The organism is Candidatus Methanoperedens sp., assembly GCA_027460535.1.
GTDB lineage: Archaea > Halobacteriota > Methanosarcinia > Methanosarcinales > Methanoperedenaceae > Methanoperedens.
Map to the genome: position 1 here is coordinate 1 of JAPZAR010000020.1, position 57,671 is coordinate 57,671.

Below are 57,671 nucleotides of genomic sequence, written 5' to 3' on the forward strand. Positions count from 1 at the left end.
AACCAACCTGTTTACGCCAGCATAAATACTTCAAACCTCAATGGTACATATACGGTTAATGTCAAAGGCATGGCTTCAGCACCGAGGACTGATCCATCCAAACCATACTATCCGCTGAACGGCCGGTGGAGCAGTGTTGCAAGCAGGCAGCTTACTATAGTTCAACCAGCGGGGTTTGATAACGGGACTGTTTATGGAACCCTGGGTAACATTGCAGGTGCAACAATAACTACCAACACGGGTGTTTCCACGACAACGAACGAGACCGGTTTTTATTCCTTGAATTTAGTAGCTGGTACCTATCAGTTAACGGCTAGCAAAGAACCTCAGAATTATCCCAATAGTAGCGTGAGCGTGACTGTCGTGGCACGTACTACTGTAGTTCAAAATATTATCCTGACCCTCAGGCCCACGGGAACGATAAGCGGCACGGTCACGAATGCATAAGACAGCGGTTCAGTTGCGGAGCGTTCGTGAGATTGAATTATTTGCACTACTATGAAACAATGCTGGTTGATGGTTCTTATGCGAACAAAATAATGATGTCAAGATTGAGCAATTCCCTACCGTTCAGGCTGGGTGGTACACGAACCCTCGGAATGGTTATTAAGGATTAAAAATAGCCTTCAGCTTCAAAATACACAATAGCAGCGTCATATTTTACGCAGTGAAAGGAAGACCTGGCGGTTTTAAAGTCCGCCTGGAAACTTGATGAAATGAAGGAATTAACCACTTAGTCATAGCCATGGGCGATTGATATTATCGGACAACCTGTTTAGCCCTGAATAGTTTACTTTGAGGTACTGAGAAAGTTTTCCCAGGGTTCCAACTGAACTGTCCAATAATAATATTAGAAATAATATTTTAAAAAATTCAATACCCGGTGCCATTAATCCTGTTCATAACATTTTCTTTAGTTTATCTATTCTTATCGATTTGTAAATATTAATAAAGTTCGATTTCATCTTTACATCTATAAAAACATTTCTAATGTTCCCTCCTATGAACTGGCCTGAAGCAAAAGATAGCATAAGAAGTGGTATGATCGTCCAACTGAAACCAGATATTATCCTCAACAGAAATACTAGAGGAACTGGTAGATGTATAGCCATCATCCACTGCCTGGAAAACCTATCGGCCTTGGATCTCCAGTAACCGAAGGGTATATTGATTAATAATACTACCAATATTAATTCAATTAGCGAAAGCATATTATTGATTTCTCCTGTGGTTGTGTATTCTTATTCATCTTCGTGGCGCTAAGGGGGTAGAGGAGACTCTAACCGAAAGGTTGGGCAGGCCCCTGGAAGGATTTGCCAGTTTTGACGATAACTGGCTATCGTTTTCAACTCTGCTAAGAATGTGTTAGCATTTTCTAACAGATTCAGTTCTTTAACCTTTTGCCGTAAGCTCCTCTATTTTCTATTGTGCACCAGCATGACAGCTTAAGCAATTGTCACCTCCAAGACCTCCTGCTGATGTTACCGTTGTCAGAACCTGTGTAAAATTAGTATATGAAGAATTCTGGACAGAAACGGCTATTACCGTAGGTGTGTTATATGCTCCTCCTGCTGCCGTACTATTTGCTGTAACCTTAAGAGTAGTTTTGTTGCTACCTCTGGCAGGTACGTAAATCGATGTCCTGCCGAGCACTGATGGTGTTATAAAGTTCGTTGAATCCGAATCAGATACTGCGAGAGTATAATCTCCATTTGCATTACCGGTATTATTTACAGTAATATTATATGTATAATTACCTCCCTGAGTTATAACAGCAGATATCGGTGATGCCATTATTGTAACATTGTACGTGGGAGTAGATGGTGCCGTAACAGTCTCAGTAACATTGAAACGACCGCTATTCGCGTTAGTTCCCAGATATATTCTTCCTCCACTTGAGGTTGTTACCGAGACTTTTAGTGCAAGATATGATCCCGCTGGGGCAGTGAAATTAATGCTGCTCAGATCTATGATATAGCTTTGACCGTATCGAGAAGATACTGCCTGCGTCTTGTATCCTAAAGATTTGAAAGTGCCCTTCTGAGCATAACCCAGATCAAAGCGGTATGTTGCAGTATAGCCACTTTTTTGACTCGACAAATTAAAAGTAGCATCTGTTTTGCCTGCTATCGTTGTATTCGAACTATAATTTGTCGGTGAAATTGCTAAAAATTGATCACCGCTTTTAGTGGTGGTCAAATAATCGATATTACATCCGAATCCTGAACTACTGAGTGAAGTAATCTTATAAGATGTTGGATGAACACCGCAACTTCCCCAGTTGGCTTTATAGCCTGAAGAACCTATGGCAACTGAAGAAGGAGTCCAATAATACGTCTTATCTGAGGCACTTGCAGCATTAATAAAAGGTATACCGTTATCTGTATACATTCCGGTGTTTCCGTGACATATATTACAGGCTACTCGAGCAATCTTTACTTTATCAATATGCCCAGTTGCCAATGGAGCACCATATCCTCCTGCACCTGTATGACAATTCTCGCAAGGAGCTGGTGTCTTAAAGTTTGCTGGATGGCCACTAACAGGTTGCGTACCATCTCCATGACATGCCCAGCATTTCTTGTCCTCTGCATTTACAGTCGAAGATGCTTCTTTGTTCAAACTCTTATGTCCTGAATTATTTGCAACACTGAAGTTGACATGTTCAGGTGCATAACCTCCATCATCCATACACTTCTTACAGTCAGGACCTCCTCCTGCACTTGCCGCATTAATGGAAAATACTATTGAGAAAAATATAATCGAGAATATTACACTTCGTCCCAATATTTTATATTTTTTATTATTTTTATATTTCATGATGACCTCCCAATTCTTATAATTCCTGTCGAACCTCTACCTCTATCTTGATATGGTATAAATTCAATATCGAGCTCAGGTGATTCAATATTCATATTGAAATTTACGACCTGTGATTTTTTGAGTTTATATTTGGAGGATAGATCCTTTCTAAGGACACCATTTTCATAGACATTCACATCAATTTTTGATAGTTTGCTATTTGTTATGGTTATTGAATAGTCTCCATTTAAAAGAGAAACTTGCTTCGCATTTTTACTTGACGAATCTGACTTAACGACGAGATTTAATATGACTTCAACCATATTTTTATCTTCAGCTATATTGTTGCTCGCATCATTGTCAGCACTGGTCGATTTTACTTCAACTCTATTTGTGTAGTTTCCTATGGTTGTATTTGGTACTGTATAACTGACATTGATATTTGCCGTGCCATCTCTTGGCATAGTTCCCAGATCGCAGGTAAAGTTAATCGCTGTATCACAAGTTCCCTGAGATGGTGCAACAGTACCCCGGATAAATCCGTCGGGCCATGTATCATATACCTGTACACCTGAGGCGTCCGAAGGACCATTGTTATTTACAGTAATAGTATAAGTATAGGTCTTCCCGTCTCCTGCAATGATATTGGATACGGCTTCGTTTTCAGTTATCGATAGGTCAGCATTAGCAGATGCCGATGTTCCAAGAAGAGCTTTAGATGCATCTACTATGCCATATCCATAGGTATCATCCTTACCCGGAATTCCTGCATCAAACGCTGTACTATCAATTATCTGCCTGACATCTTTATTGTCTCTTTTTCCATCTCCATTGACATCAGCAAAATTTGTTGAAAATATCAGAGCCGCCACACCTGTCACATGTGGAGCCGCCATAGACGTTCCGCTCAAAAGGCCATATCCTTCTTGTAGACAATGAGTTGTGTCAGCAATAATACATACCGTAGAATTTATTTTTACCCCGGGCGCCGCAACTTCGATCTTCTGATCTATTGGAGAGAAACTTGCTCTTTGACCATTCTGATCTATAGCCGTCACAGCAATAACAGAATCATATGCCGCAGGGTATAAAACAGGGCCTCCTCCAGTATTTCCTGCCGCTGCCACTAATAATATGCCAGAATCATATGCGGAATTAATCGCATCGAGTAGAGCAGTATTATTTTCAGGACTTCCAAGGCTCATGGAAATGATATTCATTCCATTGTCTTTCGCCCATTCTATGCCAGAAATGATTGAACTGGCAGTACCAAAACCGCCTCCGTCCAGTACTTTGACTGCATATATGCTTGCCTCCGGTGCTGCTCCTACAACTCCAATACCATTATGTTCTGCAGCAATAGTACCAGAAACATGCGTTCCGTGACAAGTCCTATAGAATGATAGACAATTGTCATCCCATGGATCAGGATCGTTGTTTACAAAATCGTATCCACCTTTATAATTTCCTGCCAGGTCTGGATGGTTATAATCAATTCCTGTATCGAACACAGCTATTTTTACTCCAGTTCCATTGACATTTTGGCTATGTACGGGCTCACTACCGATATACTGGACCCCCCATGAACTGGAATATTCATCTGTTGTCCTGAAGATAGTGTCGTTCACTATATATTTGATTCTGGAATCTTTTTTCATCTCTTCGATTTTGTCTTCAGGTATTCTTGCCGAAACTGCATTTACCAGATGAAAATCTTTTTTCACCTTACCGCCATGACTTTGGACCTGTTCCTCTTCTGAAACTCCAACAGGCTTTTGATAACCAATTATAACGTCACGATCTGCGGCAAGTGCTATTCCACTCAAAATAATGATAATAGCACAGGAATGTAGAGTAACCTTCAGAATCGCTCTACCTTTTTGTGGCAGTTTATTTTTATTTGAAAGAAAGGATAAAGACATATATCTATCCTCCTGTGACCTGTGTAGAATTGGCGCCATATATGCTGTTGACTGTTGCTGTATCTCCAATCCTTGCATCCGGACTCGTGACATTAATAGACGTTTCTGACCAATTTGTAACTTGGACAGATCGGAACGTAGTTACGTTATTGATCGTAACATATGTCCAATTATTGTATGCAGGATCGTATGTCCCAAATCCTGAACCGTTGATCGTAACTGTCTTAGATATAAGTGTAGATTTAAGTATTGCAGAGTTGACGATGACTTCCGGCCCAACTACAAATGGTCTTTTATTACTTTCTTCATTTCCATCTTTTATAAGATATATTGCGTACAAACCTTTATTCAGTGGTGGTATCGTTACAAAAATCTCATGATCGTTTATTCTAGTCGGATTTATTGTAATATTACTTATGGTTGTTCCGTTTTTAATAACTCCTTTAGTAAGGGCTACAATTGATGACCGAGTGATACCATTAACTGTTGTCACAAAGTTTTCTCCATGGATTGTCAGGTTCGTTGTCTCTCCTAAAAGTGCCTGATTTGTACTAAGGTGGTCAATAGTTGGTACGATAAGGTCAGATCCTGGCGCTAAACTGCCTGCTACATACCATGCATGACAACCTTGGCAATCATTTGGTCCAAGATGACCAAAGCCTGACTGCGAAGATGTATTGGCAATGTCCCACTGAATATTATGTATGGCATTTATACTATGACATCTCTCGCAAATTCGTATAGAGGAAGGCCCATTCGCCCCATCATGGTTATCATGGCACAATTCACATTTTGAGTTGTTCTGATTAATGAATCCACTCAAATTTCCTAAGCTGTGATGTGTCTTATTATTACTGGCTATGAAAGGAGTGGCTGTTAAATCCTGTCCATGACATGATTCACAACCCCCCCATTTCTTGCCACTTGTTAGATTGATTACTTTAAAAGTTGCATTGGGTGTCAAATTGGATAGTGGGGAAGTAGCTATATAGTGTCCATCGTTAATATTATCTACCAGACTTCCATGACAGGCTTGACAATTTCCAATCGTTGCAGCTTGTGTTTCGTGATGCTGTCTTCGAATATTCATCCCGTTAAAGGTATTATTATGGCATTGTATACAATTCCTAACCATTGTAATACCAGTCCCATCTGGAAGAACAGGGTGACAATCTGTACATTGAAATGGCTGACTTGTGTACCGATTTATAGCATGGTTCGCTACAAGGTTATGATGCGTGTCTGGTACACCTGAGGCATGACAAACTCTGCACATTGTCTCATTATAATTAATCAACAATGTATCATAAATACCCATATTTTGATTAACTGGTGGCGCCGGAATAGCAGCAAATGCCAGACCTACCAGTATCAGGCCTACTGTCATGGGCAATAAATAGTTTAATATAAAATGTTTTTTATTCATTATTTCACTCCTATCCTATCCATACAAAATTGAAATAATCGATATTTCCATAATTTCAAATATCTAAGGGAATATTTTTCTTGAACTCCTTGTTTTAATTCACTTTACCTTATTTTGTTTCTCATTCTATCCTATTTTTATTGATTATAACATCTTTTTAAATCATCTTATACAAATTAAGAATCAAAAAAATATAAAGGAATTAATTTTAAATAATCAATTCCTTCTAAATTCATATTTTGCCAGTTTTTTATTCTTATTTTATTTTCCTCATTTTGTTTTGTCTTTCAATTCATATTTCCATTTACCTCGATATCTGGAAGTTGTTGTCGCTCATATCTGTATACAACGAGTTGCTTGTGCTTGTTATTCTTATCTTGTAGTTAGTTCCGGTTGACTGGACGCGAGGAATATTCCAATTATAGGGACCAGTATTCGAAGCACTCTTTGCAATTGTGCTCACTACTGATGTGCCTTTAAGAAGTTCTATCTTTACACTTCCACCAGGATTACCTACAGATGTCCAAGTTATTGCGTGAGTCGTACCGCGCTTCCAATTTTCTCCTCCATTTGGAGAAGTAACTGTTATAGACGGTGTAGGTGTCGGAGTACCACCCACTATTGTAGCCGTTGCTTGTCCACTATCTGCAGTTATCACTGTTACCGTATCTCCTGCTGCTACCGAACCGGATAATGTTGCTACTATCTGTGTATCGCTCCAGCTGGTGATGCTGTCAGAATAATACACATTTCCTGCATGATTGAAAGTGACATATTGCTGAGCATTTGTTGCCGGTTGGCTTCCTAATCCAGTTCCTGAGATAGTTAGAGTTCCGCCATTCAATGTCGCTGAATTTATTGTCACTTTGCTTACCACTGTCAACGGTTTAATGTCGCTTGGTTTGGGCACATTCTCTACAGCATCGGTTTTTACAACCTTGATATAATGTGCACCTGCTGCCAGATTTACTGTAACAGTTATCTGCCCATTTGATATGACATCTGGAGTGAGATTTGTCTTATCATCTATATTCACAACGGTTGTAGCGCCAGTCTGCACGAAGTTGGTACCTGTGAGCGTCACAACTGTCGGAGTATTGGCGTTGAATACAGTCGGATTTGCCAACTGAACATCTGGAACAATAGCTCCTGCGAATGGATTCACATCACCGGCATCATACCATGCATGACAACCCTTGCAGTCCCATGAATGGTTTGCCGGATCTGAAGGATTATTTGAACCTATGTGACCATATCCACGTAATGTACTGGTATTGGCAAAGTCATACTGAACATTATGAATAGATCTCACGCTATGGCACGTTTCACATCCTCTGACATTAAGAACATCTGATATATCGACATGGCACCATGTGCATTTATCGAATATTTGTGTCGGTCCACCAGTTATTCCAAGTATCTCATTGTGGTGGGCATTATTATTACCAGTTGCATTTGGCGGGGCACTATATACTCCACCGATGGGACACGGCTGTCCACCAATCCCACAAACTACTTGAGTAAAGTAAATCGGCGGATTTGCTAATGCATTCTCCGAATGGCAAGCTAAACAACCTCCCCATACTCTCCCAGAAGTACTGTTGAAGGCTTTGTATAATGCACTGGGTGTCACCTCGCTTGGAGGATAAGGAGGAATGTAATGTCCGTCATTATAATCATCCACTGATGCGCCATGACAGAATTTGCAATTTCTTGCCTGTGCATGCGTAGTGTTGTGATGGGGCCTGGTGAAGTTACTTACATGTGCGCCAAGGGAATCGCCCCAGAAAGGAGTACTATTATGACAATCCATGCAATTTCTATCTATTAATATTCCAAATCCTGAACCTGGTGTTGACGGATGACAGTCTTGACATCCAAATGGTTGGCTTGTGCTTGGATTTATAGCACTCGTTGCAACAAGATTGTGGTGCCTAGTTGGCACTCCGCCAGTCACCAAGGGACTGGATGTAGAATTATGACAACCTCTGCACAGAGGCTCAGTATAGTTAATCATCATCGTATCGTAAATACCGAAATTCTGATTAACTGGTGGCGGCGGAATAGCAGCAATTGCTAATATTGCCAAAAATGCCAGAGCAAAAATCGGTATCAAAATTTTTCCTTTAATTTTCATTTTTGCCTATCCTCTTTTTTCTTTTTCTATTTTCTGTTTTTTTTCTTTTCTTTTTATATATCCTGCATGAATGTAAAATTAAAAAAATTGAAAGAAGAGATCATTCATCCCTTCTTTCTAACTTACAATTTTTTTTACGGTTTCACGATGCTGAATACGCTGTCGCTAGTATCCTTGTATATCGTGTATGTCTGACCTTTGGCGTTTACGCTTGTTATTCTTACCTTATAGGTTGTTCCTAGTGCCTGGGTACCAATCGCCCAACTATAGGTACCAGAGTTCGCAGTGCTAATTGTTTTCTTAACACTCGTTCCTAGAAGGATTTCTATCTTTACATTTGCTCCCATCTGACCAACTTTTGCCCATGTTATCGTCTGAGTGGTTTTTTGTTTCCAGGTCTCTCCTCCATTTGGAGAAGTAACTGTTATTCCTGGTGTTGGTGTTGATACTACAATAGCTGCCGCTGCATCTCCAGCGTCCGCAGTTATCACTTCTGCCGTATCTCCTGCTGCTACTGTACCAGATACTGTTGCCACTATCTGTGTATCGCTCCAGCTATTGATACTCGCAGAATAACCTGCATGGCCGACAATGACATATTGCTGAGCATTTGTTGCCGGTTGACTTCCGAATCCAGATCCGGAAAGAGTTAAGGTTGCGCCGTTCAATGTCGCTGAAGACAAAGTGACCACTGGCACAACAGTCAATACTGACAGTTTGCTTAGCGTGTCTGGGCCTTTCACAAGTTGCAGTTGATGGATTCCTGCGCTCAGTGCCGGAATGCTGACTACTATCTGCGTATCTGTCTCAGATGTTGGTGTATATGTCACTCCATCTACAGTTACTACAGATGTATAGGCATCATTCACGAAGTTCGAACCTGTGATGGTAAGAGTCGTTGCAGTGTTTACAGCTATTACTGACGGGCTTATACTATCCACTGTTGGAATAATAGGTCCTGAGAACGGATTTGTATCTGCTGGCAGCCATGAATTGTGGCATCCATAACAATCTGTATTATTTCCTACGTGCCCAAGTCCTTGGGTTGTACCTGCACCAGCAAGTTCGATATTATGGATACTTTGCACACTATGGCATTTCTGACAACCTGTACCATTAATGGTAATATTAACGGTACCTGGTTCAAATGATCCGTTAGCTGCGTCCTTCGCCTCGATAGTTGAGTTTCTAAGTTCCAGTGAACTAGGTAAGATTTCACCAGTAAATGGATTGATTGCGGTGAATGTCTCGCCTGGATATATTACATGGCACCAGCTGCAAACTGCACCCGGGGTCCTGCCTCCAAGAGTTCCATATCTACCACTTACATTCACAAAACCGTCCAGAATTGTCTGGTGATGGCTGTCGTGGTTGTCCAGAATTGGTGTCCCAGTATACAAGCCTTTTGCAGCTAAACTGTTATTGTTTGATGCATTTACCGTACCCAAATGGCATGATTCGCAACCTCCCCATGTCTTATTTTCCAAAGTGGTGCCATCCGAATGGTAGAGTGTAGTGGGTAATGGTTGTAAGCTGGTGATCTTAAATGTGGCGAACGGGGTTATCATGAAGTCCGTAGCATACGATGGTACATAATGACTGTCGTTGTAGTTGGCTACGAAACTGCCGTGACAGATCTTACACTGCCTGGCCGCTACAGGATTTCCAATATTCGCATCATCATATGTTGTATTGAAGTGATGCGGTCTGCTTAAATTGCCCACATGGCCGCCAATGGAATTTCCCGTGAAATTGTTTGCTGGATTATGGCAATCTGTACAGCTACGGTCCAACAATATTCCATTTCCTACTCCTGGGGTCGGTGGATGGCAATCTCCACATCCGAATGGAGCATTGGTAAGCGGATTTATCGCATTTCCTGACAACAGTCTGTGATGTCTTGTTGGTACGCCACCAAGGACATTACCGTATCCACCAGGGGTGTTTGTTCCTGTCGTTTGATGGCAGGCTCTGCACGCATTCTGGTCTGTTGCATTGGTTTGGAAAAATGCTATCGAAGTATCGAATATACCAAGGTTCTGCGGCACCGGCGGTGGTGGTGGCGGTGGCGGTGTTAACGCCCAAGCTAAGCCGACAAACGCCAGAAAGACGACAGCGGCCGCTAAATACAATTTTTTATTTTTCATTTTTTTTCTCCTATCTATATTACTACTATATCACACATTCAGACCTCGATTCGGACAGTGATATCCGAATTTTGAGGTCTTAATTCAGATCGATATCAATCCTTGATAATGATCCTCCTCTGTATATGATCTAGTAGTAGTATGCACGAATCTCAATTTGATTGCATTATGATCTATTATGGTTGTACTGAATTCATCATTCATGTTTTCGCCCTATCCCGCGTTTTTCTCAGGACACTTGAGTTTTCCTATCCATTCAACTCTCAATCCTTTCAAAGGTCAGTGTCATGATTGCTCATTAGGATATAATGCAACTTTTAATCTCAAAACCATATTTATGGATAAGATAGTAATTGATAATTATTAAGTTGCATCCTATCCTAACTATTATTCCCACTCTATATTAGTTTAAATAATTGTATGGATAAAACATATATGGGAATTAATATCCTATTCTAATAATAATTCATATATAGGAAAGATGTATTTTTTTTCTAGTAATAATCAAAATATGAAAAAGATGTATATCTTAACTATCCAGTAAATATCATTGCGCAGTTTTCAGCAAAAGAAATATCAGAATTACTTCGTCATAACCGTATTAATGTCATCCAATTTTTTCAACAATTCTTTCCCCTCGCTTGTCAGAATATATTTATCCTCATCAGTACGGTCAATAAAATTTTCATTCATTAAAAATTCTAAATGTTTATTGAAGTTTTTCCAATCAATATAAGCCTTATGCATAATTCGCGTCTTCTTAGCATCTTTCTCCACTTGTATTATCTTGAGAATTTCTCTGATAATTTCCCATCGACTTCTATAATTGCTCATGCCACAGTCCTATCCGGTTGATAATATGCCTCATTATGTATATGAGGGTTTCGATTGCCATTGGTATGCAATGTTAATTAAAGAAAATGTATATGAGGTTTTCGATTTGCATTGGCATACTATATTGATTAAACAAGATGTATATTCGTTACGTAACGGATAGTATTTATTATGATCTAAAGCTTATGGTGCTCCAAACCATTAACAAGAGACGATATATACAAATAGATGGTTTCAAAGAAAGCACAAAAGAAGACAAAAACAAAACAGAAGAGGGGGATAAAAAATACGAAGATGAACGGAATTGGAAAGAATATAACGTAAAACCGGTCAAGCTGGGGAACTCTCGCTGGAATTTCTTGAGAACCGGGATGCCGAATTACCAAAAAGAATTCAGTGCAAAACGATGCCTAAATCAGCAATATCTCAATCCAATGGCAAACTTCATAGCGTGGTAAGACCCTCTGGAGGACTGAAGAAGGACGAGGGACTGAAATGGAAAAAACAGTTGAAGTTTCACATGTATCAAAATCTTTCAACGGGCAGCCGGTTGTTAAAGATATTTCCTTTGAGATAGCACCCGGTGAGGTATTCGGCCTGATAGGACCGAACGGGGCCGGGAAAACCACGATCATCCGGATGCTTCTTGATATAATGAAACCGGATTCCGGCGAAATAAATATCCTCGGAGGACGAGCTGGTACCAAGGACATGATCGGCTACCTTCCAGAAGAGCGGGGGATGTATCGGCGACTTTCGGTAATGGATACCCTGATGTATCTTGGCGCCTTGAAAAACAGGCAGAGTAGAGAGAGAACATTGTCCCTCCTTGAAAAGATGGGCATGCTCACAAATAAGGATATGAAGATCCAGGAACTCAGTAAGGGCATGCAGCAAAAGATCCAGTTCATTGCGGCGATAAACCACGACCCGCAGCTCATAATCCTCGACGAGCCCTTCTCAGGTCTTGACCCTGTGAACATGAAGCTTGTTAAAGACCTGATACTTGAACTCAGCAGGGAAGGAAAAACTGTGCTGATCAGCACTCACATGATGGACCAGGTGGAGCGCATGTGCGAGCGGATATTCATGATACACCGTGGAAAAGGGGTATTATACGGCAGCGTATCTGAAATAAAATCCAGGTATGGCAAGAATACTATTTTCCTTGAGTTCGAAGGCGAGCTGAAAAATATAACCGGTGTAAAGAAGATCAGTCATTCGGGCAATTACGCTGAACTTGTTCTCGAACCCGGGGTGGATACCCGGGATATACTAAAGAGTATTGCAGCCGACGTCAGGGTGAACAAATTCGAGGTTTCAGCCCCGTCATTGAACGAGATATTCATAAAGGTGGTTGAGGGAACATGACCAAGTGGATCACGATAGCTAAGCATGAATACACATATAATATCCGCAGGAAGGAATTCCTTTTCGTGACATTTGGGCTTCCTTTATTTATTTTTGCGATAGTAGGTCTTCCGGTTCTTTTGATCGGCAATTCGATTATCCAGGAAGAATACAGGATCGGATACGTCGATAACACAGGTTCATTTGGCGGTTCGAATTTTACCCTGTATTCAAACGAAGACCTCGCAAAAAAAGATCTTTTAGAAGGAAATATAACCCAATTCTTTGTTGTCCCTTCCAACTATTTCAATACAGGTGAGATCTATATATACTCAGCAAAAAGCTTGCCTTCCGGGTCGAAAATTATCGAGGACAAGATAAGAGGCTTCCTTCTCGACAACCTGCTGGCGGGCGAGAAAAAAGAGACTCTGGATAGAGTAAAAAACCCGATGAACAGCCAATATTTCACGCTGAGCGACAAAGGAGAAACCAGAAAGGAAGATTTATCTGCAATTCTGGTTCCAATTGCATTTGCACTTTTCTTCATAATGTCCATCTTCACCTCATCAAATTTTCTTCTGCAGGGCGTGGTGGAGGAAAAAGAGAACAGGATTATGGAAATACTCCTGTCCTCGGTCTCATACCGGGACATGCTTGTGGGCAAGATTTTTGGGCTCGGGGCTGTCGGGCTGACCCAGATGTTCATCTGGCAAATCGCAGGGGCAGCACTTCTTTCCATGAATCCTGCCGCATCCTCCCTCATTGACAAGATACACATTTCTGCACCGCTTTTGATGTTCGGGGCCAGCTATTTCATACTGGGTTACATTCTTTTTGCCTGCATTATGGCCGGCGTGGGAGCTATAGCCACGACTTCCCGGGAAGGGCAGCAGATGGCAGGGATATTTTCATTAACGGCGGCGTTGCCTTTGATACTTTTCCAATTCATAGCGATGAACCCGGACGCGACAATCACCAGGGCGCTGAGCTATTTCCCCCTGACTTCCCCTGTCACAATGATAATGCGTCTTTCGCTGACAGATGTGCCGTTCTACGATGTCATGATCAGTACAATGATATTGGCGCTTACGGTTCTCATTGTGATAGAATCATCTGTTAAAATATTCAGGGCAAGCCTTTTGATGTACGGTAAGAAACCGACGATTAGCGAACTTATAAAATATCTTCGGACTGGATAGTTCGCCGCGCTATCTTTTCCTGGAATACCGCCATCCATCTTTATTTTTTCTCTCGAATGCAAAAGCAAAAATAGGACTAAATGTATATCAAAGCGGAGAAAGCCAATGGACAAGATGACACCTGCCATGCGCCAGTATTACGAGGCAAAAGAAAAACACAAGGACGCATTGATATTCTTCAGGATGGGCGACTTCTATGAGTCCTTCGGGGATGATGCGAAGATAATCGCAAAAGAGCTTGAGATAACACTTACCTCAAGGGGCAGGGACAAAGAGGGAGAGGATATGCCTCTTGCCGGTATCCCATACCACGCTGTCGATTCATACCTTCCCCGCCTTATAAAGAAAGGCTACAAGGTTGCGATATGCGAGCAGCTTGAAGACCCAAAGATGGCTAAAGGCGTAGTTAAAAGAGGGGTTGTCAGGGTCATCACCCCGGGTACCGTGATTGATTCTTCTCTGGTCCTGGACCAATCGAACAATTACCTCATGTCGGTTTCAGGTGAAGGACAGGAATTCGGGGTATCGTTCCTTGACATGAGCACAGGCGAGTTCTTAACCACACAGTTCAAAGATAACGATAACTGCGACAAAGTGATTAGTGAAGCCTCACGGATGCATCCTGCTGAATGCATTCTTCCGCCAATCCTCTACGATGATCAAAAGCTTGTGGAGCGCCTGAAAAAGATCGATATTACAGTTAACAAATTTGATGCCGAGTATTTCGAAACAAAAACTGCACGCGTCCGTCTCCTCAAACATTTTGGCACCATGACGCTTGAAGGCATGGGATGTGAGAACCTGCAGCTTGCAGTTTCTTCAGCAGGTGCTGCGCTGGAATATGCACAGAAGACCCAGATGAGAGATTTGCAGCATATCCAGACAATAAGGACGTATTCCGAGAATGAATTCATGGGACTTGACTCCATCACTTTGCGGAACCTTGAGATTGTGCAGGGTGTACGCGGTGGGTCAGACAACACTCTTCTGTCGGTTCTTGACAGAACAAAAACTCCAATGGGAGGACGTTTGCTTCATAAAATGCTCCTGAAACCGCTGATATCATCTCCGAAAATAAAGGAAAGACTCGATGCCGTTGAGGAGATCATTAAAAAAACATTGCTAAGATATGACCTGAGGTCACAGCTTTCGCGCATCCGCGACATAGAACGCTTGATCGGGCGCATCGTCTATGGCAACTCCAATGCCCGCGACCTTATTGCGTTGAAGACATCCCTTGCTACCATTCCGGAGATAAAAAGATCCCTTAAGGAAAACGATATCAACTCAATTTTTCTGGCAGGCATGACCCAGAAGCTTGGTGATTTTTCAGATATTGTCGACCTGCTGCAAAAAGCGATCGTGGATGAACCGCCTCCTGGGGTTCGAGAGGGGGGGATGATAAAGGATGGGTATAACGAAAAGCTGGATGAGCTCAAAAAGCTGTCTCTGCACGGCAAGGATTGGATTGCTGAGATGCAGCAGAAAGAACGTGAGCGCACAGGCATCAAATCACTCAAAATAGGTTATAATTCGGTTTTCGGGTATTACATAGAAGTAACAAAGCCAAACCTTTCGCAGGTCCCTGCTGATTATATCAGGAAGCAGACAACCGCAAATGGGGAACGTTTCTATACGCCGGAACTCAAGGAAAAGGAAGTGATGATACTTTCTGCTGACGAAAAAAGGATGGCGCTTGAGTTTGAGCTTTTCAATGTGGTCAATTCTCATATCGGAGGTAGGGCAAAGGAGCTTCAGCTTGCTGCCGGGGCATTGGGGGAACTTGACGTAACTGCGAACCTTGCCGAGATAGCTGTGAACAGCAAATATGCAAGACCGGAAGTGAATGAGAGCTGCAGCATCCTTATCCGGGACGGGAGGCATCCGGTCGTGGAGAGAACGCTTCCGGGTTTTGTCCCGAACGATACTCAAATGGACTGCCAGGAGAACCAGTTCCTGCTCCTCACCGGTCCCAACATGGCAGGAAAATCCACATACATGAGGCAGACCGCGTTGATCGTGATAATGGCGCAGATCGGAAGTTTCGTGCCTGCCTCTTATGCCTCAGTGGGGATCGCTGACAGGATATTCACGCGTGTGGGGGCATTCGATGACCTTTCCAGCGGGCAGAGTACATTCATGGTGGAGATGGTTGAGCTTGCCAACATCCTGAATAATGCTACGCCAAGAAGCCTCATTCTTCTTGATGAAATAGGGAGGGGAACGAGCACCTATGACGGGTACAGTATCGCAAAGGCAGTGGTTGAATTCATACATAACAAAGACCGTGTAGGTGTCAGGTCACTTTTCGCAACGCATTATCATGAGCTTACTGCGATGGAAAAAATGCTGAAAAAGGTTAAGAATTACCATATCGCAGTAAAAGAAGAAGGCAACGATCTGGTATTCCTCCGAAAGATCGTTCCGGGGGCGACCGACAGGAGCTATGGTATCCATGTTGCCCGACTTGCCGGGGTTCCGTTGAAGGTGACCCAGAGGGCAAAGGAGATATTAAGAGAGACAGAGAACGGGAGCGCAATAAATAAGGGTAGGGAAAGTTCCAGGTTTACACAGCTCATGCTTTTCGGGCCGGAATCCGGAAAAGAATCGCCGATTCTCGAGGAATTAAAAAACCTGAATGTGGATGCAATGACGCCTCTGGATGCGCTTAATGCGCTCGCTGCGCTCAAGAAGAGAGTGGAGCGGTAATCTCCGGAATGCAATATCATGCTCGTAGCATTCTTTTTCGTACGGTAACTTAAATTCAACAAGCTCAACAGAAAAATAGGTCGCGGTTATTTTGAAAATTGTTTTAATTAATAATAGCTTTTCCAGCCCTCGCATATCAATTCATATTTCTATCCATATTTCTAATATAAATATACAACGGAAGGGCAATAAACGCGTATAACCCGAAAAAAACAAGTACATCCGAACCTGCGGCGCCGCTTGATAATCTGGTCACAAGATTAAAAGGCGAATTTGCGAAGAGATATCCGCCCATGAACAGCAGTATGAGAATAAGGGAATATACATACTGCGAAATGATCCGTTCCCTGTATCTGACAGCAACAATTGCCCCGACAAGGACGATCACAGAAGCGACTATCCCTGCCAGCAGCAGTATTAACCAGGTGTTATGAACTTCAATATGGTTAAACCGCAGGAGTGCGAGCCATAAGAAAGCCTGCAAAGGGACGATCATCACTGCGGTTATCATTTTACCGTAGATTATTTCCAAAAAAGAAACCGGGGATACCAGCAGTAGATCCATTGTCTTACGCTCATATTCCTCGGTTATCATATCAATTATCAGGCCGCCAGAAATGAAAACAGGGGTAAATACAAGGAGCGGGATAAGTATGCCGTAAATAAACTCAAAATAGGTCGAAGTTTTCTTGGGAACGTCATCGACATATAATCGTATCGGCTCAAAACCTGTCCTTGGATTTCTTGCATCCCTCACATACGTTTCAAAATCCTCAAGGGGTTTCTTGAGCGCAAGGGTAACAAGAGTCCCTTTTATGTCTGATTTCGGCAGGTATAGCACCAGCTGGATGATCTCGTTACCATCCGGGCTGACGGCAGGGACAACAAGAACGGCGTCGATCTTGTTATTGTTAAAATCCGCGAGCGCTGATGGAAGGTCGATGTAATAGTGCGGAGCCACCTGGCTTTTTCCAATGAACTGTTTTAAATCCCCTCCGCCCACAATTCCCACTTTTGCTCTCGGAGCATCGTATTTATCAAGGGCTGAAGGATCAAAGAAGGATGCGAGGCCTATAACGAGCAGGGAAGAAAAAGATGCGAGCATCAACTGTATAATGATTGCAAGGATGAGTGTCTTCTCGCTGAGGAGCGATTTCATCTCTTTTTGCGCAACTGCCGTGACATTACCCAAACAGGACCCCCCTTACCAGATACAGGTTATATAAAGAATGTATGATCGATGCAAGGATGATCGAAAAAAGGTAGTTCCCGGTAGTTTTCAGGGATAACGAGGCGATCGTGGTACTGGTAACATGCAACAGTAGTGGTAATATTAGAAGGCCGATACCCATCACGGACCCGAAGACCGAGCCCCCAATGCTGGCGATAACGACAAGCAGTAAGACTTTTTCACCGATGAAAAATCCTGCACCTGAAAGAAGCCCGAATGCAAAGGCATTGCGCGTTGTGGCGGGCTTTATTTTTCTTGAAAAAACAGTGTAGATCCCGACCGATTTCACCACTTCTTCTATCAACGCAGCCAGAGCGATGAAAATTATTATTCCTGTGCGTATGGGAAGGTTGAACATCAGGACGATAAGCATCAGTTGTATCGAGAACACAAGGGGCAAAAGCGCGATGCTCAAAAAGAAAAGCGGTGCAGGCACCCGATCAATGAATACCTGGACAGAGTCAAGAAGTTTGCTCTTTATAGGCTTCTGGGTGAAAAGGTCCTCCTCGCGGTAGATGAATATCCCGAACATGAATATCAGGATAGAAACAAGATAAAAAGGTATGGTCGAGAACAGGTAGTCACTTGCTGAAACCGTTTCATTTTCCAGGAGTCTGACCACAAGGGTCATCGGTGATATGATGCTGATGGCATGGATATTGGCGAACATCGCGGGGAGGAAAATATAACCTGAGAGAATGACTGAGAGGAATACGAGGATAAAAGTAAGCTCTTTGAAACTGCGCGCGATTATCGCTCCCAGGAAAGCCGTTGAAAGGAAAAGAAGGGATACCGGGAGCAAGAGAACTACTATCCATGCATTCCCCCCCATGTAGAACGATATGGCAGACATTAAAGCCAGGGTTACGAGGAGATATGGGAGAAGTTTACCTAATACTATCTCATATGGTCTTGCAGGGGAAACGAGTAAAAGTTCACCTTTTCGCTTCACCCTTTCTTCCATTATGCTTCCTGAATAAAGCTGGGCCACGAAGTACATGGGGAAGATAAAGAGAAAACTCAGTACAACGGATTTGAAAGGGATGGGCGGATTGAAATGCGAAGGAGTTGCAAGAGCCTGTTCTCTTATCGGGCTCTTTTGTGTATTGGCGACTTCTTTTATGGAAGGGATTGTATCTTTCCGGGTTTGTTCGGGGGTTTTTTCTGGGGTTGCGGGATTTTCTGTTTTGTCCGGGGATGCGGTGTCAGGCAATTTCTGAAGCGAAATAGGCGCAAATATCCGCTCCCTTTCAAGATTCTTTATTGTTATCCATACGGGAAAGGTGTCGTTCAGATCGTTGTATGAAAGAAGCCTGGCTTCATCGTATCTCAGAATGGCTTTATCAAGGGCATCCAATGCCGAAATAGATTTTTCAGAATTCGTGTGGGTTACCTTATTTCCGGATATCAGTATGTCAAAGCCGCCCATTTCAAACAGTCCTTTTGCCACTGGTTCTTCTGCAATATAGACCTCGAATTTATCATCGGTCTTCAGCACGGATGCCAGGGAAGGGTCTGTGACCACGACTTTATAGATATTATCGTTCAGGTGGAGCCCCTCTTGTGAAACATTAAAGGAGACCGCCGCGATTAGAATTATCAGGCAGGCTGAAAGAATAATCGTTTTTTTACCGAAGCCCAACCTCGTCCGTCTCAGTTCCCATTTCGAGATCGCCAATAAACCCATCGCATTTATATTACTGTTTGATTAAATAATAGTTTCTATATCTAGATAGAAAATTATAGGGTATCGACCGCCATTCTGAAGAAGGATGTGTTAGCGTGGATGGCCTTGAATTTCCGCCCGATTAGCTTTTTCCAGCAAAGCCTTTGCCTGTTGCGGAAGGCATAACGAATCCTCAGTAACTTCCCAAAAAGATTTTTGCAAAAATAGGATTGATGAATATGGCCAAGATTCAGTAATAATCGGCTGATAAACAGTACTGTTCAGGCAATCAAAAACTATATATCACAAGGTGGCCTAGGAGTTAATGGATGAGTGGCTGGATTTGAGAATTCTATCACTAATTATCGTTTTGAGATTGATGGAGGAGTGTAAAAATATGGAAAATCAAAGACTTGGAATGCTCCCGGATTATCCAGATTTTCGGGACTATACATTCGAAAATAGGGAATTACTTGAAAAAGAAGAGGTTTACAACCTTATTTCACCGATTGGGTCGGAAAAAATCGATTTAACGACTTTGCCACAGTGCGCAGATCCCAGGTTGGCTGCCTTACGATTATGTACTGAAAGAGGCGGCAGCAGATTTCTGGTCCCTACTCCAGCGGGTGGATATGGAGCGTTCAGGATCTACTAGTTAAGGAATAGATCATGGCAACGAAAAAATGGACAGTTCTGGTATACCTCGCAGGTGATAACAACCTCGATGAGGATGGAGCAAGAGATCTTGCAGAAATGGCAAAAATAGGGTCTAATGACAATATAAACGTAGTTGCCCAGTTTGACAGGGCAGGCAAAACTGGAACACAAAGGTTCTACATCACTAAAGGCGGCGGATACCCAAAAGACAGCATTGCAGACCTCGGTGAAACCAACACAGGCGATCCCAAAGTACTGATAGATTTCTTGAAATGGGGCATCACGGCATATCCGGCTGAACATTACATGGCAGTACTCTGGAACCATGGTAGTGGATGGAACGAGGACGACGTCTATGACAGGGCGGTAAAGGTTAGTCCTGAGAAAGAAAAATTCCCGCTGATGGCAAAGAGGGCTTTCCGTGATAAAAGGATAAAGAAGGTGATGTTCAGCACCACAATGGATGAAATATTGAGCCAGCCGGCAGCATTAAGAGGCATCCTTTATGATGACGAATCAAAGGACTTCCTTGACAATGCTGAAATGAAGAACGTACTCATCGAAGCTGCAAAACTGACCCCTAACAAGCGTTTCGATATAATAGGTTTTGATGCCTGCCTGATGAATACGGTAGAAGTGGCTTACCAGCTTAAAGATACAGCAAAGGTAATTGTTGGATCAGAAGAAACAGAACCAGACGCAGGGTGGCCATACGACAGTGTTCTTGGTGCCCTTGCTGCAAATCCTTCCATGAGCCCGCAGGAATTTGGCAAGGCAATAGTGGATCTGTATATAAGATCCTACGATAAAGGCGTTAACAGCGAACCTGTAACAATGGCAGCTGTCAATCTCGATAAGATATCTGCTCTGATATCAACTATAGATAAATGTGCTGTTGCTCTTAAAAAGAATATTGCGGCCCAAGATACGTTCAATGATATAATGCTCTGTTCTGAAAATGTACAGAAGTTTTATTATCGAACATATAAGGATATTTTCGACTTTGCAAAACTAATCAAGGAAAAGTCAAAAGTTAAAGAGATACAGGACACATGTGCAGGTGTAATGGAAGCATTGAAACCTTCAGACAATAGTTACGTAATAGCTTCAATGTCTCTCACCACAAATATGGCGAATGCCCATGGTGTCTCTGTATATTTCCCTGGACGCGAAAGCTACACCAAGTATTACGACAGGCTTGACTTTGCAAGAAAGAGCAAGTGGGATGAATTCATAAAAGCATACCAGAAAGCGTATGATACGTATTAGGATCAGTGGTTATCTTACCACTATTTTTACTAAAGGATGGTGAAAAAAAATGGAATTATACTTTTATCCTGAAAAAACAGAAGAAATGGCAAAAGCCCTTAAGGTGGCGAAAAGAGAAGAAGAATCTCTATATAAGCTGACAGAGTTAGTAAAAAAAATACAGGATGATTTAGAGGGATCTAAATTGCCTAAATGGGAAGTATCTCTAAAAGGGTATATCGAGGTATCTTCAGGAGGATTATTACCCGGTGGAAAAACCGGGTTCGAAGCTACGATAAAAATATCAAGCCCCTGAATATCATCTTTTAAACGCTTCATTTTTAAGGGCATTTTCTGACATCGAGATCATGCGATGCTATTCCACCGAAGGACTCAACGCCTTGTTACTTATGGCCTTAAGCGATGCTTGTCCGATGGAACTATCACGAAGAATATATATAATAATAGGTAAAGTATTATTGAAAATGGCATTATGAGAAAGTGTGTGGTGTGAAACGAATAATAATATGGCTGCTTGCCATGCTGGTAATTGTTAGTGCTCCAGGCATGGCTGCTCCGGACCTTTCGAATTCAGGTGGAGGAAGCTGGCAGTATTACAGAGATGTAAATATCAGTGAAAAATCTGGTTCCACTCTGACTGATTATCAGATACATTTACAGCTTTCAAGCAACAATTTCACCAACGGTGCACAAATCTACGGTGAAGACATAAGGTTCATGGATGCGAAAGGGAATGAATTGAGTTACTGGATTGAGTATTGGGATGCCATTGCAGGAAGCGCAAGAATGTGGGTGAAAGTGAACATACCGCAGAGAGGAAGCACGGGTATTCGAATGTATTATGGAAATCCTAATGCGAGCAGCTCAAGCAATGGCAGCAGGACTTTTATATTTTTTGATGATTTCCAGAATAACGATCTTGCTGCGAACTGGGAAATATATACGATAAGGTATAATATTTCATCAGAAGGCCTCAAAACATCGCAAAACTTTTCGGAAAACAGCCTGAATGTTAGTGAATTTGAGGGGCAGCAGATAATATCTGGAAGTACTTTGAGAAATTCTGATTATGAATACGGCAAAGGATTAAGGACAGTAAAAAGCTTTACACCGCCGTTGATCTATGAGATAGACCGCATCTCAATAAATCCATTGGGGGATGGAGTGCTGGGATTCATCCATTTATATCAGGACGACAATAACTGGTATAGTTATGGCGGTGGAATTAACAGGAAAAATGAGGAACACAAAATATTCAGAGTGTCCAAAATATCAAGAGTCCCGCTTGAAACATTCAGCGATGATGTTGGAGACATAGATGATTATGGTTTCCATGTATTCAGGATCGTGCATGACGGAACAAACGTTAAGTTCTATATGGATAATGTTCTTGAAGTCTCAGAGAATGTTTCAACTTTAAATAATCTGAAAATAGGAACATCTTCCTGGTTAAAGACAGATGTTTCAACTATTAAAGTAGTATTTGATAATGCAAGAGTCCGCAAATATGCCACCCAGGAACCGACCATAGAAGTCGGGCCTGCCATACCAATTGCAACTCCAACTCCACTTCCCACCACACCTCCGACTCCGCTTCCCACCACGCCTCCGACTCCGCTTCCCACCATATCTCCGACTACCACCCCAATTATAGACCCTGCAGTTGCGACCATAGTTACAGCATTAATTGGAGCAATAGCTTCAATCATTGTAGCTGTTTTAGCGCTAAAGAAAAAATAGAAACGTTGAGAAAATGCGACAATCTTCCTCTGGATTTGTGTTCCAGCTTATTATTCCTTGAAAGATGGTTTGGTTCCCTACTTGTGGGCAAAGGCTATTCCTTTTGAAGTGAACCAACCTGCAGCCAAAAAAACAAGACCCTGCGCGGGAGTGGAGATGCGAGCAAAACTCGCAGAGGCTGTAAAGAAATACAAATATGTTGTGGCGTAACAAGACTCAAATTAAAGAGTAATCGCAAATTCAAGCTCTTTCTCCCCGGCCAGGTTCTTTCTCAATATCCTGACTTTTATAGTATCACCTTCCTTTTTATCAAACATAGAGATCTTTACATCCTCTATGCCCTCGATTTTCCAGTCATCAATGGAGATGAAGATATCATCTTTTTTGAGCCCTGCTTTCTCTGCGACGCTATCATTTTCGACATCGACTATTCTGACCCTGCCATCTGCTTCCGTGAGGAAAATCCCAATCTGCACGGCAGGTAGCGGCGGTATGGGTTTCGGGAAAAGCACAAAATTCCCCACATCTTCATCAGTGCTCTCCGAACCCTGTATCAATGTTGCATAATCTTTACCGTTTAGCCTGAATGCGCGTTTCGGGATACCCGAACCATACATAATATGTCCGGAACCGGCAAGTACAACAATCTGGTAATCCGGGTTCTGTTTCAGGAATTCATCCACTGAATGAGCCATGGTTTCATCCCAGAGTATCTGGGACTGGTAGAAATAGTTAAAGTTTCCGAACCCTTGATCTCCATGCTGGTCGAAAATCTCTTTAAGACTTTTTTTGTAATCCTCATCCGACATATCCATATCCTTGGGGATTTGTTTTTTTTCCTCATCAGTCAGGACGTCAAGACCGCCTTTTGTAACATTTTCAATGATCTCTGACCGAAGATTAAGGGCTACTACAGGGATATTCTTTGCTTTTGCAAAATTAATAATCTCCCTGTAAAGATTATAATCATATCCCCACCTCTTGAAATACTGGGTTTGTTTCAAAAATTCCTTTTCAGTTATATTTCCGGCGATATAATCATCTATAGCCTTCTGGAACGGTTTCTGGAACATCTCCATGCCAATGGCAAACTTATGTCCCTTCTCAGAGAGGTTCATAATAATCGAAAGCTGCACCTTATGTTCTTCATAACTGTCATGTGTTTCTCCGATATAGATAATAGTCTTGTCAGAAATATTGCGGACGATCTCATCGAGTTTAATTGTCTTTTGAGGCTGGATCCCCAGCACGGGCTCGTATAAACTAAGCCTTATCCCATTTTCGGTTCCATCTGTTTTATTCTCTACATTCTTACCTTTTTCAAACCTTATAAGAGAATATTGCCCGTAGTGAAATATCTTTCTTGACGCAAGGTCAACCTCCTCTTTTGAATCTCCCTCGGCAACAGCTATCACCTTTGAAGTGTTCAGGGGATTTTCAGCTACGGCAAGGCTGAATCCCGGCCCTGGCATTTTCCATCCGCCGAAGAGCCTCTTAAGAATCGGGCTGTCAGAACCTAACACGAGAATGGAAGATGCTGTTATATCTTCATCTTTAATTTCCTTTTCTTCCTTTGCGATAAAACCCTCACCTTTGAAAACGTTTATTAAATCCTCATATTTTTCTTTATCTTTTTCAGGGATAACGATGAGCCTTTTTTCATCTCCCAGGAGCCTTGATATAACAGGCGGGGTTTCTTTTTCCGAAAGTCTGCGCATTAAGTCGTAGTCGCCGTCAAAAACCATTTCTTGAGGGGTCCCGTTTGAAGGGACCTCAAACGTCTCATTTTCCTTTCTTATTTCCAGTATCTTTGTGACTTCACCTTTATCTGTATTTATCTTGAGCGGTAGATTGAATTCATACGGCTCACCTTCCTGGATAACCTTAAAAGATGTTGTTGGGACGCCATCCAGGACGACCACTCTCTGGTCTTCTACATTGATTGATATCGCCCCTTTTCTGTAAAGCCACTGGTTGAAAAACCGCTCCAGGTTCCTGCCTGAGGCGTTTTCAAAGGCTATTTTCACATCATCCCATGTTGCGTCCTGAGATGCCTTTTCTTTGATAAGTCCCCTTAATCCCCTGTAGAATGCATCGTCTCCTATCTCGTTATTAAGCATATGGAATAACATTGTCCCCTTTCCATAGCCAATTGCCTCGGATGCGAAATCCGTCCTCTGGAAGAAATCTGCAAGTTTAGTCTCTTTATCAGGTTTAACATAGCTCTGATAATCGATGAGGAGTTTCTTCCTGTACTGCTCACCCTCGCCTTTCTGTTTTTCATAAAGATAGTCGGACTGGTAAGTAGTCAGCCCCTCTATCCAGTTTCCTTTTTCAAAGTCATCGTAAACGTAATTTCCAAACCACTGGTGCAGGATCTCATGTCCCAGGGATGTATTGACAATGAATGGAAGACGTATGACATCCCTGCCCAGGAGTGTAAATGTGGGCATTGAATACCCTGTGGGAAGAACGTTCTCAACGACGGAAAACCGTTTGTACGGGTAAGGGCCTATAAGCTCCTCATACATCTTCATGTATTTCTTTGTATATTCGATGTAAGTATCTGCTCGTGAGATGTCTTCAAGATATCCAATAATGTCATGTGAGATGTTGCCAGGGAAAAAATATACATAAATGTCTACACCATGATATGTTTCTTTCCGTATCATGTATTTGCCTGCAACAAGGTTTATTTTATGCAGAGGGTAAGGAAAGTTGGAGGTATATTCCATACCCCGCGATGTATTCTCAGCAGTAATCCCATCCGCCTCGGAGACTGCACTAAAACCTTCCGGAAGGAGCGCCTTCAAATGATAATATGCTAAGTTGTCTATACGTGGATACCATATTCCTGTCAGGGATATTCCCTCATCACTGATAATATCATTTGAGACTACGCCGGCATTTTGAAGATTTTCATTTGCATTTACTTCCCCAGGCTTATATTCGAAAAATACTTCAAGAGTGCCTTTGCCTTTTACCTTGAATATCCCCTCTTTGATCTGAGGCTCCAGAGGCAATCCGTTTAGCATTACAGAGGTGATTTTGAGGTTTCCGGTAGAAATGTTCATCTCCCTGTTTTCTGAAAGGGTAGTCGTTGAGACGCCTTTGAGAAGATTTTTTGAAATATCGAACGAGACAGAGAGGTTGCAAAACGGAAGGTTTTCCGCTGCCGCTACATTGGATATGAAAACTCCACTCACGAGAAGTGCAATAAATAGTATGATTTTCATCTTAACCCCCTATGTCAGGTACCTTTCTGGTTGTTACTGTCGACATTATGAATTCATCTTAACATTAAATAAAGTTTTGTTCAATATAGGAGTTTATAATTCTCACTAATCGGGTAAAGATGCTGATATCAAGGTGCTACATGCACATGAACGCAGCTAAAAGAAGACTGAGCTCCGCCATGTCTGTCCACTACAAACTGCTTGCCTGATCGCAAGAATTAGAATGAGTCCCGGAATCTCTATAACAGAAACAATCATTATTATTATCGGTCAAAGCCTCTCGTTTTTCATGAAAACTCTTCACCTATAGATATTAAATATGTGCAATATACCCGACTATCCATCTAAAATACCTTGTAAAGATGTTGGTTCGATGAGGATAAACAATTGTCGTAGTGCCTTTTGACCATTAGCCATGATTTCACTCTTGCTCTTAATTCGCCTATGTCTATAGGTTTGCTCATGAAATCATCTGCACCTGCCTCTATAGCTTTCATCTTATCCTCATTTCCGTCGAGGACTGTTACCATTACAATGGGGATTGCCGCGGTTTTTTTATTGGTTCTAAGCTCTTTGCAGACCGCATAACCGTTTGTGTTCGGCATCATTATGTCCAGGAGAATAATGTCAGGGAGTATTTTTTCCGCCTTGATTAACCCATCAATCCCGCTCTTTGCTTTCACAACCTCGTACTCTAACGATAAGATCCCCTCCATGAATTCGATATTCAATGGCTCATCATCCACTACCAGTATTTTCAGTTTATTCATACTATTGTTATTTTTATATATTTATATGTTTTTTTATGATATCAACCACATGTATTGGTTTTGAGATGTGATCATCCAGGCCAGCTTCGGTGATTCTTTCTTTATTTCCCTTCATGGAATACGTTATCAAAGCTATTACTGTTTAATATACTCTTAATAATTATAAATATATAATGCTTACGCTAAGATTTTTATCGTGAAATACTTCATTAGTCACGAAACCGCCTACGACGTATGAGGCCTGAATGTAGTATTTCCAGGGAACATGCGAAATTATTCCCTTTGTGTTTTCTCGATCATATCGCACGCTATCTTTGCATTCATAAGATAGTCGTCAACCGAGGAAAGGACCGTACCTATCTTCCCGGATGCGAATGTGACAGTAACTGTATTCTCCCCGATTTCTGTCCTGATCTCCGAAAGATTATCCGGGGCAAGCGATTTTGCGATCGTATCCACCATTTCATCTGCTCTCTCGCCCTTGAAAACCAATTTTCCCATTATCTTCATGCTTTCCCTTTCAACTGTTTTCCGATTATGGAATCAAGGATATCGATGAATTTCATCGCCGTTCCTTTGGGTATTGTGGCACCTGAGGCTACATCATGCCCTCCGCCCATACCCCCGACGGATGAGGCCGCTTCGCGCATTCCGGCTGCAAGGTCAAGTCCCGCTGCGACTAATTTTCTTGTTCCCCGGGCTGAGATCTTTATCATGTTTTCCACTTCGTTCAATGTCACGAAGGGTTTGTCGGGAAACAAATAGCGTGTCATGGTGCCCGCGATCGCGCCCGTACCGCTTGAATCCTCAAGCATGACATACCTCAAATTCTGGCCAGACCTTACATGTGTCTGCGCTTTCCTGATAGTGCTGATAAGAACCCGCTGATTTTCCCTCATAGTCTCAAGGGCTTCACTGGCAGCCGAAGTATCCCGCATGCAGACAGCCAGACCAAGACCCGCTCTTTCCGCATTTCCACATGCGTTCAGTACATTCACAAGATCATACATATTGGATATGACCTCATTATTCAGGATGAAAATCTCCCCTATCAATGACTCTATTGCCGGCAGGCTTCCCTGCCTTGCCAGCTTCAGCGCGATGAGGGAAGCGAATTTCGTCATTTGCTCATTTGTAAGATCTTTAATCCTTCCACCTACTCCCGCCTCCTCAAGAAATCCCCGGATCTTGTCCTTATCGCCCGTTATATCCAGAAAAGGATCTATACTGGATTCGAAGAATTCCCCAACCGGGTCGTCTCCCATTCGCAGCCCTTTCCTGACAGATACTATCTTTTTTTCAACTGCTTCGTCCAGGATGAACTTATTAGCTCCTTTCATGGGCTGTTTATCGCCGGTCGCCCCGGCTATAGCAAGTCCTGCAAGATCGGTATTTTCACCCATCTCCCTGGCTACCATATAAGCGCCGCATGAGGCGCACAACTCCGATGATCCATCGATCCCCACAAGATGGGGGTTGAGCTGGAGATGTTCCAGTTCACCTGTGGGTTTATGATGGTCGATAATTATTGCTTCTTTTATCTTTGAAGAAAGTTCTGTCTGGCCGCTCCCCATGTCGCATAAGATGACTGTCCCGGAGGATGTTTTTTCTATCAACTCGATCGTAGACTGATCAAAATGGCTGACAATCGTGGCATGGAACTGTATCCCGCTCCTGTGCAACGCATTGCACATTATTCCGGCAGCAGATATGCCATCAGCGTCATTGTGGGAAATGAGCCTCACCGAGTCGAGTTCGGATATGGCAGCTGCCACCTTCTTACTTAATGTCTCAAGCTCAATGAGGCTCTGCTTTCCATCAATCATCGCGACTTATCTTGAGATCAACAACTCGGCCCGTTCCATTGAATATTTCCAGTCAGAAGGCAGCACACCTTCCCTGCGATAGTATTTTTCAAGCCGCCTTATCTTAGACACCATATTATTGATAGACCGCTTGTTATGTGCATCCTTCGGGTTCCTGTCAAGATGTTTTTTCAGGTCAAGCACCTTTACGATCAGGTTACGGATATCCTCTGGTACGCTTGGAGCCACATTTTTTTCCTTCATGATGGTAAATATTTTTTTACCGGCCGCAAGATGGACATCAGGAACACCATTGCGATCCCTTAAAATCATTCCGATCTGGCTGGATGTTTTGCCCTGGTTTGCAAGCTGTATTATTGCTTTCTCAATCTCTTCTTTATTCGAATTCGACCAGGCGGGCGGTTCTGCCCGATAGGGCTTCTTTGATCCGGACTGCCCTTTTTTGCGTGTATGCATTCTTGCCAATTAATTTCCTCCAATAATCATTTATTTCTGTTTTTGTTTGTATTCTATAAAAGCGAAGGCAAATCTTAATGGAGAATGTATATTAAATACCTTTCCAAAAACACATGATAGTTTTTTAACATAGTAAAAAAAAGACAATCGCTAATTGATTCTCAACGTTATAAATCTTGTGAGTACCTTTCAATTCGTATTGGTAAATGCCCTAAAGTGCAACATTTCTCACTTGATTGACCTAAAAATAACCCATAATAATTTAATACGGGGTTACTATTTATTGTAGTCACGTTTATTACAAGACGGATAGTTTTTTGAATCCATTGGTTCTCTTTTAACCTTTGTTACAGTTTTGTAGATGTTCAAAATAGTGCTCCATCAAATGATTAATATGTCCGCCCTGATGATATCGAAGTAATGGCTTTGCATGCGAATATCTTTTTTCTTGAAGGAAAGCTAATTGAAGCTGAGAAGGGTTTATTGGCTCTGAATCCCAACTATCCTTTGGCATTATATTTATAGGGCGCAGTGTAATAATATAGGAGAGCTACAATGAAAAAACAACTTAAAACGAAACAGATAGTTAAGAATTCGTTTGATTGGTTAATTCCAATTATATTTTTAATATCATTAATAAATTCATTACGTGCAGCATTCTCACAGTATTATCTAATAGGATATGCTGATGATATTGCCCTGACTTTATGGGGTAAAGTTCATGGGATATCAATATCAATTCTGATAGACCAGACTGGAACGGGGTATAGACCAATAAGAAATCTTATGTTTGCTATTGGATACACGCTATGGGGTTCTAATACTTTCATGTATTATCTGCTTAACGGCATACTATTTGCAGGAGCAATGATATTTTTATATCTAATAGTGAAAATGTTCAGTAATAAATTCGGAGGGGTATGTGCAGTTCTCCTTTACATTTTCTTAGACGCAAGTTTTATTTTGGTATGGAAAATAAATTTTGTGGTGACTCTGTCTGAGTTATTTTTCATGATGGCAAGTTTATATTATTCATTTCGGTTCTATGAAAGTCATAACCGCAATCATTTGCTATTATCTTTCGTAATTGGAATCCTTGCATTCATGTCAAAAGAACCGTCTATTATCATAATACCAATAGTAAACTTGCTATATCTGATTAGTAAATCAGAACATGTGAACAAACCACATAGAAACATAATCATCGGTTTTTATATTCTAATTCCTTTCATATTTTTAGTAATAATGCTGGTCAAAGCTCCTGAAGTCGGAGGGCATCCTACAATCGATATGTTTAAAGAAAAATTATTTTTCTATATCGACCAAGAAGCAACATGGCAATTAAAGAATATTTATTTATTTGGGTTTGTTTTATTATTTAGTCTAATAAAAATAAAGGATGTTCGATATCAGATAGGATTGATATGGGTTGCAATTGGGATTACTTTAAATTCACTATCTACTCAAATTGTGCAACCAACCTATTTAGCTGAAGCAAATCTTGGATTTGTTTTTTTGTTTGGAATAATCATTAGCAGTATAAGGGCAGAACATAAATTGGTTCAAATCATCTTTGCGGCAATAATAATATTACAACTTGTTGCGATTCCCCAAGAAATAGCCAATACAAATAATTATCAAGAGAATGCAGCATCTTCGCAAACAGTCGTAAAAGAAATTGTAGTGTATTTAAAATCTAATATGAAAGAAAATGCAACTATATTTTATATTCCGTCTGATGTTAGAAGTAAATACGGTGAACAAATAGATGCAATATACTTCCAAGACTTATTGTGCCTTGAGAATAGATGTGACATTAATGTGAAGTTATTATCCAATAATACTAATAACGGTTACATTGTTTTGATAAGTAATCTGGACGTATATGTGTTTGTAAATGAATATAAAGAAATTATTTCGAGAAAAATATCCTCTCAGAAAGAATTTAAAATAGGACAAAATGTAGGATATGTATTACAAATATGATTCTACCTTGGAAACGAAGTTATTAAAATCCATCTCCCGATATTGGCGGCCGCCCAGAGGGTTCGGGCATAGCCCGAATCTGCCTGCAGGCGGACGGCGTCCTTAGTGCGTGGGTTGGGCGACAGTCCCTGCGCTGCGCGCTTCCTGCCGTCCAGTGCTCGCTGCGGTGGTGACCTGAAAATCAATACAGATATTATATTGATACGGCGCGTAAGGTCTTACAATCCTCCTATCAAGAGGTGTGATAAGCAAATTTAATTGTCGGGCAATGTCCTCAATTTTTTTCAGTATCCCATCGAACAGGTCGTCTTCATGCGAGATCGCATAGAAATGAATGATCCCGCCGTTTTTTATTGCCTGGAGCGCAGCCTCCAGGAACTCAAGTCCGCTGTGAGGCAGGTTCATAATGATATGATCGGAACCGGAAATCCCTTTAACGGCCTCTTTCGCCTCACCTTCTCTTATTTCAACATTCCCGATTTTGTTAAGTTTAATGTTTTTTTTTAGATATTTGATCGCATCAGGATTTTTATCAATTGCGATAACATGCGAGGCTGGGTTTCTTTTCGCGATCAGGATACTGAATGGCCCGACACCGGCGAACATATCCACGACCAGATCTCCGTCCTTTACCTGGTTTGCAATCCTCATCCGTTCTGTTGAAAGGCGCGGTGTGAAGTAAACCCGTGCAAGGTCTATCGAGTATCTGCACCCGTTTTCACTGTACAGCGTTTCGGTCCTCTTTTCCCCGGCAAGTATCGATAGCTCACGCGTCCTGAATTCTCCACTTACTGAAGTTTCCGCCACAACGACCGTTTTTATTTTCTTTTGCTTTATCAGCGCATCTGCAATTTGCTGCGCCTCGGGCTCGTGCCTGTCTATGACCACAATGTCCCCTATCTGCTCGTATGATGGTGAAAATCCCAGAATATCTGCTACGGTTTCCTCTTTCTCAAAAACTTCGAAATCCTCTTTTTCCATATCCCCAAATCCTGTGATCTGCCTGGTTACAGGCAACAAAAGCGTATCACCATCCGGCTTTATCTTCAGGTTCTTATCGAGAGCGCCGAGGGCGATGAGTTCAAGTCTTGTCTTCTCGCCATCCTTTTTGGGGACCCTGATGCAAAAAGATTCCATGTATCTTGAAAAGTCCAGGCGTTATTATCCAAAAAAAATTGTTCTTAGCAGCAAGATTGTCATTATTATGCCGGTCAAGATAGCTATGTATCCAAGAACACTGCCAATAATGATACCAAAGGATTTCAATTTTTCTTGATTTATTTCCATACTTTGATGTATATTCCCTTTATGTTTATAATTTTCCATGGTAAGGCTTACGGTCTTAATAGACAATATCATTAGCTATGATAACTTTTATTGGACTTGGGTTATACGATGAGAAAGATGTCACAATAAAGGGTTTGGAAGCTGTCAAGAATGCTGATATCGTTTTTGTCGAATTCTATACTTCGCATCTTGTCGGTACGACCATTGAAAAAATGGAAAAGTTATATGGCAGGAAATTGGCAGTTCTCACCAGGGAAGAGGTGGAACAGAATCCTTCATGGCTTTCCCAGGCCAAAGACAAAAATGTGGTGTTCTTATCAGGAGGGGACGCCATGGTCGCGACAACGCATATCGACCTTCGCCTACGCGCCATGGATATGGGTATTGATACTGCCATTATCCATGCCCCATCGATATCCTCTGCTGTCTCGGGCCTGACAGGATTGCAGAATTACAGGTTCGGCAAATCCACAACCATCCCTTTCCCATACACGCGCAGAGAAAAAACGGTCATTTCGGAAGCGCCGTACGATACAATCAAAATGAACAAGAGGAACGACCTTCATACACTTGTTTTTCTTGATATCGATAGGGAAAAAGGATTTATGGAAATAGGAAAAGCCATATCTATACTGCTGGAAATGGAAGAGAGGCGGGGAGAAGGGATACTATCGAATACCATTGCTGTGGGTGTAGCAAGGGCAGGGTCGGAATCCCCGACCATTCACGCCGACTACATCGAGAGATTACGGGATTATGATTTTGGAGCAGCGCTGCATGCACTGGTCATACCGGCAAGCCTTCATTTTATCGAGGCCGAAGCTCTTGTGAAATTGTGCGGGGCACCACCAGAGATTATGAAGTAAGATAATTATTTCAGCTTTCTTTTTTCTTTGGCAAGCTTTTTTTTAGCTTCGCCGCTTCCTGACGCCGCCATTTTTTCAAGCTCTGCTATTTTCTCCTTGCGGTCGCGCTCTTTTCTTTCCATGATCTTCTTCGACATTGCCATTAATATTCACTGTCCTTTCATCTTCGACAAAGTTCATTTCTTCCATTGTCCTTTTCAGACATGTCCTTATTCTATTTTCTGAAAGTATTTAAAATGATGGAATGAAATAGATCAGTTCTGCGCACAGCTATCCACAGGCCAAGACCAGGGAAGCTGATTCTGTCGATTATTTTATGCCAAACTTTTTCCTTCTTCTTTCTATCGAATCCTTCAGCCTGTCATGGTCGCTGCGGGGCATGTTGGCTTCAGGAAGCTTCTCTTCCGGCTTCTTGGGTGGTTTGCGTTTTCTGCTTTCCCATACATCATCATATACTTCCGACATTCTAAATTCACCTGACGATAATTTGAAGCCCAATTATTAATTTCATTCTTAATAAAGAGTAGTGCTGAAAAGATCAATTCTGTGTCACCACTCTATTTTTCAAGGTTCCGATATTCTGAATCTCGATCTCGACTTCATCCCCAACCCGCAGTTCGCCCACGCCTGGCGGGGTACCAGTGGCAATAACATCTCCCTGTTCCAGAGTCATTATGGCAGAAATAAACTCTACCAAATGCGGGACATCAAAGATAAGGTTTGATGTGCTTGAATCCTGCCTCAGTTCCCCGTTAACTCGTGTTTTGATGTAAAGGTTCGATACATCCAGCTTCTGATCCGCTATATAAGGACCGATGGGCGCAAAAGTATCAAAACACTTCGCCCTGGTCCACTGTGTATCTTTTTTCTGGAGATCTCTTGCCGTGACGTCATTAAAACACGTATACCCCATTATAACTTTTTTTGCATCTGCAGCCCGGATGTTCTTGCAACGCTTGCCGATCAATACAGCAAGTTCTCCTTCATAATCCATATGGCTGGTACTGCGTGGATATACAATATTTCCAAGGTGTCCTATCACCGCTGACTGGGGCTTTAAGAAAAGTATTGGATTGGGCGGCACTGGCATGTTCAACTCCTTTGCATGGTCGCGATAATTGAGACCCACGCAAATTATTTTGCTGGGCTGGGTTGGAGGCAATAATTCAAGGTCAGAAATCAAAAAGGTGTCACTGTACAGACCTTTATTCGCAACCACATTTTCTCCCCTCACTTCTCCGTAAAATATCTCATCGCCGTATTTGAATCTGCCAATCATTATATATCCTCATTTCCTTTGTGTTAGAGTCATACCCTGTTCAAACATTAATGGTTACAAAACCTTTCGCCTGTACTCTATGCGGGTCATACCTATTAATATTTTCATACAACGAAAATCCTCCAATTAGCTCTAATCGAAAGCTTTATACATTATTACTCTCATTATTATCATTATGGTGTGTCTACTATTATATGGAGGAAATGACGTAATGAAGATAGTCCACGTACAATCGGTGCTTCCACAGGAAGATGTAGTTGCATTGAAGCAAAAGACCGGTGAATCCTCCATTAAAGAAGCTATTTCAAAAGCAGTATATCATTATCTGAAATGTGACGATGAGGAATAATATACGATGCAAATTCTAAAGTATATCACATCTTTCCAGATTCAAAGCCAGGAGACAAAACATATCAATATTTCTCTTGGTTTCGAAAGAAATGGATCGATAGGATTATATTTCCAGGATACTGCTGAACTTGGACAGGATTCCAACTACATCAATGAAACATCGTTTCCAAACAGCGGTTTGCTGGCAAGTGGAAAGTATTCATTGTGGCTTTCCATGTTCTCAAGGCATGTGAAAATGTCCTTTGAAGATGATGAATAAAACGAAGGAAGCTGAAAATTGGGGGATCGGTCATCCCCCCACCTCTTTATATAACTCTTACTTTCAGATTTTTCATATATCAAGTTTAGATTAAAAAAGATTTTATGGTTTATTGACCTTTAATGGACTATGGTAACAGTAGCAATATTGATTGGGTCGGAATCAGACAGGCATATAGGAGATCGTGCATCGGAAATTCTCACTAAAGCCGGAGTGGAGCATGAGATAACCGTTCTTTCCGCCCATAGAAATCCTCATGAACTTGATATTTATGTTACGGGGAGCGACGCAGAGATATTCATAGCTATCGCCGGGTTGTCTGCAGCGCTGCCTGGGATGATCGCCTCACGCACAAGAAAACCTGTCATAGGCGTACCTGTTAGCTCAAAACTTGGAGGTCTGGATGCTCTTTTATCCATAGCTCAGATGCCGCGAGGGGTGCCTGTGGCGTGTGTGGGAATTGATAACGGTGAAAATGCAGCACATCTTGCACTCAGGATACTCGGGAAGACCTGACCGCAGTTTCTATCTCGGATTTCCAGGTTTTTGCATCTTCTACCGCAAGTTCTTTGGATTCAATGCTTTCTCCGGTTATAAAAAGGACGAGCTTTGAATTACTAAAGATCAGTCCATTTTTAACGTCCACCCCACTTATGCGATAAAGAGGCATCTGCCAGATATTCCCATTTTCCCTAAAAAAAAGGCGCCTGTTAGTCAGTATGGTGGTTCGTGCTCCACTTCTTGAATACTTAATGAATTTTTCAACCTGCCCTGGCAACAGGGGCTTCACCCGATCAAGAATATCCATTATCCTCCCGTTGCCTTTGACAAGGTATGTCTTGATATTTTCCCCGCCTATGAACAAAAGTATGCCGTCCTTTTCTTGCTTAGCCCCAATTATTTTTGATATCGCTATTTTATGCTTCAATGAAGAGTTTTTGCTAAGGAAGCCAATCTCTTTGAGAAACATATTCCTATTGCTCAGGACGAGTTCAAACCTGGTTCCTTTGATGCTGACCGGCTCTCGCAGCAGTATCTCCTCGTTGTCATGCAGCAGGAGGTCGGTTTTGCTACCGTTCACATTTATTTCCCGGCCGGATTCGTTATTCTCAGGAGGAAGGGCTAAAAGATACCTGTTGAGCATTCCGACCAAAACATCCCCGCATATCAGTTTGACGTTATACTGATCTGCTTCATCAATGGCATCCTGCGTGAAATAGCCTGTTGTTACGATTATCACCCCGTCCACACGGTCACGCATTCTCAGGCTGCCATATTCCCGTACCTCACGCACGCCTACACTGCCGTTATATTTCTTTGCCTGCACAATCCATGAATGGGATATTCCAAAATGCTCAAGTTTTATCAAAATATCCACTCCATAGTCCCGGGAACGCTGTGTCACCTGGGTTGCATACCCCATTGCTTCGAAAAGGTCGCCTAAGAGAAGCTCAAAATCGTAGGGATCCATTTTCTTTAGGCTGTCAAGTGACCACATTTATACAGTCCTTAATGCAGGCGAGACTGCTCTCGTGGCGGCTTTAAGATAATGATATCCGGTCCTGCCCAGCTGGGTCCGAGTTCTTTTTTTCATTGCTCCTTTACCTCGTCTTAATAGGTAAATTTCTACATAATATCAATGCGCTTATTGATATATCCTCTTCATAACCATGTACAGAGAAATATTGCTTTACTGCTTTTTTTGTCCCGGACCTAATCCAGCTCCCGCAGGTCGGAGACAGATATGCTATACTTGACTGACTTCGGCTGGATATTGGACTGGAAAGAAGTTATAACTCCAAATGTTCATGTCACTCTTAAAATCAGACTTAAGCCGTGGGTCATCGGGGATGACTGTGCGGCTCGGATAGGGAATTAAAATTTTATTTTCTGGTGACACTATATTCATCATTGAACTCGTTATTTTCCTTAAAATTTGCGAAATAAAAGCATTTTAACTTTTTCAGGCCGATCCGTACTGGTTTTATCCTTCTGCCGGCACATTCGAGAGGTTATCTAATGCTCACATTTGCAATATTTTGCGAGACGAACATGTATATGGACGCATTTGTTGAGTTGTAGTCCAGGAGCATGGTGGAATCGGACGACGGCTGCCTGCCTGCCGCGTAAGCCTGAAAGAAAGACACATCTCCATCCGGTGCCATTATCTGGATGTAGTGCTGGGTAATCTCAGAAAGACTTCTGTTTGTATCATAATTGAGCGTGATAGTTGGATTGTCCCATCTGACATCGAGTACGCCCTTTCCACCCGCTTCCTGGTTGGTTAAATTTGCAGCTAATAACAAACCATAATTGCCCGTGATATTAAAATATGTTACATCTATAGGACTATTGGAAATGTTATTCCATATCAGTGGAGTCGTCTCGTTAAATGGTGTCGTTTGGTATATCTGTTTTATAGTCCCGTTAGGATCTATGAGGAATACACTGTAATTATTTAATTCACTGTAAGTCCAGCTGCCTCCAGCTCCAGTGAACCGCGCAACCTTAAAGCTGAAGTTTAGAACAGCAGAAACAGGGGTTCTATTGCTCGTGAAATTAGGTGAACGCCAGGTGGTTCTTGAAGTTACTAAATTTGGTGGAGACACTAAACTCATGTTGGAAGAAAGCGAGCCAAGAGGGGCACCCACACCATCTGTAGTTATATTGGTGCCTACTACAGTCCCGCTAGCACCAATGGCGGTATTTGAAAAAACCCAGGACTCATTGCTTTTATTGAAGAACCATTTATACGGCGGGGGATTGCTAGGCCACGAAAAATTGGAACCATTAAAATATTTTCCCGGAATTTTAACAGTTCCTGTGCCGACATCTTTCTTATTATAACTTAAATTAAGACTAGTGCTCAATAAATCCACGTCAAGGTAGACGTTTCCAGTTTGCCCCTGCACCACAAGCTTGCCAGTACCATCCCAGGTCTCAGCTGGTAGTAAATATCCAGAACCATCGTCCTCATAACCAGCAAATATATCAATTTTGTTCCCAGGATTGGTACCTCCCTTAATATGGAATATCAATGTCTTTGTCCCTGAAGAAAAGTATATATCCCAATCAAGGATGCCACCGTAAGGCACTAACCTGAAGCTGAAATCATTTACCGGAGTGGGATTGCTGGGATCAAGCCCCCTTAAAGTAATGGGGTTGGTTATTGGATTATTAGATCCAAATACAGGCACAGTTGAAAGTTTTATGCTGGCTGTACGGGTTGTTGAATTTGTGCTGACTGTTGCATATTTTAGACTTCTGGCATATTCGGCCCATGCATCATAGAAATCGCTTGTAACATTCACATAAACTGCTCCGCTGCTGCTCTGGACCGGATTTGTCATGTTCGGAACGCTTGCATTTGGGTACAGTATCAGAGGGTTATCCTTTTTAAAGAAAACAGAAGCAATCCCCTTCCCACCAGCCGAGCCATTACCTCTAATATTGATATCTGCAATGGTTAAAGTAACACCATTATAATCAAATTTTGGAGGAGATTGCATCGCAGAAGCAGATGAGTGGTATTTCGACCACACTCCACCTCCTTCGTAAGCTACTATCCAGTCTCCATTGCGATAAGTTACCTTTCCCATGGGTATTGTAACAATATCATTTATTTTCTCTCGTTTTATTGTTATGTAACTTTCTCTGCCTGTACTATTGGGTTCAACTGTAACGGCTCCTCCTCCAAGATTCATATTAACTATCTGGCTCGGCGATTGCCCAATTATTGCCTGGGTTGCATACATGTTAAATATATTAAAGGTCTGCTCAGCATTCTTAGTACTTAACATATCCTGCAGGTTGTAGATCGTAGACATGCTGAGCACTGTTATCATGCCCACCCCTATGAGAGTCAAGCTCAGTATTAATAAATGACCTGTAACCTCAGACTCTCCATTTTCAGATCTTAGGAACATCATTCGATCACCGTGTCCATCTGGATGTTCAGTATATAGACGTCCACATTGGGTGTATTGAGTCGAGCGGTACATTCATTGGGGTTACAGCTATCCCATTTAAGTTTGCTTATGAAGTAATCCTTCCAGGCGTCTGAGTAGCTGCTAGCGATTGTGACCGTGATATTGCTCATATTACCATAAAAAGCGATACTCTGCACCCCTTTAACTTTAACATTTATTATACCGCTGCCTCCTGCAGATGAATCTCCGCTTACATATACAACTGGCACAAAAAGGATATTGTCCTGTCTGGCTAAAAGAGGCTCATAAAAATTGAGTACGGCACCGTCTGGATATTTTGCCCATGCCCCAGTTCCCTCATAAGCAATAACAGTATCCTCTGTTGAACTTTGAATGCTGCGCATTTGCTGATCAACCAGCGTTATTGTTTGGCCGGTTGAGTTTTTCGCTGTTATATTGATCGTACTGTTGCCTGTAACACTGACCGTTCCTCCGTCCACCTTTAATTCCATGCTCTGCGAAGGTGCCTGTCCGAGCACTATTTTATTGATATTAGCTGCAAGTAGAATAAAGCTCTGCTTGGTGTTTTCTATAAGTATGTTCTTCTGGGTATTTTTTAATACTGGATAGCCTGCAATTCCTATAATGCTTAAAGAGAGTATGAGAATTCCAGCAAATATGACAAAATCCATCACCTCAGATACCGCATCCTGGGATTTTAGAAAGTAAATTATCCTGGAGAGAATTTTCGTGAAACTCATACCTAATCAAAAGTATTGTATGTATACTATTTAAAATCTATCATTACAATTATCATAATTATATGATTATTATTATTATCATAGACAAACATTGTCTGGAATCTAATTTGTGGAACGCTCATTTTAAGAAAAAATAGCTAAGGTTGAAGAATAATTTTTGGCCTACTGAATGGAAGGGTAATTCTCTCGAATACTAATTGAATTCGTTCCTAATGACCTCATTTTCCGGAAGAGGCGACCCGCACCTGCCGCAATACTTATTCGATCCTGGATTTTCCCAGCCGCAGGAACATCTTTTCTTTTCCTCGGCTATGATATACTCCATAAGGTCTGAAAATCTGCCCCTTTTTTTATATAAGATATTCCAGAGGGAATAAACCGGAACCAGTGCCAGAATGAAAAAAATAATATTATATGCACCATGCGGCAGAAGGCCTGAGAAGGGTGTGAACATCCCGAAAAGAGTGAGTACAACGAGTAGAAAAACGAGCCCGGATACTGCCGACCTGGTTTCAGGGTACCCCGGCAAAGCTATACTCAGCTGGTGATTGAAATCCTTCCTGAATCTCAACAGAACGACGATCACCAAAAGGGAAAGGATAAAATCCAGAGCCAGATAAATTGTCCCAACATCCTTGAGAGTGAGGAGTGCAACGAGCTTAACAACCACGATCAAAATAAAAGCGGCTATGGCGTCCATCACAGGTCTGTATAATTCCCTATTCATGCCTTCGCTCTCTTAATCTCCTGCATGATTGATATAGGCATCCGTCAATCCGAAGCAGCCGGTGAGCATCATATCCCCAAAAGGCGCTGCAAACCTGAAGGGAATCTGTGTCTGGGAAGGCAGTACCATCTTGACACAGTTCTCGATATTTCTTTCGCTGTCGAATAGCAGTATGTCCTGTGTTCCCATTCCAACATCAACGGCAAGAAATCTCATTATAAATACATTCATATATCCTTCAGGATATAAGAACCCTTATGGACATACCGCGGCTTCACAGAGAAAATTCGCAAAGGCCTTACAAATGTGCAATATTAACTATAAGCACCTCACGGTACGAGAAATATGGTAACGTTGACCGGCCGGAACGAGCCGAGGATGCTTCAGGAAAACTTATCTGGGGAATGGTCGAGGTACAGGGGAGCGAGGTGGTGCATTACGAGCTGCTCCCTGATAATATTGATATGATCCGGGAAGCATTGAAGAGGGGCCTTTATTCGGAAGCCGATGTGATATTATCGACCGGAGGAACAGGTCTCTCCCCCGCAGATGTGACCATAGAAGCCGTGATGTCATTTTTTGAAAAAGAGATGCCCGGTTTCGGGGAACTGTTCAGGCAGAAAAGCATAGAACAGATAGGAAACGCAGTGATGCTATCCAGGGCAATTGCAGGCGTATCCCGCCAGAAGGCGATATTTTGCCTTCCAGGCTCGCCAAATGCGGTTAAGCTTGCCCTTGAACTTGTTCTGCCCGAGATGGGGCATATCCTTAAACATGTGAAGGGACTGTGAATGGAATACAAGTGGAAAGCGATGTTCACTATCTGGATAGGCATTTTTATGGCCACACTGGATACGAGCATCGTGAACGTGGCTCTTCCCACGCTCACTGAATACTTCAAGACCAATATAACAACTATCGAATGGGTAGTCATGGCATACCTGCTGACGATCACAAGCCTTCTCCTCAGCCTCGGAAGGATTTCTGATATGGTCGGAAGAAAAACGATATTTGCTGGTGGAATTGCCCTTTTTACGATAGGGTCAGGATTGTGCGCGGTTTCAGCAACTGAAAACCAGTTGATATTCTACAGGATAGTACAGGGCATAGGGGCTGCTATGCTGATGGCTACCGGGGTTGCGATAATCACGCATGCATTCCCTCCAAGGGAGAGAGGCAAGGCAATGGGTCTGATAGGAACAGTAGTCGCCATAGGTTCAATGGCCGGGCCTGTAGCAGGCGGGTTTCTGATAGAGCATGTGGGCTGGCAGTCAATTTTTTATATCAATATACCTATCGGGATTTTCGGTACGGCGATGGCAGTCCGAATTCTCCGGGAGGAAGAAACCACGCAGGGGCAAACCTTTGATGCGGCGGGCGCTCTTACCCTTTTTATAAGTCTCATCTTGTTATTGCTCGCTTTGAGCCAGGGCCAGGAATTCGGCTGGAGTTCATATTATATTACTTCGCTTTTCATCCTCTCGTTCGTATTTTTTGTGTTATTTATTATTGTTGAGAACAAAGCCAGGCATCCCATGATGGAACTGCGGCATTTCAGGAACAGGCCGTTCGCAGCCGCCAATATCAGTGCGCTTATAAGTTTTATGGCAATGTTCAGCGTCATCCTTATGATGCCTTTCTTCCTGGAAAAAGAACTTGGATACTCACCGGAGGACGTAGGTATTGTGTTCCTGGCAGTGCCGCTTGTGATGTCTGTTATATCCCCGGTGAGCGGCTGGCTTTCGGACAGGACGAGCTCGTATGTGCTGAGTTCAATCGGAATAGGGATATCAAGCTTATCCATACTGTGGCTAAGTTCCATGGAATCGTCAGCGGGTTTTATCGACGTCACGTCGCGTCTTGCCCTTCTCGGCCTCGGACTGGGATTGTTCCAGGCGCCGAATAACAGCATAATAATGGGTTCGCTCCCAAAGGAACAGCTGGGTATTGCAGCAGGTACACTGGGAACCATGAGGAATATGGGCATGGTTATAGGCATAGCGGTTTCTGGGGCAGTATTTTCTAACAGGTATGTCTATTATGGAAATGTTGACGGTTCTTTCCTTCCGGCATTCCATGATACGTACGTCGTTTCTGCGGTCATATGCGGGATCGCGGTGGTGACATCGCTTGTCAGGAGCAACCCTAAAAGCTCATAAGACAAATTATTTATGAAATTTATAATGGACAGGATGCTTGGTAGGCTTTCGCGATGGCTTCGCCTTCTGGGATACGACACTCTTGGGATCGGGAAGCAGGAGAACGAGGATGAATTTCTTTTCAGGCTGGCAGAAACTGAGGGGAGGGTCCTGGTTTCCAGGGACAGGCTTCTCATCAGGAAGGCCATGAAAAAGGGGATTACCTCGTATCTGATACGGTCTTCCGAGATCACTGAGCAGCTCAAGGAGATGCACGATGAATTCAATATCAGATTCGAACCAGAGATGGACAGGTGTACATTATGCAATTCAGCTATCAGAAAGATAAAGCCCGGTGAGATGTCGCTTGTTGAAAAGAAAGATTATGTATACCAGTTGAGGCTTGAGAGCGGGACAGAGTTCTGGATATGCGATAATTGCGGGCAGGTTTACTGGCAGGGAAAACACTGGAAGAATATTATGGAGACAGTGGAGAAGTTAAAGGTCAAATGATTTGATTCTGGTTGTTTCAGATTATTAGCTCTTCCATTTCAACATCCCTGTTGCGCAGCGAAAGTCTGGATACCTTGAACCTTGTCCCATCCGCAAGCATTGCCTCTTCATGTCCCTGTAATCCTGCGGCCGCGATCCGCCCAATGGCATCGGCTTTCATTATGCCGCTCCCGGAAGTTCCGCTCACCCATGTCAGATTGGACACGGATTCGATAACCGGGGTCATGTCAGGCCAATGATAGTCATAGTATCCTGCCCATTTGAGAGACAGCGTGTACCCCAGAAGCTCGGGGAAATAGTGATTTAAAACCGGCTCAATTGCCATGTGAAAATAGAGAGGATCCGGCTCGAGATCGGACATCAGGAATGGCTGGCCAAGGTCGTCTGCGCAGCCAATAATCAGCAGATTTCTATCAAGTATAGGTTTGATATAAACGCCTCCCGCAGGCAGGATAATAGCAGGTGAAGAATTCTTGTTGACCAGGAGTTGGGCCGGATCCGTAATACTCAGTGCGAAGAGCTGGCGCTTTTTGGGAAGTATGCCTGAGGCGATACCGATCGGAGCGAGTAGATCATGCGTCCATGCCCCGGTAGCAATAACAAATCGCGTGGCCTGATAGGTATCGCCATTCTGATCCATGATCCCGCTGACTTTAACTCCATCCCATGGAGCGTAGCGGCTGTTCTGACCTGTCAGAATGAAGCTTTTAATATCGGTATTGAAACGGACATGTCCACCTAATGATTCAAACCCGGAAGCATAATGCTTTGCAAGAGCCATCGCGGAGATGGAGCCGCACAGATGGCAGTATATCCCTTTATGAACATCGGGGAAAAAGCCTTTTGCTTCGGTATTCAGCCTGAGAATATCAAATAATCCTGTTCTGTCCAGTACTTCGAATCGGTCATTTTTCGGATCAAGGGGCCGTATGGCTTTTTGGGATTTTTTCCATTGCTCTTCGGAAAATAGCCAGAGATAACCTATTGGGTCTATCTGGACCTTATCGCCAAGTTCCAGATAATACTTGATGGAACTGCCTGCAAGAATCCTGCTTATGGAAGATGAGAAAAAGTTCCGGTAAAGAGCTGCGCTCTTTGCCGTATTCCCTGCACCTGCGGTACGGTTCTTATCAATGAGCAATATCTTGCTCTCAGGTTGTGCACCTTTCAAATGATAGGCAGTAGAGCTTCCTACGACCCCTGCACCCACAATAATGTAGTCATAGTTCATGTGCACTCGCAGTACTATCCCAGAATGACAGTAAGGATTAAGTATTTTTCTTTTTCACCCTGCAATACGACTTCAGTTTTTGGCATTGGCGGGAATGAGCTTGAATTCTGATGAATGCCGATGGCATTCAGTCGCGATTGAAGAATAATTACCATAGAGTTGGTTCTTGCCAATACTGTCAATATTTTATATTTCAAATTGCATATCATCAAGTGTGGTAATCGTATTATGGAATATTTCTCTCGCTTTCTCCTCGGCTTCTTTCCTCTGCCGTAATGTCTGGTAGATATTTGCATCGAAGTGCAATAGAACCATTTTTTTTGCTTTTGCCTCTTTTGCTATCCGCGCTGCCCCTTCAGGATTCAAATGCGGCCAATTGTCATTATTATATCCACTCTTAAATGAACATTCTGTAATCAGGAGATCAGAATTTCGCGATAATTCTTTTGCATTTTCACAAATACCGGTATCAGCGCAATAAGCTATTATTTTATCATCCAGTTCAAATCGATATCCCATACATTTTGCAGAATGAAACAGGAATCGACATTCTACTGAAAATGGAACTTCATGGCGCCCTTCAGGAAGATCATGAATATCAACTTTGAAAGGCAATTTTGAAAACGGAACCGTGTAAGGCGTATTGATTATTCTGTCAAGTATATCTTTTGTACCCTCCTGTCCATAAATGTGCAGTCCCTGCCGGAAATTGAATTTATTCAGAATGTGCAGGCCGATGATGTGGTCAAGATGGAAGTGGCTGAGAAAAAGGTATATCGGTTTCCTGCTGGTGTTGACAATATACCGGTCTATTTTATAAAATCCATTGCCAGCATCAAGAATAATAAAGTGGCTATTGGTTTCTATGAGGGTGCATATAGTGTTTCCAGTATCTGTATCATACCATCCATTAGTTCCGAGAAAGCTAATTTTCATATCATCCCTATTTGCACAAACATTTAGAACGCCATCCTTATCATGAGAGCTGTCACTATGAGCGTAACTCTTCCTCATTCGTTAAAATTCTGGGTATGTTTTCTTAAAGTCTATCTTCTCCAATTATTTCAATAACATATTGAATTAAAGCTAATTCTCTAAGGATTTTTCAAGTTCTATTTTTTTTATAGCTGTTTCATGTACAATACTGAACTGGCTTTTCCTTTCGTTCCATGTGTGTTCGGATGCTCTGTTAACAAGACCGCTCCAGAATAAATCCATATATGTCACCTCAATTAAGAATTGTTCGGTAATTATAAAGGGAATATCCAAGCGGGGTGAAACTAATCATGACCCAAGGGTTCATAGATACTGTATAAAAAATGTAATTCCAATCGAAGTAATACAGCTTGGAATGATTTCGGATTTGCATATTGATTCATTCAATTTTACATGAATCAAACTAATCTTTTTCAAATAGTGCATTTAGGATTCTTCTGATCTCTTCAGCAGTTCCCTCTAACAAATAATAATAGAAATTTTATCAATCTTTATAAAACTATTTTCTGTAATTTCTGCTTTTTTTGAGGTGAATATTAGTGAGTAAAAGATAACGTATCGAAAGATTAATATAATAACAGTATGACTTATTGCAAGAACTAATATGGGAAATCATTATGGAAAAACGCAATATTAAACAACTCGATGATAAGCACGAGGAAATTGCCGATGCACTTATTGCAATTGGTATGAGCAGGAATATTGCCAGAACTCTGAGCTATCTTCAGAATGTGGATAATGCTACATCGGTAGACCTGGAAAGAGTGGCCAGATTGTATCAGCCCGAAGTAAGCATTGCAATAAAGCAGCTAAAGGAGCGGGAATGGATAAATGAGCGTGAAGAGAAAAAGGTGGGTAAGGGAAGACCTTATAAGATATACTCGCTTAAAATCGGCTTCAATGATATAATCTCTCAGCTTGAAAACCAGCAGAGGGAAGCGGTTAATGGAACGCTGGAAAAGATTGAGAAATTGAAGGAATTGAGGAAAGATCAAAGATAGCTTTTTTCTGTCGCCTGACCGGATTGGAATTTCATTTTCATATTTTCTGGGGATCCTATAATCATGGGTCCTCATTATAGCACTTCCAGGTATGAGCAAGATATAGAGTGAAAATCACGCCCAACTCCCAAAATAAATGTGAACTCAAGAATTACAGCAGCCCTATATTCGTCTTCCTGACAACTTCATCGTAATTCTTGTATCCGAGTACTTTTTCTATCATATCGGAGTGTTTTCCCTTGATCTTATTCAATTCGGATGAGGTATAATCCGTGATACCCTTAGCAAATACCAGCCCATCGCTTTCCATCTCGATAATATCACCTCTGTCAAACGGGCCGGTGACATCGATGATCCCGGAAGGTAAAAGCCCTCTCTTGTTCCTTATCGCCTTTTCCGCACCTTTATCCACGATAAGCTTTCCAGAAGGTTTCGAGAGGATTATCCAGCGCGTTCTGTTCTTGTATTTCCCATCCTTTGCAAGGAAGAGCGTTCCGATGTTTTCTCCCTCCACGATCTTCATTACCCCATCATCAAAGTTGCTGTTGGCTATAACCATGTGGCATCCAGCTATGGATGTTATCTTGGCAGCCTCTATCTTGGTCCTCATGCCCCCAACGCCTTTCAAACTTGTAGGACTCCCGCCGTAGCTCTCGATTTCAGGCGTTATCTTTTCTATTACGCTTATTAGCTGCGCATCTTCATTTTTCTTGGGGTTCTTATTGTACAAACCATCTATATCGGATAACAGTATCAGAAGCTCTGCCTCGACCTTGCTTGCCACCATTGCAGAGAGCTTGTCATTATCCCCGAAGGTCGCTTCTATCTCATGCACGCATATCGGGTCGTTCTCATTGATTATAGGAACTACACCGGCTTCCAGGAGAGCCGAGATGGAATTCCGAAGATTAAGATAGGTCATACGGTTCGAGAAGGCTTCATAGGTCAGCAGTATCTGTGCCACCTTGAGGTCGTATTTATTGAAGGCTGCCATCCATTCCTGCATCAGGATGTTCTGGCCTACAGCAGCGGCGGCCTGCCTGAGCGGGATTTCCCGCAGGGGCGCTTTCATCTTCAGTTCCTCGCATCCTATCCCTATGGCACCTGAACTTACTACGATCAACGTTTTTCCTTTCTCCCTGAGTTTTGCCACCTGGCGGGCGATATTTTCTGTCAGCCTGCGGTTGAAAGTTCCATTTTCGCTGCTCAGAGATGACGTTCCGATCTTAATGACGATCCGTTTGATGTCCTTAAAAAGCTCTCTTCTATCAACCTTACTTTCAGGAACCGTTTTCATACTCTGCTCATTTTATCTGAAAGTCTTAAATTTAACTTCTTATGGGTATATTTACGGGCTTCCTTGCCGACATAATCAGCAACCTTGTTGCCATTCCCAAGCAGCACATATTTGTAGATCAAAAGCCCTTCCATCCCAACAGGGCCTCGGGCATGGATTTTGTTCGTGCTGATACCTACTTCTGCACCTTTTCCGTATCTATAACCATCTGAAAAACGTGTGGAGGCGTTCCACATGACACTGGATGAATCTACAAGCTCGATGAACCTGGCAGCATTACTTTTATCTTCTGTGACAATGGCATCGGTATGATGAGAACCATATTTATTGATATGCTCAATTCCTTCATCCAGTGAATCCACTATCCTGATGGAAAGGATCAGGTCGTTGTACTCGGTTCTCCAGTCTTTTTCTGTGGCATGAAGCACGGCCTTCAGGAACCCCATTTTCGATAGGATTTCGAATGACCCATTATCGCACCGCAGTTCCACCCCTGCGCCGTTGTAACGCTTTCCCATCTCAGGCAGGAACTTTTCGGCGATATCCCTGTGCACAAGCAGTGTTTCCATGGCATTGCAGACTGCTGGATATTGGACCTTTGCATCATAGCATACGTCGTAAGCTTTAGTCAGGTCCGCGATGCTGTCAACGTATACATGACATATACCTGCGGAATGACCGAGCACAGGAATCCTCGTGTTATCCTGAATGTATTTGACGAATTCATTCGAGCCCCTTGGAATTATGAGGTTGACGTACTCATCGAGTTTCAGCATTTCGTTGACCTCTTCCCTGGTTTCCATGAGCGCAAAAGCACTTCTCGGCATGCCTTCCACATTTTCGATCGCATCCACAAGCAAATCAAAGATAGTCCTGTTGGAATTTGAGGCTTCGCTTCCGCCTTTGAAGATGGTGGCGTTCCCACTCTTAAGGCAAAGCGACATTATCTGCGGCACTACATCCGGGCGTGATTCGAAGATGACCCCTATCAATCCAATCGGGCAGCTGACCTGGAAAAGCTCAAGACCTCTGTCAAGCTCAAGGGCTGAAAGGGTCTTTCCAACCGGATCTTCAAATTTGATTACATCGTTTATCCCCGCGATCATCTCGTCCAGTTTGGGATCGTCCACTTTCAGCCTTTTGATAAGAGCCTCTGAAAGTTTATCGGCCTCAGCAAGTTTTTCAGCTGCAGCAATGTCTTTCTTATTAGCTGAGATTATTTTTTCTCTGTTCGAGTCAAGGGCTTTTGACATTCCGGCAAGGGCTTTGTTCTTTATATGAGAGGGGACGCTTGCAAGCTGGATGGAGGCGTTTTTTGCGAGTTTTACTTTTGTCAGGATGTCTTTCGTCATATTGATAACTGCTGAATATATTCGGGTTACTTTTACATCATTTTAATTCATATAGATATTGTTTCATGATACAGGTTTGAGATGACATCGATTTCGATTCATAATATTCACTATGCATTGGCTCTCTGTCCAAAATACGGAATAACACCAAAAGTTATATATATAGATTAACAAATTGTGTTGGTAAAAAATGGATAGGTCTAATAAGGAAGACATATATTAAAACGAATCACGAAAACGGGTAGGTCTGAAAAAATGCAAGTAAAATTTAGTACAATAACTTTTTTAGTATTAACGGGAATCCTGTTCTTGATCCCACAGGCTGTGGCTTCTGAAAATTCATGCATCGATTGCCATAAAACATTATCTCCATTCCTTGAAGTACAGAAACAGTTTAACCAGATAAGGATAGAGCATCTTGAGAGAAACGTTTCCTGTTCACTCGAATGCCATGAAGACAGGGTAAGGCAGCTTGCTACCGCAAATTATCAGCAGTGGTCAGAGTCACTTCACGGTCTGAAGGGAATAACATGTGAAATGTGCCACGGGGGAGATCCAAAGCAAGCCTCAAAAGATCAAGCGCATGTTGGTATCAAGAAACCTACCGATCCTGAAAGCCCGGTGTATTATACCAACGTCCCCCAAACGTGCGGTAAATGCCATTCAAGAGAATTGGATAATTTCCAGACCAGCAAACATTATCAGAAGCTGGAGGCATTACAAACCGCCCCGACGTGTACCACTTGCCATGCACCTCATACTTTCAAGGTATTGAATCCGGAAGAGTTCAGGAATTTCTGTGGTACCTGCCATTCAATTTACAAAAAGGTCGCACCATACGACATTCCTGCCCAGGCAGACTACCTGCTTGGGAAAGTGAACAAGTTAAAATTCAATATCGATATGACCCAGCAGGATATCTTCTTTGCCAAGAAGAATGGGACTGACGTAACACAGGCGCAGATGCATACAGATAATGCGATCAATATGGTTCAAGCTCTTGCGCCCATGTGGCATGAGTTCAATCTCACGCATTTTGAAGATCAGGTGGATTTGGCCAACAAGGAAATAAATCAGGCCGAAGATATTGTCAAACCGACACCAGGTCCATCAATAACAGAGACTCCCAAGGCCCCTGGGTTTGTGGGATTAGCAGGAGTTATCTCATTGCTGGCTGTACTGTATATATTAAGAAAGAACAGGGAATAAAAACTTGATAAAAACGATATTCGGTCACATATACAGGTGAAATTAATGCAGCCACACTTGAAACGGGCTTTTATGCTGTTGTTCATTGCAATAATCGGGTTTATATTCGTAAGATCCCTGATAGTTCCCGAAACCTTCGGTCAGTACGGGTGGTACAGGGGTAACTCTGTTAATGATCTCAGAAATCTACCCGTAGAACATGCAGGCTCTGCAAGTTGTGGTGAAGAAAGTTGCCATACGACTATCTATTCGATCTGGAGCACCTCAGGGCATAAAACAGTCAATTGTGAAACCTGCCATGGAGCTTCGGAGAACCATGTCAGTAATGTAAGGATAATGCCTACGCCGGCAAACGCTTCAAGGGATTTCTGCGGCCTGTGTCACTTTAAGCGGATATCACGACCCTCTGATTTCCCGCAGATAGATCCGGAATCCCACGGTGAAAATTTACAATGTACTTACTGCCATAACCCGCACAAACCGTGGTTCGTATAAGGGATGATTAACATGAGCTTATCAAGACGAGAATTCACGAAATTCGGATGCAGGGTTATCATAGGGGCAGTAGCGGGCAGTGCTGTTGTAGAATCGATTGTAACAAACGGCAGTGCAGCCAAGGATCCCCCCCCTGCTGAATATGATTGGAACAAGCATTACTGGGGCTATGTCATCGATACCCGAAAATGCATAGGATGCGGCAGGTGCGCGAGAGCATGCAAGCTTGAGAACCATGTCCCTTTTGACGAACCCGTTTACAGGACATGGGTTGAAAGATACAGGGTCCTGAAAGAGGGGGAAGTCAAAATAGATTCACCCAATGGAAGCATAGATGGGTTTACGGATGATATCCCGGACGATGAAATCAAAAAAGCCTTTTATGTTCCCAAGATATGCAACCATTGCGACAGCCCACCCTGTGTTCAGGTCTGTCCCGTTGGGGCCACATATGAGACAAAGGATGGGGTCGTGCTTGTAGATTATGATTACTGTATCGGCTGCCGCTACTGTATCCAGGGGTGCCCTTATGGTGCCAGATATTTTAACTCTGAAAGGAAGACAGCTGACAAATGTACCTGGTGCTATCACAGGATCACAAAGGGTCTTCTGCCCGCCTGCGTACAGGCATGTCCGGTGGGCGCCAGGATATTTGGGGATTTGAGAGATCCAGACAGCGCGGTCAATAAGATCCTGGATAAGGAAAGGATCAGTGTTCTTAAAATTGACCTGGGAACGAAACCCAAGGTATATTATGTTGGATTGGACATGGATGTGAAATGATGGAGAGTTTGATCTGGGGATACATATACCCAAATGAAGCTGAAATACAATGGAGCGTACTGATCGTATTATATCCATATATAACCGGGCTCGTAGCGGGAGCTTTTATCGCATCATCGCTGTATCATGTTTTTGGAAAAAAAGAGATAAGGCCTGTTGCCAGATTCGCGCTACTTACGGCACTCTCTTTCCTGTTAGTCGCGACAATGCCGTTGCTTACACATCTTGGGCATCCAGAGCGAGGGATCGAGATCATGTTCACCCCTCATCTTACCTCCGCAATGTCGGGATTTGGATATATATATTCGTTTTATCTGATTGTGGTCGTGCTTGAAATCTGGTTATCCTTCAGAGAGGACATAGTCAAGATGGCCCATAATTCCAGGGGATGGAAAGAACTATTATACTCGGCGCTGGCTCTTTTCTCATACGATATTTCAGAAAAGGCCTTGCATCAGGATGAAAAACTCGCCAAAAGGCTTGCAATAATAGGAATTCCTTCCGCAGCTTTCCTTCATGGATATGTGGGTTTCATATTTGGTGGGATCAAGGCGAATCCCTGGTGGTCTACCCCGCTTATGCCTCTCATATTCCTGATGTCAGCCATTGTATCGGGGATAGCTCTTCTGATCCTGCTGTATATTGCGGCCATGAAGATACGAAAACATGCTATAGACCACAAATGCCTTCATTCACTGGCACATTACCTGTGGATTTTCCTGATATTGGACTTCACACTGGAAATGCTTGAGATCATCAGCATGAAATATGAGTCGCTTGAGCGGATCGATATAATCAACAGGCTTCTTTCCGATAAGATCGCCACTACTTTCTACGGTGTTCAACTTGGATTGGGTATTTTCATCCCGTTCATTCTTATTCTTCTGGTGGGTATGATGAAGAATCGTGAAACGCTGAAGATGATAATGATCGCGATTTCATCCATTTTTGTCGTGATAGGCGTGTTCGCGATGAGATGGAATGTTGTAATTGGAGGGCAGGAGATCTCAAAGAGCCTCAGCGGAACCCTTACCTATGTTCCGGTTTTCTTCAGCCAGGAAGGTGTGCTGCCAGCGATTATAATAATGATAATTCCTTTCATCATCCTTTTAGTTGTAACGTACATACTTCCACCATGGAAAGATATGGATGAAGAGGTTGCGGAATAAATTTTAAAAGACAAAAAAATTCACTAATCGTAAGGTATTTATTGTATTAGATCGTCAGATTATTAAAATTTGCCAGATTGAAAAACGGGTACTAGGTTTTGGCTTATAGGAATTACTTGAAGATAGGATATTTAATGGAAGATATGAATATTTAGGAAGATAGGATATTTATCATCACAATAACGGTGGAAGCGAAAAATGTTTTTGAAAACAAGAAGACAAAAAAATACATGCATACGGATTTCCCTTTGCTGCTTATTCCTTGTATATTTCGTGGGTTCTGCAGGGGCATCACATTTAGACGTTCTCAATAACTCATGCGTTGACTGCCATAAGGCTTTGTCTCCTTTTACAGATGAGCAGAAACGATTTAACGAAATAAGAATTAATCATACCGAAAGGAACATATCATGCTCTCTTGAATGCCATGAGGATGTCATTAGGAAAAGAGCTTCGGATAATTTTCAGCAGTGGTCAGATTCCACCCATTCAATATATTATGTCACATGTGACAAATGCCATGGCGGGGATGCGCGCGCGAACACAGAATCGGGAGCCCATGCCTCAATGAAAAATATAACCGACCCGAATAGCACCATTTATTTTAAGAACATCCCGGAAACATGCGGGAAATGCCATACTGCAGAACTTGACCATTTCAAGAACACCATGCATTACCAGAGATTGAGATCCACATCACAAGGTCCATCCTGTACAACCTGCCATCAACCTCACAGTTTCAAGGTGCTCAAATCCTCGGAGCTGACCAATCTGTGCAGTGCTTGCCATAATTCAGTAGATCAGATAGCAACAGCGAGCGTTCCGCAGGATGCAAAAAAGGCTCTCGAAAAGGCGGGTGAATTCCAGGCAGAGGTAATGAAAGCGAAAAATGCCATTGCCGATGCCAAAGCAAAGGGAAATGATATATCTTCAGCACAGATGAATCTGGACAAGGCAAATGCAGTACTGGATGAGATTCCTTCCCTGTGGCATGGATTTGATCTGAAGAACTTTGACGAGCAAATCCAAAGCGGAGTGGATTGGGCCAAAAAGGCGGAATACGAGGCTTCGGGCGCAGAACCCACGGTGCCGCGAGCTTCATGGCCAGGGATAGTCCTGTTGTTCGGGATTTTTGCGATAATATATTTGATAAAGAAACGGTGAAAGGTACATTCAATGGATAAAATATCATCTACAACAATCATAAAGAATTGGATTTCAGCAAATAAGGTTCCAATAATTATAATATTAGTAGTCATGTTCTCAGCAGTGGTAGTAGTTTCTGAGAAAATGCTTGAAATAACCGAGAATCCTGCTTTCTGCGGGAAGAACTGCCATATTATGAGGCCTTACTATGACTCATGGCGAACTTCCTCGCATAATGATGTTCGATGTGTGGAATGCCATTATGAACCCGGGTTAATCGGGCATATCAAAGGCAAGATCAATGGACTAATGCAATTCTACAGCTATGAGACGACAGTTGATGAATATTCAGGCCAATTATATGCTAAGGTCATGGACAAAAACTGCCTTGCCTGCCATGAGAAGCATATCTTTTCTTCAGATATCGGTTACATGGGCGTGAACTTCAGCCATAAAAATCACCTGCTCGAATCCAAAAGAGGAATATCACTAACATGCACGAGCTGCCACTCCATGCTTGTAATAGGGATGAGAGAACATCAGTCAGTAACAGATCCTACATGCATGCAGTGCCATCCTAATATGGCGAGCAACGATGTCGGGCATATCGTGGTCACGAATTCAACATGCTTTACATGTCACTTCAGGGATGTGGCGGGCAATACGTCAATATCCGGCTGCCCCTCCTGCCACGGTCCACCGAAGGAAATGACGCACAGCAATTATACGAACTTCAATCATACAAGTCATTTGAGCCGGGGATTTGAATGCCTGACCTGCCATACCAATATATCAAGCAATGCTAATGACATTGTTCCGAAAGAGAAATGCTTCTCCTGCCACAATGTCAAGGAGAGAGTTGACAAGTACGATGATTTCAGCTTAGTGCACAATACCCATGTCACGAACAATAAGATCGCATGCTACAACTGTCACTCCAATGTTCTGCATTCACCGGAAATAAAAAAGGACCTGTGTGCCAATTGTCACGGCAATGAACATCCGAGCGATTGGTTAAAAACACATAAGACGCAGGTTTTGATTGGTAAAGTTTGCAGTGACTGTCATCAGCCCAAGTTCTGCGCAGACTGTCATGCCACCGGAGTAGCAAATGGGAAAATAGCAAAATAAGGCTTTTCCCCACTTTTCTATTTCCTGAAATGTATCAGGCCTCCCAATGAAGATTTCATATAAGAATACTACAGTAAAAATTGCACCAAATGTATATGAACCTTCGGAAGATTCATTCATGCTTGCTGATGCGGCATTGTCGGAAATAAGAGAATCGGAAACCGTTTTAGAAGTCGGATGTGGAAGCGGGATAATATCACGGGTTATAAAAGAACATTCAAAAGCCAGTGTTATCGGTATCGATATTAACCCACATGCAGTAAAGACCACAAAAGAAAACGGGGTAGAGGTCATAAGAGGAGATCTCTTGCATTGCCTTAAAGGAAAATTTGACATGATAATCTTCAATCCACCATACCTGCCAACCGGAGAAGGCGAAAGGACAAAGGATTGGATGAACACGGCTCTGGATGGGGGATACGATGGAAGGAGGGTGATCTACAGTTTTCTTGAGAATGCAGGTGATCGCCTTGTTGAAAAGGGCAGGATTCTGATGGTCTTATCCTCTCTTACGGGGATAGAACAGGTAAAAGAGATGATGGAATCATTGGGTTATACGGTAACAAATAAGGCTGTGGAAAGATTCAGCTTTGAACAGCTCACGGTTATACTTGCCGCGAAGATATGAGATGTAAATCTCCATCACTAAACATCGATCTCCGCAAATCTATCGATATCAGTCCTGTGACCCCAGATATCCCCAACAACCAATTTCACATTTCTCATTTTTAAAAACATCTTTGTGGTATTTGAAATCGTCTTGTGGTATGACGAAGGCAATTGTATTCTTTTCAGCCTCGGGCATTTATTCACCACTTCAAAAATGTTTTTTTCAGAAGGCCTGAAACAGAAATGTACGTTCTCTTCATTGTCACTTACATCGGCAAGGTCGTCCTCAGAGCCGATAATTCTAAAAACAACTTTCATAATATTCTATCTTGCAATACTACTATTTATATTTTTTTACTTATTGATGCGATTTCTAGTCTAGAGCCCGAAATCTTCACAAATGATTAAATTTAAGTAATGAAACGGCTACATCTGGAAAATACTTTTCTATTCAAGAAAAACATATGACAGAACAAAACGTATGAATATCGGAAAATTGAGATTGAACGGATGTCTCCTCCTTGCCCCCATGTCCGGAGTCACCAACTTGCCAATGAGGCTTCTCTGCAAAAAACATGGTGCCTCCCTTGTGTACTCTGAAATGGCCTGTTCTGAGGGAATCGTAAGAAAGAACCCGAAGAGTATCGCAAGGGGCGTTACCTGCATGGATGAGCGGCCTTTTGGTATCCAGTTACTTGGTTCCAGTGCCGACGCCCTGGTGAGATCAGCCTCCATCCTTCAAGAAATCCACATGCCTGAACTTATAGATATGAATTTTGGCTGTCCTTCCCAGTGTGTTCTTAGAAATGGGTTCGGGTCGGCGCTTTTAAAAAAGCCGGAGGAGGTCGAAGATATAATAAAAAAATTATCGGGATCTCTTGATGTGCCTGTGACTGCAAAGATAAGAGTGTTGAATAGCCATGAAGAAACACTGAAAATAGCACGTATCATTGAAAAATCAGGGGCAAGCGCGATAACAGTTCACGGGAGGACACCAAAACAGCAGTACTCAGGAAAATCAAACCTTGAGATAATCAGGAAAATAAAAAACGAGCTTTCGATCCCAGTGATTGCAAACGGGGATATCTCTGATGAAAAGCAAGCCGAGCTTGTGCTGAAATACACGCAGTGCGATGGGATAATGATAGGAAGGGCTGCCATCGGTAATCCATATATCTTCCGCAGGATCGCACATTATCTCGATACGGGGGAACTATTACAGCCACGAACGTTCGGGGACCAGATAGGAGAATTTTTTGAGTATGCAGCTTTATGCAGCAAATATGATATGATGGCTTATAGTGATTTGAAGCTTAAAGCCCAGTGGTTCCTGAAAAAAAGGGAAAATATAAGATCCGAGCGCAAAAAGATAAACGAAGCGAAGGATATCGATATGATATTGAAAATCATGAGTGGATTGAGGGAGGAATCTTCGGGGTAGTTTCGCTCACACATATCTTTAATACAAAAAAACATATTCTAAATCATATGAAAGGCTGGGCAGGCAGGATCATAGAGATAGATCTGACTGATGAGAAGATCACAGAAACAAAGAGTGATTTAAGTACACTTCATTACTTTATCGGAGGGAGAGGGCTGGGAGTTAAGCTGTATTATGATGCTGTGAGCACCGATATCGACCCCTTGGGCCCGGAAAATTTCCTTATATTCGCGACTGGCCCTCTTACCGGAACGGGGGCTCCCATGTCGGGCAGGCACGCTATGGTATCAAAATCCCCACTTACAGGAACGATATTTGGTTCCAGCAGCGGGGGTTTT

The 57,671-nt window shown here is 42.4% G+C and carries 57 protein-coding genes and 1 pseudogene (1 of these 58 running past the window's edge); 29 read left to right on the top strand and 29 right to left on the bottom strand.

Annotation, left to right across the window (positions count from 1 at the left end; all coding sequences use genetic code 11):
- Positions 1-447 (top strand): hypothetical protein (locus O8C65_08025; protein ID MCZ7356865.1); only part of this gene is annotated, 447 nt, incomplete at its 5' end.
- A 452-nt stretch (positions 448-899) separates the two neighbouring features.
- Here O8C65_08025 and O8C65_08030 read toward each other — a convergent pair.
- From O8C65_08030 to O8C65_08055, 6 genes are all read right to left on the bottom strand, one after another.
- Positions 900-1,211, bottom strand: a complete 312-nt coding sequence (locus O8C65_08030; protein ID MCZ7356866.1) for a hypothetical protein — start codon at positions 1,209-1,211, stop codon at positions 900-902.
- Positions 1,212-1,422: 211 nt separating this feature from the next.
- The gene (locus O8C65_08035) at positions 1,423-2,820 is read right to left on the bottom strand and encodes a hypothetical protein (protein ID MCZ7356867.1); all 1,398 of its coding nucleotides are present in this window, start codon (positions 2,818-2,820) and stop codon (positions 1,423-1,425) included.
- Entirely contained in the window at positions 2,817-4,724 is a 1,908-nt protein-coding gene (locus O8C65_08040; GenBank protein ID MCZ7356868.1) for a S8 family serine peptidase, read from the bottom strand. The genes O8C65_08035 and O8C65_08040 overlap by 4 nt, the downstream gene beginning before the upstream one ends.
- A 4-nt stretch (positions 4,725-4,728) precedes the next feature.
- Complete coding sequence (locus O8C65_08045; protein ID MCZ7356869.1) at positions 4,729-6,111, bottom strand: IPT/TIG domain-containing protein; 1,383 nt, start codon at positions 6,109-6,111, stop codon at positions 4,729-4,731.
- A 343-nt stretch (positions 6,112-6,454) separates the two neighbouring features.
- The gene (locus O8C65_08050) at positions 6,455-8,239 is read right to left on the bottom strand and encodes a hypothetical protein (protein ID MCZ7356870.1); all 1,785 of its coding nucleotides are present in this window, start codon (positions 8,237-8,239) and stop codon (positions 6,455-6,457) included.
- A gap of 182 nt (positions 8,240-8,421) precedes the next feature.
- Positions 8,422-10,434, bottom strand: coding sequence for an IPT/TIG domain-containing protein (locus O8C65_08055; protein ID MCZ7356871.1), 2,013 nt, complete (start codon positions 10,432-10,434; stop codon positions 8,422-8,424).
- A gap of 1,062 nt (positions 10,435-11,496) precedes the next feature.
- Between O8C65_08055 and O8C65_08060 the strand changes: the two are divergent.
- From O8C65_08060 to mutS, 4 genes and pseudogenes are all read left to right on the top strand, one after another.
- Positions 11,497-11,656: pseudogene (locus O8C65_08060) on the top strand (IS5/IS1182 family transposase).
- Positions 11,657-11,763: 107 nt separating this feature from the next.
- Positions 11,764-12,639, top strand: coding sequence for an ATP-binding cassette domain-containing protein (locus O8C65_08065; GenBank protein ID MCZ7356872.1), 876 nt, complete (start codon positions 11,764-11,766; stop codon positions 12,637-12,639).
- Entirely contained in the window at positions 12,636-13,817 is a 1,182-nt protein-coding gene (locus O8C65_08070) for an ABC transporter permease (protein MCZ7356873.1), read from the top strand. Before O8C65_08065 ends, O8C65_08070 begins: the two co-directional genes overlap by 4 nt.
- Before the next feature lie 105 nt (positions 13,818-13,922).
- The gene (mutS, locus tag O8C65_08075) at positions 13,923-16,526 is read left to right on the top strand and encodes a DNA mismatch repair protein MutS (protein ID MCZ7356874.1); all 2,604 of its coding nucleotides are present in this window, start codon (positions 13,923-13,925) and stop codon (positions 16,524-16,526) included.
- A gap of 136 nt (positions 16,527-16,662) precedes the next feature.
- Here mutS and O8C65_08080 read toward each other — a convergent pair whose 3' ends face one another.
- On the bottom strand, positions 16,663-17,718 hold the full coding sequence (locus tag O8C65_08080) for an ABC transporter permease (GenBank protein ID MCZ7356875.1): 1,056 nt from the start codon (positions 17,716-17,718) through the stop codon (positions 16,663-16,665).
- Entirely contained in the window at positions 17,711-19,444 is a 1,734-nt protein-coding gene (locus O8C65_08085) for an ABC transporter permease (GenBank protein ID MCZ7356876.1), read from the bottom strand. Before O8C65_08085 ends, O8C65_08080 begins: the two co-directional genes overlap by 8 nt.
- 304 nt (positions 19,445-19,748) lie before the next feature.
- Here O8C65_08085 and O8C65_08090 point away from each other — a divergent pair, with 304 nt between their 5' ends.
- From O8C65_08090 to O8C65_08110, 5 genes are all read left to right on the top strand, one after another.
- Entirely contained in the window at positions 19,749-20,078 is a 330-nt protein-coding gene (locus tag O8C65_08090) for a hypothetical protein (protein MCZ7356877.1), read from the top strand.
- 14 nt (positions 20,079-20,092) lie between these two features.
- Positions 20,093-21,349 carry a clostripain-related cysteine peptidase gene (locus O8C65_08095; GenBank protein ID MCZ7356878.1) on the top strand — a complete coding sequence of 419 codons (1,257 nt, stop codon included), beginning with the start codon at positions 20,093-20,095 and terminating at the stop codon, positions 21,347-21,349.
- A 49-nt stretch (positions 21,350-21,398) separates the two neighbouring features.
- Positions 21,399-21,644, top strand: a complete 246-nt coding sequence (locus tag O8C65_08100; GenBank protein ID MCZ7356879.1) for a hypothetical protein — start codon at positions 21,399-21,401, stop codon at positions 21,642-21,644.
- A gap of 194 nt (positions 21,645-21,838) precedes the next feature.
- On the top strand, positions 21,839-23,089 hold the full coding sequence (locus O8C65_08105) for a DUF2341 domain-containing protein (GenBank protein MCZ7356880.1): 1,251 nt from the start codon (positions 21,839-21,841) through the stop codon (positions 23,087-23,089).
- Positions 23,090-23,146: 57 nt separating this feature from the next.
- Positions 23,147-23,299 carry a hypothetical protein gene (locus O8C65_08110; GenBank protein ID MCZ7356881.1) on the top strand — a complete coding sequence of 51 codons (153 nt, stop codon included), beginning with the start codon at positions 23,147-23,149 and terminating at the stop codon, positions 23,297-23,299.
- Positions 23,300-23,310: 11 nt separating this feature from the next.
- On the opposite strand, the gene O8C65_08115 is transcribed toward O8C65_08110, so the two are convergent.
- The 5 genes from O8C65_08115 to O8C65_08135 form a co-directional block, all read right to left on the bottom strand.
- Positions 23,311-26,325: a ChaN family lipoprotein gene (locus O8C65_08115; protein ID MCZ7356882.1), complete on the bottom strand. Its 3,015-nt coding sequence runs from the start codon at positions 26,323-26,325 to the stop codon at positions 23,311-23,313.
- A gap of 344 nt (positions 26,326-26,669) precedes the next feature.
- Positions 26,670-27,095 (bottom strand): response regulator, encoded by a 426-nt coding sequence (locus O8C65_08120; GenBank protein ID MCZ7356883.1) that lies wholly within the window; start codon positions 27,093-27,095, stop codon positions 26,670-26,672.
- Between the two features lie 273 nt (positions 27,096-27,368).
- Positions 27,369-27,605, bottom strand: a complete 237-nt coding sequence (locus O8C65_08125) for a KEOPS complex subunit Pcc1 (protein ID MCZ7356884.1) — start codon at positions 27,603-27,605, stop codon at positions 27,369-27,371.
- A complete protein-coding gene (locus O8C65_08130; GenBank protein MCZ7356885.1) occupies positions 27,602-28,921 on the bottom strand; it encodes a DHH family phosphoesterase in 1,320 nt (439 codons plus the stop codon). The genes O8C65_08125 and O8C65_08130 overlap by 4 nt, the downstream gene beginning before the upstream one ends.
- A 6-nt stretch (positions 28,922-28,927) precedes the next feature.
- Positions 28,928-29,386 carry a 30S ribosomal protein S15 gene (locus O8C65_08135; GenBank protein MCZ7356886.1) on the bottom strand — a complete coding sequence of 153 codons (459 nt, stop codon included), beginning with the start codon at positions 29,384-29,386 and terminating at the stop codon, positions 28,928-28,930.
- A gap of 546 nt (positions 29,387-29,932) precedes the next feature.
- Here O8C65_08135 and O8C65_08140 point away from each other — a divergent pair.
- A complete protein-coding gene (locus O8C65_08140) occupies positions 29,933-31,363 on the top strand; it encodes a glycosyltransferase family 39 protein (GenBank protein MCZ7356887.1) in 1,431 nt (476 codons plus the stop codon).
- A gap of 102 nt (positions 31,364-31,465) precedes the next feature.
- Here the strand turns inward: O8C65_08140 and O8C65_08145 are convergent, their stop codons facing one another.
- Both O8C65_08145 and O8C65_08150 read right to left on the bottom strand, forming a co-directional pair.
- The gene (locus O8C65_08145) at positions 31,466-32,500 is read right to left on the bottom strand and encodes a class I SAM-dependent methyltransferase family protein (GenBank protein ID MCZ7356888.1); all 1,035 of its coding nucleotides are present in this window, start codon (positions 32,498-32,500) and stop codon (positions 31,466-31,468) included.
- 24 nt (positions 32,501-32,524) lie between these two features.
- Positions 32,525-32,650 carry a hypothetical protein gene (locus O8C65_08150; GenBank protein MCZ7356889.1) on the bottom strand — a complete coding sequence of 42 codons (126 nt, stop codon included), beginning with the start codon at positions 32,648-32,650 and terminating at the stop codon, positions 32,525-32,527.
- A 77-nt stretch (positions 32,651-32,727) separates the two neighbouring features.
- Here O8C65_08150 and dph5 point away from each other — a divergent pair, with 77 nt between their 5' ends.
- Positions 32,728-33,516, top strand: a complete 789-nt coding sequence (gene dph5, locus O8C65_08155; protein MCZ7356890.1) for a diphthine synthase — start codon at positions 32,728-32,730, stop codon at positions 33,514-33,516.
- Between the two features lie 5 nt (positions 33,517-33,521).
- Here the strand turns inward: dph5 and O8C65_08160 are convergent, their stop codons facing one another.
- From O8C65_08160 to O8C65_08170, 3 genes are all read right to left on the bottom strand, one after another.
- The gene (locus tag O8C65_08160; protein ID MCZ7356891.1) at positions 33,522-33,659 is read right to left on the bottom strand and encodes a hypothetical protein; all 138 of its coding nucleotides are present in this window, start codon (positions 33,657-33,659) and stop codon (positions 33,522-33,524) included.
- Between the two features lie 166 nt (positions 33,660-33,825).
- Positions 33,826-33,981 (bottom strand): hypothetical protein, encoded by a 156-nt coding sequence (locus O8C65_08165; GenBank protein MCZ7356892.1) that lies wholly within the window; start codon positions 33,979-33,981, stop codon positions 33,826-33,828.
- Positions 33,982-34,054: 73 nt separating this feature from the next.
- Complete coding sequence (locus O8C65_08170; protein ID MCZ7356893.1) at positions 34,055-34,795, bottom strand: fumarylacetoacetate hydrolase family protein; 741 nt, start codon at positions 34,793-34,795, stop codon at positions 34,055-34,057.
- A gap of 175 nt (positions 34,796-34,970) precedes the next feature.
- Here O8C65_08170 and O8C65_08175 point away from each other — a divergent pair, with 175 nt between their 5' ends.
- From O8C65_08175 to purE, 3 genes are all read left to right on the top strand, one after another.
- Positions 34,971-35,144 carry a DUF5371 family protein gene (locus tag O8C65_08175; GenBank protein MCZ7356894.1) on the top strand — a complete coding sequence of 58 codons (174 nt, stop codon included), beginning with the start codon at positions 34,971-34,973 and terminating at the stop codon, positions 35,142-35,144.
- A 6-nt stretch (positions 35,145-35,150) separates the two neighbouring features.
- The gene (locus tag O8C65_08180; GenBank protein MCZ7356895.1) at positions 35,151-35,405 is read left to right on the top strand and encodes a hypothetical protein; all 255 of its coding nucleotides are present in this window, start codon (positions 35,151-35,153) and stop codon (positions 35,403-35,405) included.
- A gap of 129 nt (positions 35,406-35,534) precedes the next feature.
- A complete protein-coding gene (gene purE, locus O8C65_08185) occupies positions 35,535-35,921 on the top strand; it encodes a 5-(carboxyamino)imidazole ribonucleotide mutase (GenBank protein ID MCZ7356896.1) in 387 nt (128 codons plus the stop codon).
- Here purE and O8C65_08190 read toward each other — a convergent pair.
- Positions 35,899-36,876 carry a restriction endonuclease gene (locus tag O8C65_08190; protein ID MCZ7356897.1) on the bottom strand — a complete coding sequence of 326 codons (978 nt, stop codon included), beginning with the start codon at positions 36,874-36,876 and terminating at the stop codon, positions 35,899-35,901. The genes purE and O8C65_08190 overlap by 23 nt on opposite strands.
- A 273-nt stretch (positions 36,877-37,149) precedes the next feature.
- On the opposite strand from O8C65_08190, the gene O8C65_08195 reads away from it, so the two are divergent.
- A complete protein-coding gene (locus O8C65_08195; protein MCZ7356898.1) occupies positions 37,150-37,284 on the top strand; it encodes a hypothetical protein in 135 nt (44 codons plus the stop codon).
- 133 nt (positions 37,285-37,417) lie between these two features.
- Here O8C65_08195 and O8C65_08200 read toward each other — a convergent pair whose 3' ends face one another.
- The 4 genes from O8C65_08200 to O8C65_08215 form a co-directional block, all read right to left on the bottom strand.
- A complete protein-coding gene (locus O8C65_08200) occupies positions 37,418-39,334 on the bottom strand; it encodes a hypothetical protein (protein MCZ7356899.1) in 1,917 nt (638 codons plus the stop codon).
- Positions 39,331-40,095 carry a hypothetical protein gene (locus O8C65_08205; protein ID MCZ7356900.1) on the bottom strand — a complete coding sequence of 255 codons (765 nt, stop codon included), beginning with the start codon at positions 40,093-40,095 and terminating at the stop codon, positions 39,331-39,333. The genes O8C65_08200 and O8C65_08205 overlap by 4 nt, the downstream gene beginning before the upstream one ends.
- Before the next feature lie 193 nt (positions 40,096-40,288).
- Positions 40,289-40,822: a zinc ribbon domain-containing protein gene (locus O8C65_08210; GenBank protein MCZ7356901.1), complete on the bottom strand. Its 534-nt coding sequence runs from the start codon at positions 40,820-40,822 to the stop codon at positions 40,289-40,291.
- 12 nt (positions 40,823-40,834) lie between these two features.
- Positions 40,835-41,038, bottom strand: coding sequence for a hypothetical protein (locus O8C65_08215; protein MCZ7356902.1), 204 nt, complete (start codon positions 41,036-41,038; stop codon positions 40,835-40,837).
- A gap of 41 nt (positions 41,039-41,079) precedes the next feature.
- On the opposite strand from O8C65_08215, the gene O8C65_08220 reads away from it, so the two are divergent.
- Genes O8C65_08220 through O8C65_08230 form a run of 3 tightly spaced genes read left to right on the top strand, consistent with a single transcriptional unit; the run spans position 41,080 to position 43,473 of the window.
- Positions 41,080-41,613, top strand: coding sequence for a MogA/MoaB family molybdenum cofactor biosynthesis protein (locus O8C65_08220; protein ID MCZ7356903.1), 534 nt, complete (start codon positions 41,080-41,082; stop codon positions 41,611-41,613).
- Entirely contained in the window at positions 41,614-42,981 is a 1,368-nt protein-coding gene (locus tag O8C65_08225; protein MCZ7356904.1) for an MFS transporter, read from the top strand. It abuts the gene before it with no gap.
- A gap of 12 nt (positions 42,982-42,993) precedes the next feature.
- Positions 42,994-43,473 carry a Mut7-C RNAse domain-containing protein gene (locus O8C65_08230; protein MCZ7356905.1) on the top strand — a complete coding sequence of 160 codons (480 nt, stop codon included), beginning with the start codon at positions 42,994-42,996 and terminating at the stop codon, positions 43,471-43,473.
- Positions 43,474-43,489: 16 nt separating this feature from the next.
- Here O8C65_08230 and O8C65_08235 read toward each other — a convergent pair whose 3' ends face one another.
- The 3 genes from O8C65_08235 to O8C65_08245 form a co-directional block, all read right to left on the bottom strand.
- Complete coding sequence (locus O8C65_08235) at positions 43,490-44,704, bottom strand: FAD-dependent oxidoreductase (GenBank protein MCZ7356906.1); 1,215 nt, start codon at positions 44,702-44,704, stop codon at positions 43,490-43,492.
- Between the two features lie 186 nt (positions 44,705-44,890).
- Positions 44,891-45,718: a ribonuclease Z gene (locus O8C65_08240; GenBank protein MCZ7356907.1), complete on the bottom strand. Its 828-nt coding sequence runs from the start codon at positions 45,716-45,718 to the stop codon at positions 44,891-44,893.
- Between the two features lie 72 nt (positions 45,719-45,790).
- Complete coding sequence (locus O8C65_08245) at positions 45,791-45,922, bottom strand: hypothetical protein (protein MCZ7356908.1); 132 nt, start codon at positions 45,920-45,922, stop codon at positions 45,791-45,793.
- 395 nt (positions 45,923-46,317) lie between these two features.
- On the opposite strand from O8C65_08245, the gene O8C65_08250 reads away from it, so the two are divergent.
- Positions 46,318-46,701 carry a transcriptional regulator protein gene (locus tag O8C65_08250; protein ID MCZ7356909.1) on the top strand — a complete coding sequence of 128 codons (384 nt, stop codon included), beginning with the start codon at positions 46,318-46,320 and terminating at the stop codon, positions 46,699-46,701.
- Positions 46,702-46,852: 151 nt separating this feature from the next.
- Here the strand turns inward: O8C65_08250 and proB are convergent, their stop codons facing one another.
- Both proB and O8C65_08260 read right to left on the bottom strand, forming a co-directional pair.
- A complete protein-coding gene (gene proB / locus O8C65_08255; protein ID MCZ7356910.1) occupies positions 46,853-47,998 on the bottom strand; it encodes a glutamate 5-kinase in 1,146 nt (381 codons plus the stop codon).
- Entirely contained in the window at positions 47,995-49,350 is a 1,356-nt protein-coding gene (locus O8C65_08260; protein ID MCZ7356911.1) for a glutamate-5-semialdehyde dehydrogenase, read from the bottom strand. Before O8C65_08260 ends, proB begins: the two co-directional genes overlap by 4 nt.
- A 255-nt stretch (positions 49,351-49,605) precedes the next feature.
- Between O8C65_08260 and O8C65_08265 the strand changes: the two genes are divergently transcribed.
- The 7 genes from O8C65_08265 (at position 49,606) to O8C65_08295 (ending at position 55,911) form a co-directional block, all read left to right on the top strand.
- Entirely contained in the window at positions 49,606-50,559 is a 954-nt protein-coding gene (locus O8C65_08265; protein ID MCZ7356912.1) for a cytochrome c3 family protein, read from the top strand.
- Positions 50,560-50,604: 45 nt separating this feature from the next.
- On the top strand, positions 50,605-51,054 hold the full coding sequence (locus tag O8C65_08270) for a multiheme c-type cytochrome (protein ID MCZ7356913.1): 450 nt from the start codon (positions 50,605-50,607) through the stop codon (positions 51,052-51,054).
- Positions 51,055-51,066: 12 nt separating this feature from the next.
- The gene (locus O8C65_08275) at positions 51,067-51,837 is read left to right on the top strand and encodes a 4Fe-4S dicluster domain-containing protein (protein ID MCZ7356914.1); all 771 of its coding nucleotides are present in this window, start codon (positions 51,067-51,069) and stop codon (positions 51,835-51,837) included.
- Positions 51,834-53,006, top strand: coding sequence for a polysulfide reductase NrfD (gene nrfD / locus O8C65_08280; GenBank protein ID MCZ7356915.1), 1,173 nt, complete (start codon positions 51,834-51,836; stop codon positions 53,004-53,006). Before O8C65_08275 ends, nrfD begins: the two co-directional genes overlap by 4 nt.
- A gap of 198 nt (positions 53,007-53,204) precedes the next feature.
- A complete protein-coding gene (locus tag O8C65_08285) occupies positions 53,205-54,170 on the top strand; it encodes a hypothetical protein (GenBank protein ID MCZ7356916.1) in 966 nt (321 codons plus the stop codon).
- Positions 54,171-54,182: 12 nt separating this feature from the next.
- The gene (locus O8C65_08290) at positions 54,183-55,283 is read left to right on the top strand and encodes a cytochrome c3 family protein (GenBank protein MCZ7356917.1); all 1,101 of its coding nucleotides are present in this window, start codon (positions 54,183-54,185) and stop codon (positions 55,281-55,283) included.
- Positions 55,284-55,329: 46 nt separating this feature from the next.
- Positions 55,330-55,911, top strand: a complete 582-nt coding sequence (locus tag O8C65_08295) for a class I SAM-dependent methyltransferase (GenBank protein MCZ7356918.1) — start codon at positions 55,330-55,332, stop codon at positions 55,909-55,911.
- A gap of 17 nt (positions 55,912-55,928) precedes the next feature.
- On the opposite strand, the gene O8C65_08300 is transcribed toward O8C65_08295, so the two are convergent.
- Positions 55,929-56,210 carry a DUF1699 family protein gene (locus O8C65_08300; GenBank protein MCZ7356919.1) on the bottom strand — a complete coding sequence of 94 codons (282 nt, stop codon included), beginning with the start codon at positions 56,208-56,210 and terminating at the stop codon, positions 55,929-55,931.
- Between the two features lie 163 nt (positions 56,211-56,373).
- On the opposite strand from O8C65_08300, the gene O8C65_08305 reads away from it, so the two are divergent.
- On the top strand, positions 56,374-57,333 hold the full coding sequence (locus O8C65_08305; GenBank protein ID MCZ7356920.1) for a tRNA-dihydrouridine synthase family protein: 960 nt from the start codon (positions 56,374-56,376) through the stop codon (positions 57,331-57,333).
- A gap of 47 nt (positions 57,334-57,380) precedes the next feature.
- Positions 57,381-57,671, top strand: the 5' end (the start) of a protein-coding gene (locus O8C65_08310) for an aldehyde ferredoxin oxidoreductase family protein (protein MCZ7356921.1). 1,419 nt of this gene lie beyond the right edge of the window; 291 of the gene's 1,710 nt are visible here — the first part of the coding sequence; its start codon is at positions 57,381-57,383; its stop codon lies beyond the right edge, outside the window.

Coding starts and splice junctions, on each gene's coding strand:
- O8C65_08145 (MCZ7356888.1), bottom strand. CDS start 32,500: ATGGAATCTTTTTGCATCAGGGTCCCCAAAAAGGATGGCGAGAAGACA.
- purE (MCZ7356896.1), top strand. CDS start 35,535: ATGGTAACAGTAGCAATATTGATTGGGTCGGAATCAGACAGGCATATA.
- O8C65_08230 (MCZ7356905.1), top strand. CDS start 42,994: ATGAAATTTATAATGGACAGGATGCTTGGTAGGCTTTCGCGATGGCTT.
- O8C65_08055 (MCZ7356871.1), bottom strand. CDS start 10,434: ATGAAAAATAAAAAATTGTATTTAGCGGCCGCTGTCGTCTTTCTGGCG.
- nrfD (MCZ7356915.1), top strand. CDS start 51,834: ATGATGGAGAGTTTGATCTGGGGATACATATACCCAAATGAAGCTGAA.
- O8C65_08225 (MCZ7356904.1), top strand. CDS start 41,614: ATGGAATACAAGTGGAAAGCGATGTTCACTATCTGGATAGGCATTTTT.
- O8C65_08175 (MCZ7356894.1), top strand. CDS start 34,971: ATGGTGTGTCTACTATTATATGGAGGAAATGACGTAATGAAGATAGTC.
- O8C65_08130 (MCZ7356885.1), bottom strand. CDS start 28,921: ATGATTGATGGAAAGCAGAGCCTCATTGAGCTTGAGACATTAAGTAAG.
- O8C65_08210 (MCZ7356901.1), bottom strand. CDS start 40,822: ATGAATAGGGAATTATACAGACCTGTGATGGACGCCATAGCCGCTTTT.
- O8C65_08160 (MCZ7356891.1), bottom strand. CDS start 33,659: ATGGCAATGTCGAAGAAGATCATGGAAAGAAAAGAGCGCGACCGCAAG.
- O8C65_08270 (MCZ7356913.1), top strand. CDS start 50,605: ATGCAGCCACACTTGAAACGGGCTTTTATGCTGTTGTTCATTGCAATA.
- O8C65_08070 (MCZ7356873.1), top strand. CDS start 12,636: ATGACCAAGTGGATCACGATAGCTAAGCATGAATACACATATAATATC.
- O8C65_08085 (MCZ7356876.1), bottom strand. CDS start 19,444: ATGGGTTTATTGGCGATCTCGAAATGGGAACTGAGACGGACGAGGTTG.
- O8C65_08030 (MCZ7356866.1), bottom strand. CDS start 1,211: ATGCTTTCGCTAATTGAATTAATATTGGTAGTATTATTAATCAATATA.
- O8C65_08295 (MCZ7356918.1), top strand. CDS start 55,330: ATGAAGATTTCATATAAGAATACTACAGTAAAAATTGCACCAAATGTA.
- O8C65_08100 (MCZ7356879.1), top strand. CDS start 21,399: ATGGAATTATACTTTTATCCTGAAAAAACAGAAGAAATGGCAAAAGCC.
- O8C65_08115 (MCZ7356882.1), bottom strand. CDS start 26,325: ATGAAAATCATACTATTTATTGCACTTCTCGTGAGTGGAGTTTTCATA.
- O8C65_08285 (MCZ7356916.1), top strand. CDS start 53,205: ATGTTTTTGAAAACAAGAAGACAAAAAAATACATGCATACGGATTTCC.
- O8C65_08090 (MCZ7356877.1), top strand. CDS start 19,749: ATGGATGAGTGGCTGGATTTGAGAATTCTATCACTAATTATCGTTTTG.
- O8C65_08150 (MCZ7356889.1), bottom strand. CDS start 32,650: ATGGAAATAAATCAAGAAAAATTGAAATCCTTTGGTATCATTATTGGC.
- O8C65_08095 (MCZ7356878.1), top strand. CDS start 20,093: ATGGCAACGAAAAAATGGACAGTTCTGGTATACCTCGCAGGTGATAAC.
- O8C65_08190 (MCZ7356897.1), bottom strand. CDS start 36,876: ATGGATCCCTACGATTTTGAGCTTCTCTTAGGCGACCTTTTCGAAGCA.
- O8C65_08125 (MCZ7356884.1), bottom strand. CDS start 27,605: ATGAAGATAATGGGAAAATTGGTTTTCAAGGGCGAGAGAGCAGATGAA.
- O8C65_08205 (MCZ7356900.1), bottom strand. CDS start 40,095: ATGAGTTTCACGAAAATTCTCTCCAGGATAATTTACTTTCTAAAATCC.
- O8C65_08045 (MCZ7356869.1), bottom strand. CDS start 6,111: ATGACAGTAGGCCTGATACTGGTAGGTCTGGCATTTGCTGCTATTCCG.
- O8C65_08215 (MCZ7356902.1), bottom strand. CDS start 41,038: ATGAGATTTCTTGCCGTTGATGTTGGAATGGGAACACAGGACATACTG.
- O8C65_08305 (MCZ7356920.1), top strand. CDS start 56,374: ATGAATATCGGAAAATTGAGATTGAACGGATGTCTCCTCCTTGCCCCC.
- O8C65_08165 (MCZ7356892.1), bottom strand. CDS start 33,981: ATGTCGGAAGTATATGATGATGTATGGGAAAGCAGAAAACGCAAACCA.
- O8C65_08250 (MCZ7356909.1), top strand. CDS start 46,318: ATGGAAAAACGCAATATTAAACAACTCGATGATAAGCACGAGGAAATT.
- O8C65_08180 (MCZ7356895.1), top strand. CDS start 35,151: ATGCAAATTCTAAAGTATATCACATCTTTCCAGATTCAAAGCCAGGAG.
- O8C65_08260 (MCZ7356911.1), bottom strand. CDS start 49,350: ATGACGAAAGACATCCTGACAAAAGTAAAACTCGCAAAAAACGCCTCC.
- O8C65_08245 (MCZ7356908.1), bottom strand. CDS start 45,922: ATGGATTTATTCTGGAGCGGTCTTGTTAACAGAGCATCCGAACACACA.
- O8C65_08275 (MCZ7356914.1), top strand. CDS start 51,067: ATGAGCTTATCAAGACGAGAATTCACGAAATTCGGATGCAGGGTTATC.
- dph5 (MCZ7356890.1), top strand. CDS start 32,728: ATGATAACTTTTATTGGACTTGGGTTATACGATGAGAAAGATGTCACA.
- O8C65_08170 (MCZ7356893.1), bottom strand. CDS start 34,795: ATGATTGGCAGATTCAAATACGGCGATGAGATATTTTACGGAGAAGTG.
- O8C65_08290 (MCZ7356917.1), top strand. CDS start 54,183: ATGGATAAAATATCATCTACAACAATCATAAAGAATTGGATTTCAGCA.
- O8C65_08035 (MCZ7356867.1), bottom strand. CDS start 2,820: ATGAAATATAAAAATAATAAAAAATATAAAATATTGGGACGAAGTGTA.
- O8C65_08200 (MCZ7356899.1), bottom strand. CDS start 39,334: ATGATGTTCCTAAGATCTGAAAATGGAGAGTCTGAGGTTACAGGTCAT.
- O8C65_08235 (MCZ7356906.1), bottom strand. CDS start 44,704: ATGAACTATGACTACATTATTGTGGGTGCAGGGGTCGTAGGAAGCTCT.
- O8C65_08065 (MCZ7356872.1), top strand. CDS start 11,764: ATGGAAAAAACAGTTGAAGTTTCACATGTATCAAAATCTTTCAACGGG.
- mutS (MCZ7356874.1), top strand. CDS start 13,923: ATGGACAAGATGACACCTGCCATGCGCCAGTATTACGAGGCAAAAGAA.
- O8C65_08040 (MCZ7356868.1), bottom strand. CDS start 4,724: ATGTCTTTATCCTTTCTTTCAAATAAAAATAAACTGCCACAAAAAGGT.
- O8C65_08140 (MCZ7356887.1), top strand. CDS start 29,933: ATGAAAAAACAACTTAAAACGAAACAGATAGTTAAGAATTCGTTTGAT.
- O8C65_08220 (MCZ7356903.1), top strand. CDS start 41,080: ATGGACATACCGCGGCTTCACAGAGAAAATTCGCAAAGGCCTTACAAA.
- proB (MCZ7356910.1), bottom strand. CDS start 47,998: ATGAAAACGGTTCCTGAAAGTAAGGTTGATAGAAGAGAGCTTTTTAAG.
- O8C65_08265 (MCZ7356912.1), top strand. CDS start 49,606: ATGCAAGTAAAATTTAGTACAATAACTTTTTTAGTATTAACGGGAATC.
- O8C65_08300 (MCZ7356919.1), bottom strand. CDS start 56,210: ATGAAAGTTGTTTTTAGAATTATCGGCTCTGAGGACGACCTTGCCGAT.
- O8C65_08240 (MCZ7356907.1), bottom strand. CDS start 45,718: ATGAGGAAGAGTTACGCTCATAGTGACAGCTCTCATGATAAGGATGGC.
- O8C65_08120 (MCZ7356883.1), bottom strand. CDS start 27,095: ATGAATAAACTGAAAATACTGGTAGTGGATGATGAGCCATTGAATATC.
- O8C65_08195 (MCZ7356898.1), top strand. CDS start 37,150: ATGCTATACTTGACTGACTTCGGCTGGATATTGGACTGGAAAGAAGTT.